General features: G+C 45.1%; 56 protein-coding genes and 2 tRNA genes (1 of these 58 running past the window's edge). 41 read left to right on the top strand and 17 right to left on the bottom strand.

Annotated features, from left to right (window positions below; genetic code table 11):
• Positions 1-440: 440 nt before the first annotated feature.
• From QUA97_RS03970 to QUA97_RS03985, 4 genes are read left to right on the top strand one after another with little or no spacing between them, the layout of a single operon-like run.
• Entirely contained in the window at positions 441-758 is a 318-nt protein-coding gene (locus QUA97_RS03970) for a 2Fe-2S iron-sulfur cluster-binding protein (protein ID WP_333193219.1), read from the top strand.
• A gap of 57 nt (positions 759-815) precedes the next feature.
• On the top strand, positions 816-1,007 hold the full coding sequence (locus tag QUA97_RS03975) for a hypothetical protein (protein ID WP_194066583.1): 192 nt from the start codon (positions 816-818) through the stop codon (positions 1,005-1,007).
• Complete coding sequence (locus tag QUA97_RS03980; protein ID WP_333087931.1) at positions 1,004-2,095, top strand: DUF3326 domain-containing protein; 1,092 nt, start codon at positions 1,004-1,006, stop codon at positions 2,093-2,095. Before QUA97_RS03975 ends, QUA97_RS03980 begins: the two co-directional genes overlap by 4 nt.
• Positions 2,096-2,117: 22 nt before the next feature.
• Positions 2,118-2,711, top strand: a complete 594-nt coding sequence (locus tag QUA97_RS03985; protein ID WP_194009270.1) for a CPBP family intramembrane glutamic endopeptidase — start codon at positions 2,118-2,120, stop codon at positions 2,709-2,711.
• A gap of 199 nt (positions 2,712-2,910) precedes the next feature.
• Here the strand turns inward: QUA97_RS03985 and QUA97_RS03990 are convergent, their stop codons facing one another.
• From QUA97_RS03990 to radA, 8 genes are all read right to left on the bottom strand, one after another.
• Complete coding sequence (locus tag QUA97_RS03990) at positions 2,911-3,327, bottom strand: TIGR02588 family protein (RefSeq protein ID WP_194066546.1); 417 nt, start codon at positions 3,325-3,327, stop codon at positions 2,911-2,913.
• Positions 3,324-4,178, bottom strand: coding sequence for a TIGR02587 family membrane protein (locus tag QUA97_RS03995; protein ID WP_333193222.1), 855 nt, complete (start codon positions 4,176-4,178; stop codon positions 3,324-3,326). The genes QUA97_RS03990 and QUA97_RS03995 overlap by 4 nt, the downstream gene beginning before the upstream one ends.
• Positions 4,179-4,296: 118 nt before the next feature.
• Complete coding sequence (locus QUA97_RS04000) at positions 4,297-4,548, bottom strand: type II toxin-antitoxin system PemK/MazF family toxin (protein WP_228049807.1); 252 nt, start codon at positions 4,546-4,548, stop codon at positions 4,297-4,299.
• 3 nt (positions 4,549-4,551) lie between these two features.
• A complete protein-coding gene (locus QUA97_RS04005; protein WP_194066547.1) occupies positions 4,552-4,785 on the bottom strand; it encodes a hypothetical protein in 234 nt (77 codons plus the stop codon).
• An 84-nt stretch (positions 4,786-4,869) separates the two neighbouring features.
• Entirely contained in the window at positions 4,870-5,823 is a 954-nt protein-coding gene (locus QUA97_RS04010; RefSeq protein ID WP_194066548.1) for a WD40 repeat domain-containing protein, read from the bottom strand.
• A 60-nt stretch (positions 5,824-5,883) separates the two neighbouring features.
• Positions 5,884-6,123 (bottom strand): DUF2283 domain-containing protein, encoded by a 240-nt coding sequence (locus QUA97_RS04015; protein WP_194066549.1) that lies wholly within the window; start codon positions 6,121-6,123, stop codon positions 5,884-5,886.
• A gap of 283 nt (positions 6,124-6,406) precedes the next feature.
• A complete protein-coding gene (locus QUA97_RS04020; RefSeq protein ID WP_194066550.1) occupies positions 6,407-6,637 on the bottom strand; it encodes a type II toxin-antitoxin system Phd/YefM family antitoxin in 231 nt (76 codons plus the stop codon).
• 45 nt (positions 6,638-6,682) lie between these two features.
• On the bottom strand, positions 6,683-8,239 hold the full coding sequence (gene radA, locus QUA97_RS04025) for a DNA repair protein RadA (protein WP_194066551.1): 1,557 nt from the start codon (positions 8,237-8,239) through the stop codon (positions 6,683-6,685).
• A 164-nt stretch (positions 8,240-8,403) separates the two neighbouring features.
• On the opposite strand from radA, the gene rpaB reads away from it, so the two are divergent.
• The 5 genes from rpaB to QUA97_RS04050 all read left to right on the top strand — a co-directional run bounded on the left by rpaB (position 8,404) and on the right by QUA97_RS04050 (position 11,031).
• Positions 8,404-9,135, top strand: coding sequence for a response regulator transcription factor RpaB (gene rpaB / locus QUA97_RS04030; RefSeq protein WP_194009302.1), 732 nt, complete (start codon positions 8,404-8,406; stop codon positions 9,133-9,135).
• Positions 9,136-9,155: 20 nt separating this feature from the next.
• Entirely contained in the window at positions 9,156-9,326 is a 171-nt protein-coding gene (locus tag QUA97_RS04035; RefSeq protein ID WP_333193234.1) for a hypothetical protein, read from the top strand.
• 277 nt (positions 9,327-9,603) lie between these two features.
• Positions 9,604-10,254: a cofactor assembly of complex C subunit B gene (locus QUA97_RS04040; protein ID WP_194066552.1), complete on the top strand. Its 651-nt coding sequence runs from the start codon at positions 9,604-9,606 to the stop codon at positions 10,252-10,254.
• A gap of 52 nt (positions 10,255-10,306) precedes the next feature.
• Positions 10,307-10,645 carry a hypothetical protein gene (locus QUA97_RS04045; RefSeq protein ID WP_228049808.1) on the top strand — a complete coding sequence of 113 codons (339 nt, stop codon included), beginning with the start codon at positions 10,307-10,309 and terminating at the stop codon, positions 10,643-10,645.
• Positions 10,642-11,031: a type II toxin-antitoxin system VapC family toxin gene (locus QUA97_RS04050; RefSeq protein WP_333193237.1), complete on the top strand. Its 390-nt coding sequence runs from the start codon at positions 10,642-10,644 to the stop codon at positions 11,029-11,031. The genes QUA97_RS04045 and QUA97_RS04050 overlap by 4 nt, the downstream gene beginning before the upstream one ends.
• A 90-nt stretch (positions 11,032-11,121) precedes the next feature.
• Here the strand turns inward: QUA97_RS04050 and hpsJ-A are convergent, their stop codons facing one another.
• From hpsJ-A to rfbB, 4 genes are all read right to left on the bottom strand, one after another.
• Positions 11,122-11,799: an HpsJ-like protein, cyanoexosortase A-associated gene (gene hpsJ-A, locus QUA97_RS04055; protein WP_194009278.1), complete on the bottom strand. Its 678-nt coding sequence runs from the start codon at positions 11,797-11,799 to the stop codon at positions 11,122-11,124.
• Between the two features lie 215 nt (positions 11,800-12,014).
• Positions 12,015-12,683, bottom strand: coding sequence for a cyanoexosortase A system-associated protein (locus QUA97_RS04060; protein ID WP_194066553.1), 669 nt, complete (start codon positions 12,681-12,683; stop codon positions 12,015-12,017).
• A complete protein-coding gene (gene crtA, locus QUA97_RS04065) occupies positions 12,683-13,534 on the bottom strand; it encodes a cyanoexosortase A (protein ID WP_194066554.1) in 852 nt (283 codons plus the stop codon). Before crtA ends, QUA97_RS04060 begins: the two co-directional genes overlap by 1 nt.
• 226 nt (positions 13,535-13,760) lie before the next feature.
• Complete coding sequence (gene rfbB / locus QUA97_RS04070; protein ID WP_333193241.1) at positions 13,761-14,870, bottom strand: dTDP-glucose 4,6-dehydratase; 1,110 nt, start codon at positions 14,868-14,870, stop codon at positions 13,761-13,763.
• Positions 14,871-15,229: 359 nt separating this feature from the next.
• Between rfbB and QUA97_RS04075 the strand changes: the two genes are divergently transcribed.
• The 4 genes from QUA97_RS04075 to QUA97_RS04090 all read left to right on the top strand — a co-directional run bounded on the left by QUA97_RS04075 (position 15,230) and on the right by QUA97_RS04090 (position 19,550).
• Positions 15,230-15,721, top strand: coding sequence for a hypothetical protein (locus tag QUA97_RS04075; RefSeq protein WP_333193245.1), 492 nt, complete (start codon positions 15,230-15,232; stop codon positions 15,719-15,721).
• A 788-nt stretch (positions 15,722-16,509) separates the two neighbouring features.
• Positions 16,510-17,115 carry a DUF1517 domain-containing protein gene (locus QUA97_RS04080; RefSeq protein ID WP_194066557.1) on the top strand — a complete coding sequence of 202 codons (606 nt, stop codon included), beginning with the start codon at positions 16,510-16,512 and terminating at the stop codon, positions 17,113-17,115.
• 297 nt (positions 17,116-17,412) lie between these two features.
• Positions 17,413-18,297 (top strand): hypothetical protein, encoded by an 885-nt coding sequence (locus QUA97_RS04085; protein WP_194066558.1) that lies wholly within the window; start codon positions 17,413-17,415, stop codon positions 18,295-18,297.
• A gap of 182 nt (positions 18,298-18,479) precedes the next feature.
• Positions 18,480-19,550, top strand: a complete 1,071-nt coding sequence (locus QUA97_RS04090; RefSeq protein ID WP_333193249.1) for an S-layer homology domain-containing protein — start codon at positions 18,480-18,482, stop codon at positions 19,548-19,550.
• 126 nt (positions 19,551-19,676) lie between these two features.
• Here QUA97_RS04090 and QUA97_RS04095 read toward each other — a convergent pair whose 3' ends face one another.
• A complete protein-coding gene (locus QUA97_RS04095) occupies positions 19,677-21,299 on the bottom strand; it encodes a peptidoglycan-binding protein (protein WP_333193252.1) in 1,623 nt (540 codons plus the stop codon).
• Between the two features lie 268 nt (positions 21,300-21,567).
• Here QUA97_RS04095 and alr point away from each other — a divergent pair, with 268 nt between their 5' ends.
• From alr to QUA97_RS04115, 4 genes are all read left to right on the top strand, one after another.
• The gene (gene alr / locus QUA97_RS04100) at positions 21,568-22,773 is read left to right on the top strand and encodes an alanine racemase (protein ID WP_194066563.1); all 1,206 of its coding nucleotides are present in this window, start codon (positions 21,568-21,570) and stop codon (positions 22,771-22,773) included.
• A gap of 147 nt (positions 22,774-22,920) precedes the next feature.
• Positions 22,921-23,769 (top strand): mechanosensitive ion channel family protein, encoded by an 849-nt coding sequence (locus QUA97_RS04105; RefSeq protein ID WP_194066564.1) that lies wholly within the window; start codon positions 22,921-22,923, stop codon positions 23,767-23,769.
• A gap of 41 nt (positions 23,770-23,810) precedes the next feature.
• Positions 23,811-24,935 (top strand): patatin-like phospholipase family protein, encoded by a 1,125-nt coding sequence (locus QUA97_RS04110; RefSeq protein ID WP_194066565.1) that lies wholly within the window; start codon positions 23,811-23,813, stop codon positions 24,933-24,935.
• Between the two features lie 279 nt (positions 24,936-25,214).
• Positions 25,215-25,303: transfer RNA gene (locus tag QUA97_RS04115), tRNA-Ser, on the top strand.
• A 112-nt stretch (positions 25,304-25,415) separates the two neighbouring features.
• Here QUA97_RS04115 and QUA97_RS04120 read toward each other — a convergent pair.
• The gene (locus tag QUA97_RS04120) at positions 25,416-26,354 is read right to left on the bottom strand and encodes a serine hydrolase (protein ID WP_333193257.1); all 939 of its coding nucleotides are present in this window, start codon (positions 26,352-26,354) and stop codon (positions 25,416-25,418) included.
• Between the two features lie 95 nt (positions 26,355-26,449).
• Here QUA97_RS04120 and QUA97_RS04125 point away from each other — a divergent pair, with 95 nt between their 5' ends.
• On the top strand, positions 26,450-27,151 hold the full coding sequence (locus QUA97_RS04125) for a C40 family peptidase (RefSeq protein WP_194066567.1): 702 nt from the start codon (positions 26,450-26,452) through the stop codon (positions 27,149-27,151).
• A gap of 238 nt (positions 27,152-27,389) precedes the next feature.
• Positions 27,390-28,394: a glycosyltransferase family 2 protein gene (locus QUA97_RS04130; protein WP_194066568.1), complete on the top strand. Its 1,005-nt coding sequence runs from the start codon at positions 27,390-27,392 to the stop codon at positions 28,392-28,394.
• A 257-nt stretch (positions 28,395-28,651) separates the two neighbouring features.
• Here QUA97_RS04130 and QUA97_RS04135 read toward each other — a convergent pair whose 3' ends face one another.
• Positions 28,652-29,821: an IscS subfamily cysteine desulfurase gene (locus tag QUA97_RS04135; RefSeq protein ID WP_194066569.1), complete on the bottom strand. Its 1,170-nt coding sequence runs from the start codon at positions 29,819-29,821 to the stop codon at positions 28,652-28,654.
• 96 nt (positions 29,822-29,917) lie between these two features.
• Here QUA97_RS04135 and QUA97_RS04140 point away from each other — a divergent pair, with 96 nt between their 5' ends.
• From QUA97_RS04140 to cheB, 17 genes are all read left to right on the top strand, one after another.
• Entirely contained in the window at positions 29,918-30,565 is a 648-nt protein-coding gene (locus tag QUA97_RS04140; RefSeq protein WP_194066570.1) for a hypothetical protein, read from the top strand.
• A 516-nt stretch (positions 30,566-31,081) separates the two neighbouring features.
• Positions 31,082-32,404, top strand: a complete 1,323-nt coding sequence (locus QUA97_RS04145) for a four-carbon acid sugar kinase family protein (protein ID WP_333193263.1) — start codon at positions 31,082-31,084, stop codon at positions 32,402-32,404.
• Positions 32,405-32,825: 421 nt separating this feature from the next.
• A complete protein-coding gene (locus QUA97_RS04150; protein ID WP_194066572.1) occupies positions 32,826-33,722 on the top strand; it encodes a hypothetical protein in 897 nt (298 codons plus the stop codon).
• A gap of 252 nt (positions 33,723-33,974) precedes the next feature.
• Entirely contained in the window at positions 33,975-34,652 is a 678-nt protein-coding gene (locus QUA97_RS04155) for a hypothetical protein (protein WP_333193268.1), read from the top strand.
• Positions 34,574-35,509, top strand: a complete 936-nt coding sequence (locus QUA97_RS04160; protein ID WP_333193272.1) for a hypothetical protein — start codon at positions 34,574-34,576, stop codon at positions 35,507-35,509. The genes QUA97_RS04155 and QUA97_RS04160 overlap by 79 nt, the downstream gene beginning before the upstream one ends.
• Before the next feature lie 499 nt (positions 35,510-36,008).
• A complete protein-coding gene (locus QUA97_RS04165) occupies positions 36,009-36,647 on the top strand; it encodes a hypothetical protein (protein WP_194066574.1) in 639 nt (212 codons plus the stop codon).
• A gap of 80 nt (positions 36,648-36,727) precedes the next feature.
• Entirely contained in the window at positions 36,728-38,419 is a 1,692-nt protein-coding gene (locus tag QUA97_RS04170; protein WP_228049813.1) for a hypothetical protein, read from the top strand.
• An 87-nt stretch (positions 38,420-38,506) separates the two neighbouring features.
• The gene (locus QUA97_RS04175) at positions 38,507-39,499 is read left to right on the top strand and encodes a hypothetical protein (RefSeq protein WP_333193276.1); all 993 of its coding nucleotides are present in this window, start codon (positions 38,507-38,509) and stop codon (positions 39,497-39,499) included.
• Positions 39,423-39,884 carry an O-antigen ligase family protein gene (locus QUA97_RS04180; RefSeq protein WP_333193278.1) on the top strand — a complete coding sequence of 154 codons (462 nt, stop codon included), beginning with the start codon at positions 39,423-39,425 and terminating at the stop codon, positions 39,882-39,884. Before QUA97_RS04175 ends, QUA97_RS04180 begins: the two co-directional genes overlap by 77 nt.
• 278 nt (positions 39,885-40,162) lie before the next feature.
• Positions 40,163-41,308 carry a circadian clock protein LdpA gene (gene ldpA, locus QUA97_RS04185; protein WP_333193280.1) on the top strand — a complete coding sequence of 382 codons (1,146 nt, stop codon included), beginning with the start codon at positions 40,163-40,165 and terminating at the stop codon, positions 41,306-41,308.
• A gap of 278 nt (positions 41,309-41,586) precedes the next feature.
• Positions 41,587-43,365, top strand: coding sequence for a R3H domain-containing nucleic acid-binding protein (locus QUA97_RS04190; RefSeq protein ID WP_194066585.1), 1,779 nt, complete (start codon positions 41,587-41,589; stop codon positions 43,363-43,365).
• 364 nt (positions 43,366-43,729) lie between these two features.
• On the top strand, positions 43,730-45,382 hold the full coding sequence (locus QUA97_RS04195) for a CheR family methyltransferase (protein WP_194066576.1): 1,653 nt from the start codon (positions 43,730-43,732) through the stop codon (positions 45,380-45,382).
• A gap of 127 nt (positions 45,383-45,509) precedes the next feature.
• Positions 45,510-46,628 carry a chemotaxis protein CheW gene (locus QUA97_RS04200; RefSeq protein WP_333193283.1) on the top strand — a complete coding sequence of 373 codons (1,119 nt, stop codon included), beginning with the start codon at positions 45,510-45,512 and terminating at the stop codon, positions 46,626-46,628.
• Positions 46,629-47,075: 447 nt separating this feature from the next.
• A complete protein-coding gene (locus QUA97_RS04205; RefSeq protein ID WP_194066578.1) occupies positions 47,076-48,536 on the top strand; it encodes a methyl-accepting chemotaxis protein in 1,461 nt (486 codons plus the stop codon).
• 79 nt (positions 48,537-48,615) lie between these two features.
• Positions 48,616-49,476, top strand: a complete 861-nt coding sequence (locus QUA97_RS04210) for a methyl-accepting chemotaxis protein (RefSeq protein WP_333193405.1) — start codon at positions 48,616-48,618, stop codon at positions 49,474-49,476.
• Between the two features lie 26 nt (positions 49,477-49,502).
• Positions 49,503-51,995, top strand: coding sequence for a hybrid sensor histidine kinase/response regulator (locus tag QUA97_RS04215; protein ID WP_333193287.1), 2,493 nt, complete (start codon positions 49,503-49,505; stop codon positions 51,993-51,995).
• A gap of 215 nt (positions 51,996-52,210) precedes the next feature.
• Positions 52,211-53,299 carry a chemotaxis-specific protein-glutamate methyltransferase CheB gene (cheB, locus tag QUA97_RS04220; protein WP_333193289.1) on the top strand — a complete coding sequence of 363 codons (1,089 nt, stop codon included), beginning with the start codon at positions 52,211-52,213 and terminating at the stop codon, positions 53,297-53,299.
• Positions 53,300-53,464: 165 nt separating this feature from the next.
• On the opposite strand, the gene QUA97_RS04225 is transcribed toward cheB, so the two are convergent.
• Complete coding sequence (locus QUA97_RS04225; RefSeq protein ID WP_333193291.1) at positions 53,465-53,854, bottom strand: response regulator; 390 nt, start codon at positions 53,852-53,854, stop codon at positions 53,465-53,467.
• Positions 53,855-54,600: 746 nt separating this feature from the next.
• Here QUA97_RS04225 and QUA97_RS04230 point away from each other — a divergent pair.
• The 4 genes from QUA97_RS04230 to QUA97_RS04245 all read left to right on the top strand — a co-directional run bounded on the left by QUA97_RS04230 (position 54,601) and on the right by QUA97_RS04245 (position 55,570).
• Positions 54,601-54,921 carry a hypothetical protein gene (locus tag QUA97_RS04230; protein WP_333193293.1) on the top strand — a complete coding sequence of 107 codons (321 nt, stop codon included), beginning with the start codon at positions 54,601-54,603 and terminating at the stop codon, positions 54,919-54,921.
• On the top strand, positions 54,890-55,090 hold the full coding sequence (locus QUA97_RS04235) for a hypothetical protein (protein ID WP_333193296.1): 201 nt from the start codon (positions 54,890-54,892) through the stop codon (positions 55,088-55,090). Before QUA97_RS04230 ends, QUA97_RS04235 begins: the two co-directional genes overlap by 32 nt.
• A complete protein-coding gene (locus tag QUA97_RS04240; RefSeq protein WP_333193298.1) occupies positions 55,005-55,454 on the top strand; it encodes a sensor histidine kinase in 450 nt (149 codons plus the stop codon). The genes QUA97_RS04235 and QUA97_RS04240 overlap by 86 nt, the downstream gene beginning before the upstream one ends.
• A gap of 44 nt (positions 55,455-55,498) precedes the next feature.
• A tRNA-Gln gene (locus QUA97_RS04245) sits at positions 55,499-55,570 on the top strand.
• Between the two features lie 103 nt (positions 55,571-55,673).
• Here the strand turns inward: QUA97_RS04245 and QUA97_RS04250 are convergent.
• Positions 55,674-57,185, bottom strand: a complete 1,512-nt coding sequence (locus tag QUA97_RS04250; RefSeq protein WP_333193301.1) for a serine hydrolase — start codon at positions 57,183-57,185, stop codon at positions 55,674-55,676.
• Positions 57,186-57,582: 397 nt separating this feature from the next.
• Here QUA97_RS04250 and QUA97_RS04255 point away from each other — a divergent pair, with 397 nt between their 5' ends.
• Positions 57,583-57,671, top strand: the beginning of a protein-coding gene (locus tag QUA97_RS04255) for an N-acetylmuramoyl-L-alanine amidase-like domain-containing protein (protein WP_333193304.1). The gene runs 1,015 nt beyond the window's last position; only the first 89 of its 1,104 coding nucleotides appear in the window; it begins with the start codon at positions 57,583-57,585; its stop codon lies beyond the right edge, outside the window.

The raw sequence follows: 57,671 nt of genomic DNA on the forward strand, positions 1-57,671 counted from the left end.
ACAACTAACAACTAACAACTAACAACTAACAACTAACAACTAACAACTAACAACTAACAACTAACAACTAACAACTAGCAACTAACAACTAACAACTAACAATTAACAATCAGCACTCAGTTAGTTCTACCGGGTTTTAGTGTTGCTGTTGATGAGTTGTTGGGTTGATGGCAAATATTGGTTAATTAGTTATATCTAACTGCTTTCTGGCAGAGTTCGCCCGTGCTGTTTGCGATTGTTTGTGAAAAAATGCTTGACAAAATGCCGTAGCTTGCGGGGCTGGACACGATCGCACTGCTAGTTAAGTTAATGAAAGTTATTGGCAATAAACAGTGTAGTTTTAAATTTGCACAAAATCGCCGACAGCGGTAATATATTTATTGCTTTGTTTGCAAATTTAGCGTAAATTCCGATCGAGAATTAAAACGATTAATAGAAATATGTCCAAGATTTACACTGTTGAATTGATCCACCAAGGCACTACCCATACCGTACAAGTGCCGGAAAACAAACAAATTCTGCAGACGGCGGCCGCTGCGGGTATTGAGTTGCCGAGTTCTTGCAATGCGGGGGTTTGTACTACCTGCGCTGCAAAAATTATTGAAGGGGAAGTCGAACAAAGCGATGGGATGGGCGTGAGCCCGGAACTTCAGGCGGAAGGTTATGTGTTGCTGTGCGTTGCTTATCCGAGATCGAACTTGAAGATAGAAACAGAAAAAGAAGATATTGTGTACGCTCGGCAGTTTGGCCAATCCTAGAAATAAACTAAAATTGACATAAATATCGATCGCGGTAAACCTATTATGGATCGCCAGATGACCACCCATTTCATTTCCGCAGAAGTTGACCTCCACGATACCGCCGAAGAACTGCACTCGGCGATTGAAATTGAACTGCAAAAGCACGGCGAACCGCTGCGCTGGGCTGTCACAGACGTGGATGTCGATCGGCAAAAGGCTGTGGTAGAAGGCTACGTGCTCGTGGAATCATCCCCCGTAGCAGCGTGAACTCCCCCCCTTTAACAGTGGTTTTGATAGTCCCCACAGGCGTTGGAGCCTCGATTGGTGGCTTTGCAGGAGATGCGCTGCCGGTGGCTAGGGCGATCGCCCAAGTTTCAGATACGCTGATTACTCACCCCAACGTCCTCAACGGCGCTCAACTGTATTGGCCGATACCTAACGCTCTCTACGTGGAAGGTTACGCCCTTGACAAGTTTGCAGCAGGATGCTGGGGGTTGCAACCAGTACATCAAAATCGCATCGGCTTAATCCTAGATTCCGCGATCGAACCAGACTTGCAGTTGCGCCACTTACAAGCGGCTGATGCAGCGAGAGCTACATTGGGCTTGAATATAACTGATTGTGTTTTAACCGATCGCCCCCTGGAAGTAGAATTGCGTATTTCAGAATCAGGGGCATCCTGGGGCACAATCGGCAATCCCGACAGTTTATTGCGCGCCGCCGAAAAATTGATCCGACAAGCAAAAGTCGAGGCGATCGCCGTTGTGGCGAGATTTCCCGACGATGAAGGTAGCGTCGCCCTCGAAAACTACCGCCGCGGCAAAGGAGTTGACCCCCTCGCCGGCGCGGAAGCTGTCATCAGCCACCTGATCGTCAGAACTTTTAAAATTCCCTGCGCCCACGCCCCGGCGCTGTCTGCGCTTCCCCTCGATCCCCAGCTTTCCCCGCGATCGGCTGCTGAAGAAATCGGGTATACTTTTTTACCTTGCGTGCTTGCCGGTCTGGGCAAAGCTCCCCAATTTGTCGGGCCAGAAAGCGCTCTAGGGAGTCAATTATCGATTACTGCCGATCGAGTCGATGCGGTGGTCATACCAGCCACAGCGTGCGGCGGCAGTGCTATCCTGAGTTTGAGCGGGCGATCGTCGGTACAAATTATCGCTGTGGGCGACAACAAAACCCAGATGCAAGTTCCCCCAGAAAAACTCGGAATCAAAGCTTTGCAGGTAAACTCATATTTAGAGGCGATCGGAGTCTTGGTCGCTTTACGAGCCGGCATCACTCCAACTTCCTTGGGTGCAGACATTTCCCCCCTGCATTGTTTGTCTGACTCAGCTCAACAAATCTCAAATCTGTAATCCATAATCTAAAATTGATTAAGTGGCAGAAAAAATTCCCGAAAATCCTGAAATTGAACCCTTAACGCGCACCCAAGTTTTAGTAGCAATGGGTGTAACAGCCATTATGTTGCTGGCGGTAGCTAAAGTGTGGTTGCTATTTGGATCGGTATCGCTTTTGCCAGTCAAATTGAACGTAATGGATTTGCTCGCAGGATGTGCGATCGGACTGGCAATTACAGGCGGTAGCGCGATCGTTTATCGCCTTTGGCCCGGTTATCGCCGGAGTGCTGACGTTTACTTAGAAGTAGTGCTCAAACCCCTATTTTGGCCGGATTTAATTTGGCTGGGACTGCTACCGGGACTGAGCGAAGAATTGTTATTTCGAGGCGTGATGCTTTCTGCCTTGGGAATGAATTTTACTGGTTTAATTTTATCAAGTTTTTGCTTCGGCATTCTGCACTTAGGAGGCACGGATCAATGGCCTTATGCTGTTTGGGCGACGGCGGTGGGATTGCTGTTAGGTTACAGTGTTTTAGTGACTGGGAATTTGTTAGTGCCAATTACGGCTCATATCTGTACAAATTTGATTTCTAGCTGTGTTTGGAAGTGGGAAAATAATCAAGTGAAGCAGTAGGGCGATCGCACTTCCAAAGCGGCGATTGAAATCGCGCCTGCGCGGAATATAGCAATAAATGCCAACGCGCCAGGTTTTTTTTTAGATTGAACGAACCGCGAAGACGCTTTAGGCGAAGCCGCGCGTCAGCGCTAGGGCGCGAAGGAAGAGGAAGAGTTCACAGAGGTGAAAAGGTTTTAACCGCCGATTTTTATCTGTGTTAAGGCAGTTTGTAGCTGCTCGATCGCACGATCAATTCACCTTGACTGGGGTTGCGGCTGAAAATAAAAGCTCCTGCTTGAGTTTCGCCGCTTGACAAAAAGTCAATTTGTTGGTCGCCGGATTCCAACACTTCACCGTTGACTCGCAGTTCCGCAATAATTTGCACTGATTCAGCCGTTTCGCCGCCCGTGTTAGTCACTGTAAACGGCACGTAAAATTGCCCTTGGGTTTCGCGAATTGGTGCATTGCGAGTGACAGAAATCACCGGAGGTTTCTGTTCTTTAGTCGCCCAGTTGTAGAGTACGAGTCCGGTGAGGCCAGAAAGGATGAAACAGGCGATCGCAAATGTCACCCATTCAGCAGGATTTCTTTTTTGTTGCTGTTCGCGATCGCTTTCTGTATTGTTTTCACTCATACCGTTAACCTCCCCGCAGCGCCGCCAATTGTCGCCGGCAATCCCAATACTAACGTATAGCTCAACCACATCGACCACGGAGCGTCAAAACTGAGTTTTTGGAAGAAAAACAGCATAAATGCAGAAGCCGCCAGCGATACTAAATACGCCATTACAGTTTCGCTGAGGGGACGCTGAAAAATCCCTTGTTGTTGTTGGCGCTTTTCTTGATAAGTAAAGCCTGCTACAAATACAATACCGTAGGAAATTAGCAGCGAAGCGGCAATAATTGCTAATTGCCAAGGCGGCGAAATAGCTGCCGCTAACATGGGCACTTCGTCGGTTGGGGCGATGTTGAAAGCAACGATCGTAGCGCCGATTAAAGTAGCGCCGATATCTGCTACAGTTGGATTAATTGTAGGTTCGCTGTCGCCGTCTGAGCTTTGATAGCGATCGCCGCTCAAGAAACCCCTTGCTAGTGCCACTCCCAAAGCAAACGGTAAGCCTTCAAAGATGATTTTGCCCAAAGTTTCTTGCAGGGGAGTCTCCAGCCTAATTTCCCTGAGCAAAAACAGGATCGCAGCGGCGCAGACAATCCCAATTGCGATCGCTTCTACGGTATCCATTGCAGCATCTCGCCAGCGGATGTTCTTAGTTTTGCGAAAACCTTCAGTGCGAACCAGCAAGAAAACGGCGATAAAAGTAGTTGCAATGGCGATCGAAATGTCGATCGGTTTACTGTGCGAACCAATCCACCAAACCTCCATCGTATAAAGCAGGGGAATTCCGAACAAAAAGCCCCCCGATGCACCTCGAATAATGTCGTTGAGTTCATTTGACCACTGATTTTTACGTCTTTTTGACTTGTTCATGTTGGGGTGAAAAAGCTTGCGAGCTTGTATGTTCATCAAAGAAAAGACCAGATTTGTTTGACTCTATCTCGCACTTGCGCCAAATCATCTGGGGTTAATATTCCCAGTCTCCTTTCCACTAAACTTTTTTGTAATGTAATGTGTTCAGTTTATGTAAGCGAACCACTGAAGGTCGCTTTAATCCTGCTTGTTGCCATTCCTGAATTTCGACATCAAAGGTTGTACGAGGGATTTGACTGGTTATTTTAGCAACGATCGTGTCTTCATCTCCCGTGTCCAACAGTATCAAACCAGGACGGCGTTTAGTTTCGGTTGTACCTGCAAAGATGAATGCGACTATAACTAATTCTCCAAACTGATAATTAGTCATAGCTCACTCCTCATCGTAAATTGCGTCTGGTTCGCTGAAATCGGCAAAGAATTGTTGGGCGGCAAGACGATGCCAATCTGTTTTTTCCTCTACTTCATCCGCTTCGGAGTTTGTTGGTTCTTGCACCAGAACAATAACTCTGACTTCTTGGTTAGCTGTCAAGTATTTTAAGATAGTATCGGGAAATTCTATTTTCCCTTCATCTGTGACTTTTGCGGGAAACTCGTATGCTTTCATAATTTTTAGGTCAATTTTTTTTACAACATTATTCAGTTTGTGATTTACTTTCTAATTCCTTGAGTTATAAAAAAACTCGCACGATTATAAATCTCTTTGCCAAATCTTGATAGTTTTGTTATCACTTCCACTAACCAGAGTCTGCCCATCCGGGCTAAAAGCCACAGAGTAAACTCCCCATGAATGCCCCAAGAGACTGCAAATTTTATCTCTGGTATCGAGATTCCAAAGTTCGATAATACCAGGTTCCGTACTATTCTCTTCGCTGCCAGAATCCCACCCGCCACTTGCTAAAATTTTCCCATCAGGGCTAAAAGCTAAGCAGAAGTCCCCCATTGAATTTTCCGCAAGAGTATAGATTTCTATTCCCGTGTAGAGATTCCACAGCTTAATAGTTCCCACACAGTGCAAAGTCGCAAAAGTTTCTCCATCGGGGCTAACAGCGATCGCATAAACAGAGTCCATACCCTCCTGCCAATGCTTTGTCCAGATTTCATCTCCAGTGGTTAAATTAAAAGCTACTGCACTTAGAGAAACATAATCATCTGCACTGCTACTAAGTAGAATCTTTCCGTCAGGGCTGAATAAAATAGCCAAACTATAAAATACTTCTACTGGCCACTTTAAAGTCCGAATTTCTTCTCCATTTCTAAGGTTCCAAAGTTTGATAGTTGTGTCTTCACTGGCACTTGCCAGAGTCTTCCCGTCGGGGCTGATAACTACAGAAGTAATTATGTCTGAATGTCCGGTGATGGTGTAAATTTCCTCTTTAGTGCTGAGATTCCAAAGCTTGATAGTTTTGTCCTTACTGCCGCTAGCAAGAGTTTGGCCATCAGGGGCGAGGGCAATGGATGTAACCCCTTGTGAATGTCCTGATAAAGTGTGAAGTTCTTGCCCTGTGTTGAGGTTCCACAGCTTAATTGTGCTATCAGAACTTCCGCTAACTACAGTCTGTCCGTCGGGAGTGATGACAACAGAAGTTACCGAACATGAATGCCCGTGAAGGGTGTGTACGCATTGCCAGTTAGTTTGAATCATTTGATGTTACTCCTAGCATTCATCCAGCAACCACATTTTTACTGATTGTTTTCAATTCCATTAAAGTGCAAGCTGAATTTCGGAATATTCTCCTAAAGCTTCGTTGACAACAATCAGTTTCCCTTGACTGTCCGCCCCTAATTGTTGATTGGCATTGAGTAATTCAATTCCATAAATAGTACCGTCTGGGGCAATATCTACATTCATTTGCTCGCTAACCTGGATAGTTTCTACCTGTGCATTTTTTTCTTTCAGGTATATATAAGCTACGTTGTATCTCGGATCGTAAGTCAGTTTCATGGAACCTCCTGCTCAAAATAATTTGACAATTACAGTGATAATTATCCAGTCTTCGCCTTCTGACGCTGCGATCCTGCACTTTCTTCATAGCATAAACTTTTCCCTGCCACTCAGCATTGAAGGAAAAGTTGCGCCTAAATCCGGTTCTACCAAACCCGGCCGGAAAAGTTGTACCACTTTCTACAGTAGCAATTACTTCTGCCTCAGTTGCACCTCACTCAATCAATCGCGATCGAGCATGGGGATGTAATCTAACGCTCACGTTGCTATTACCTCCTTAAGCTCATGACCTGTACTCCTTAAATTCTTCTAGCGGTTCGTCAAAATCATCGGACATCCAAACCATTCCTTTAGCACTTCCTGCTTGTCGATTGGGTTTAGCTTGTTTGGCAATTACTACCAATTTTACAACAGGCTGGTTATCTTTACTAATGGCAACTTCTTCACCTCTCATCGCCGCTTCGATCAATTCCAAAAACTTTTCTTTTGCCTCAAGAATGTCTACTTGATACATAATTTCTGCCTCCTTACTATCAATTTTTAACATCACCATTCTAACTCAATTCGATAAATCCTCTTCCTCCAAATCCACAGGCGGCAACTCCATATCATCAGACTGCAACTGAGCCGGAGTAGCCGGAATTGCGGCAATAATTGCATCGATTACTCTCGCCACCGGAATAATTTCCATCCCCAAATCTGGCACCGGTTGATTCTTCGGAACGATCGCCCTTTTGAACCCCAACTTAGCCGCCTCCCTCAGTCGCAATTCCAACTGCGAAACCGGCCGCACCTGTCCTCCCAAACCCACTTCCCCCAGCAAAACTGTGCGCGCATCAATTACCCGATCGCGAAAACTGGCCACAACCGCGATCGCAACTGCCAAATCCGATGCCGGTTCCTCCACCTTCAACCCGCCCACCGAAGCTACAATAGTATCTAATTTAGACAAAGGAATCCCCACTCTTTTTTCCAAAACAGCTAAAATTTGCTGCAATCTACTATTATCAACACCCGTAGTAGAGCGGCGCGGCGAACCAAAACTCGCAGGACTAACTAACGCTTGAATTTCTACTAAAATCGGTCGAGTTCCTTCGCAAGCAACCGTCGTAGAAGTACCGGGAGAAAATTCATCTTTATTACCTAAAAATAACTCCGACGGATTGTCTACTTCTCGCAAACCCTCTGCTACCATTTCAAAAACACCGATTTCGTGAGTCGCCCCAAAACGGTTTTTCATCGATCGCAAAAGCCGGTGAGAAGCAAAGCGATCGCCCTCAAAATAAAGTACAGTATCTACCAAATGTTCCAACACCCTCGGCCCCGCCAAACCTCCATCCTTAGTAACGTGACCGACAATAAATAAAGTAATATTTTCCCTCTTCGCCACCTGCATCAAAGCCGACGTACATTCCCGCACCTGAGCCACCGAACCCGGAGCCGATGTTAAACTAGCAAAATAAATAGTTTGGATGCTGTCAATCACCGCCACATTCGGTTTGAGCGATTCCAACTCCCGCAAAACTACTTCTAAATCCGTCTCAGGAAGCAAGTAGAAATTCTCCGCTGACTTGTCCTCGGAATCCGCTTTAGCTTCCCCGTTGCTGCCGGATTTATGTCCGCCGTTGCTTGACAAATCCACCGGATTAGCTACACCCAAACGCTGCGATCGCAATTTCACCTGTTGGCCAGACTCCTCCGCACTGACATAGAGTATCCGATCCTTGCGCGCCAACATATTCGCCACCTGTAAAAGCAGCGTCGATTTCCCGATACCCGGTTCCCCGCCAATCAACACCAGGGAACCCGGAACAATCCCGCCTCCCAAAACTCGATCGAGCTCCCCGTAACCAGAAGGCCAGCGAGACTGAGTTTGGTCAGCAATCTGCGATAATCTAAAAGATACTCTCGGTTGACCCTTCGACTTATCAGGAGGCGAACCGCCCACCGTCTTAGTTGTCACCCCAGTTAAACCAACCCGCGAGCCACCAGCAGTAGGTTGTTCCAACTGCTCGTCAAAAGAATCCCACTTGTGACAGCTAGGACACCTGCCAAAATATTGTGGTGAATCATACCCGCATTCCCGACAAATATATTGTATTCGAGGCTTAGCCATTGTTTATGATGATAAATAGTCACCCTAACATTTAGAAAAATCTGAGTTAAAGCAATTATAAAGCTTTCAGATCGATCGCCACCAATGATTCAATCTGTAGCTTCTATGATAGGGTACAAAAAATTAACATTATCTGAAATGTAACTTAAGGAGTGCTCGGTAAATTGGAAAACCATAAAGAAAAAATTCTGGTAGTCGATGACGAAGCCAGTATCCGGCGCATTCTGGAGACTCGCCTTTCGATGATTGGCTACGATGTCGTCACCGCGGCTGACGGCGAAGAAGCTCTCGAAACATTTCGCAACAGCGAACCAGACTTAGTGGTTTTGGACGTGATGATGCCGAAGCTAGACGGTTACGGCGTCTGTCAGGAGTTGCGTAAAGAATCAGACGTACCCATCATCATGCTAACCGCTTTGGGAGACGTAGCCGATCGCATCACCGGTTTAGAATTAGGCGCAGACGATTACGTCGTCAAACCTTTCTCTCCCAAAGAACTAGAAGCCCGCATCCGTTCGGTACTGCGGAGAGTTGACAAAAACGGCACCTCGGGAATTCCCAGCTCTGGAGTCATTCAAGTCACGAATATTAGGATTGATACCAACAAGCGCCAAGTTTACAAAGGCGACGAGCGAATTCGGCTCACAGGCATGGAATTCAGCCTGTTAGAGCTGCTAGTGAGCCGTTCTGGAGAGCCTTTTTCGCGATCGGAAATTTTGCAGGAAGTTTGGGGATACACGCCAGAACGCCACGTAGATACCCGCGTCGTGGACGTTCACATCTCCCGGCTCCGAGCCAAACTAGAAGACGACCCCAGCAATCCCGAATTAATTTTAACCGCCCGCGGCACAGGTTATCTGTTCCAGCGAATTGTTGAACCTGGAGAAGTTGGGTAAAGTTAGTTGGCATTTGGCAGTTGGCATTTGGCAGTTGGCAGTTGGCAGTTGGCAGTTGGCAGGTGTTAGGAAAGCAGGTGTTAGGAAAGCAGTTGTTAGGAAAGCAGTTGCTAGTTGTTAGTTGGCAGTTGGCAGTTGGCAGTTGGCAGTTGGCAGTTGTTAGTTGGCAGTTGGCAGTTGGCAGTTGTTAGTTGGCAGTTGTTAGTTGGCAGTTGGCAGGAAAGAAGTAGTTATTAGTCAACAGTCAACAGTCAACAGTCAACAGTCAACAGTCAACAGTCAACAGTCAACAGTCAACAGTCAACAGTCAACAAATAACAAATAACCAATAACAAATAACAAATAACAAATAACCAATAACCAATAACAAATAACCAATAACCAATAACAAATAACAAATAACCAATAACAAATAACCAATAACCAATAACAAATAACCAATAACCAATAACCAATAACTAATGACTAATGACTAAATCCGATCCAAATAAAGTTTTGCGGCAATTGCCCTTAGTTGCAGGAGGGTTAGCAGGTACGCTGCTGATGGTAAACCGCTTGCTAACAGAGCAGATTACAGACTCTCAAGCTCGATCGGACGCTTTGGGAGTAATTATCAGCGCCCTGCTGATTTTAACAGGCTTGCTGTGGCAGCAGGTGCAAGCGCGATCGCCCGATTCGGTACAGCTAATCGGCTCTGAAGGCTTCGAGTTTGCGCCGGATTTACCCGATGCCGTCAAGCTAGAATTAGCCTGGGCATCGCGTTTGCTGTTGACAAATACCGCCACAAGGGCGATCGTCATTGTGTATCGAGGAAAAGTTTTATTGCGGCGCGGCATTTTAGGCATCAATCCCGAAGTTAAACCAGGGCCAATATTGCAGCGAGCGATCGACAAAAACAAACCAATTTATTTAGTAAAGCTCGATATTTATCCCGGCAAAATTGAATTTGACTACTTACCAGAAAATACCCAAGGAGTCATCTGTCAGCCCATCGGCAGTCAAGGCGTTTTAATCTTAGGTGCCAACGCGCCCCGCAGCTACACCAAACAAGACGAAAACTGGGTAGAAGGCATTGCCGAAAAACTCGAAAACACGATCGCTCAGCACCTAATTTCTTAACTTTGTAGGGGGCGCATTCTGCACCTTCTCATAACATTTAAATCAAGCTACTATGACAACTAATTTGCTTCTCAATCTGAACCGTTTACCCAACAGCTTACCTAGTGAAGGTTCTATCCGTATTGAGCTAGTCAAAGGACTCCTAGTATTTCGCATTTCCACCAAAATACAGGAGCGAATAGAAACCTTAACAGCTCAAAAAACAGAATCAGCTCTCACTTCAGAAGAAGAAACAGAACTAAATCAATATCAAGAATTGGTTGATTATCTAAATTTGGTTAACGAAACTATAAAAAAATCTTTTTTATATCCTCTACACGGTAGTGTCAAGCGCTATGATGAGCCCTTTGAACCTGCTGCACCCTCAGAAGATTGGGAAGTGCTGCAATGATTGTACTGGATACTCATATATGGGTGTGGTGGGTTGACAAAAATGCGCGACTGACTCAAAAACACCAGGACTGGATACAACAATATCAGTCTCAAGGTTTAGGAGTTAGCATGATTTCTTGTTGGGAAGTCGCTAAATTGGTAGAGCTGGGAAGACTAACTCTGTCCCTAGCAGTTGATGAGTGGTTAGCAGCAGCTTTAGCTTATCCGGGAGTGCAGCAACTCGAACTCACAATTCCTATGATTATTCAGTCAACCAAACTCACGGGTTTTCACCGCGATCCTGCTGACCAACTTATTGTAGCAACAGCGAAAATACATGGGTGTCCGGTGCTGACGGCTGACGCGAAATTTTTGGCATATCCTGAAGAGCAGACTCTTAAATAATAGAGGTTGAAATGTGTGGATTCTGTTGCATTTATAAGTTCGTAAGGTGCGCGTCGGCGCACCTTACATCTAACTCAAAACTCAAAACTACTATCTCGCCCAATCAGTACCGCGCCAAATTGTGAAAAACAACACACTAGAAATCAGCGCACCCAGCAGCCACTTAACAGCATTTTTAAATAACCCCAAGCGCTGACTTGACTGAACCGTGGCGCTTTGTGTCTTCAACCGTTCCTTAGCCGGAGTAATTCTTGAAAGAATTTGGCTTTTTAATTCCTGCGGGTTTTGCGTATCCGCTGGTACCCCCAAACGGGTAAGTTCCCCCGCCAAATTCCTTAAATCTTCAGGAGTGCCCTTGTTCAGTCGTTCTTCCACTTGCTGCAATTGAGCTAATTGTTGATCGGCTTGAGTAGTAATTTGCTTGCTGTTTTGGTTGTTGACGTAGATAGTGCCAAAAATTCCCAAAGGCAACATCAACAGAAAAAGCAGCGCCAACAGCAAAGAAACCCAAGACAAAAGCTTTAACAAAGGGTCTTCAAAACGCCTGCGATCGTAATCTTCTCCAAAAAATATCAGCGCCATAGCCAGCAGCGGAACTGGCACCCGTTCCACTACAGCGCCAATCGTCTGCAATTCCCAGACGCGATTGCCGAAGTTTGCTGGTATCAAAACTGCGATCGTATCTAATAAAGACAAAATTAATAAACCGTAGCCAATCCAACGCAGCCTGTAAATAGAAAAACCTTGTTCGCCTTGTATGTCATTCATAAAATCCTCACTGTTGTTGTTAACAAAAAAATCTATCTCTCCGTTCAAAACGGATACAAACTACAGATTGAAGTCGTCGAATCTCCAAATTTTAGACCAAAGTTAGAGTTCCCAGATTCATCAGGTCGAGTAAATCTAAAATCTAAAACTTCCCCGAAGAGCGACTTGTGAGCCAGGGTAGCCGAAGCAAGTCGAAGAATCTAAAATCGACTTACTTAAGGTTCGGGAAATCGTGGCTGCCACCACCCATACCAAGAAACCCAAGCATTCTCTAGGGTTTTTTTGGCATCTTCTGGAGTTGTTTTATCCAAAGGCATAGACATCTGAGTCCACAAACAGCGCTTGTCTTGAATATTTCCCCTACCCAACAGCCAAAACAAAATGCGGTTCGGCTGCAAATCGCTAGTATTTCGATTGTATCTAAACTGTTGGGAAGTTACTGTAGGACTGCCGCGAGGATTGATACACGAACTCAAATACAGTCGATTTTGCTGTTGCAAAATTCCGTGAAACCCGGCAGCTTGAGTGCTGGCTAATGCTAGCTTACCAGGAGACGACTTGAGAATAGTATGTCCCTTCATCATACCTTCCACGTCCCCAATGGTATTCACCAAATAGCGCATCTCTATTTCTAGATCCTTGCTATTTTTTTGATATTGATACTTTCTGGCAGCCTTGACTTGTGAAGTATCGGTGATTTCCAGCGGCGCGCTCTTGATTATTTTCCACTCTGCTAAAGGCACCGACTCGGGAAAATTAAACTGGGTTACTAGACTATTGCCTGTTGAGGGATAGAATGTCAACTTTCCGGCCACTAATAAAACTCCTGCCAAAGTAACAGCCAAAAGAGAAATTCTAATTGGTTTCCAAGAGGTCATAGCCATTAGCAATTTTGTTTTTTATTATTTGGCGGTTCCGATTGCAAGATTGCAAACCAGCAGAATAGCCCGAAAAAGAATACAGAAATCATCGAAAAAACTACCGATCCACTACCTTCGTGCCAGTATTTAAATGCTTCTGATTGAGATAGCGATACCAGCACTGCCAGGAGAGCAATCCGCGCGGCATTCACGACAAATGCAATAAGTATTGCTACGATTGGGACTACAATTTTCTGTCCCCTAGTTGTCGGAAACATCAGCAAGAAAACTAGGGATAGTCCTAATAGTTGTAGGATAGCATTCACGCCAGAACAGCCGTGATACACTTCGACGCTGCCCTTTTCTAGGATAAGAAAAACTCCTTTCCGTATAACTTCAAATCCTAGATAGTGCAGGATGAAAGCTGAAAATTTAGCTGTTAGTAGGGCTACGTCAACAAATACTCCGATCGCGCCGGGAGGAATAATAACATAGGCAAGTATTAGCAGTTCTTGCCAATATTGTTTCAGTCCTTTTGTGCCGGAAGCTAGCAAAGCCAGACTGATTCCAGATAAGAAAGGGGCAACTCTGATAAACAAGTCGTAGCCGGATATGGAGGAAGTTTTGAGCAAAGTGAAGGCAATTAACGATGCTCCCAAAAAGCTGGCGAAAACTCCGCTTTCAAAAGTTAGGGATTCGTGTTTTTCCCAAATCAGAAATACCACGACTCCCCAAAACATTAACATTGTGCCGAAGAGGTCTGTGTCGTTTGTTCTGGCAGCCAGAGTCAGTTGCAAGGCAATCAAGCCGGAGGCTATGCCTAACAGCCAATATTTAGGTTCTTGGATTTGTTTGATCCAGTTGATTTCTATCATTGCTGCTTTTTGTTTTTTACTAAAAGCTTATAAAATGCTCGAGCAGGTAACTCTATAGAAATTATCAGCCACAAACACTGAAATTTATGCGTTTGGGATGAATGTTAACTAAATCTTCACAATAATTGACAAGAGTGAATGTTTGTGATATTAGTTTTCATCTAATTAAATCAGAAGAATTTGTAGGGTGCGGAATTCGCACCTTACCCGAATTAGCAATTACCAATTACTGATGAGCGTAAATTTTTTGGTAGTAGGTTTGATATTCCTCCGAAAGCAGGGGTTCCCACCACTCGCGATGGGCTAAGTACCATTCTACGGTCTGCCGCAGGCCTTCTTCAACTGTTACTGAGGGAGTCCAACCTAGTTCTGTTTCTATTTTGCTGGCATCAATAGCGTAACGCCGATCGTGCCCGGCTCTGTCTTTGACAAATGAGATCAGTTGTTCGCAAGGACGCGCGGGCAAATCTTCGGCTAATTCGTCCATTAGCTGGCAGAGCATCTTGACTAAATCGAGATTTTTTACCTCGTTGTTGCCGCCAACATTGTAGGTTTCTCCTGGTTTGCCGCGGTGGATAACGGCATCTAAGGCGCGGCAGTGGTCGAGGACATACAGCCAATCTCGGACGTTTTGACCGTCGCCGTATACTGGCAGGGGTTTGCCGAGTAGCATATTGATGCACATTAATGGAATCAGCTTTTCGGGGAAGTGATAGGGGCCGTAATTGTTGGAACAGTTGGTGATGATTGTGGGGAGGCCGTAGGTGTGGAAATAGGCGCGGGCGAGGTGGTCGCTGCCGGCTTTGGAGGCTGAGTAGGGGCTGTTGGGGGAGTAGGCTGTGGTTTCGGTAAATGCTGGGTCGTCGGGGCCGAGACTGCCGTAAACTTCGTCGGTGGAAACGTGGAGGAAGCGCATTTGTGCTTTGAGAGACGAGTCGTCTGTTGCTTCAAAGTGCTTGCGGAAGGCTTCTAGGAGTGTGAAGGTTCCGACGATGTTGGTTTGAACGAAGGCTGCTGGCCCGATAATTGATCTGTCAACGTGGGATTCTGCGGCAAAGTGGGCGACTATGTTGATGTTTTCTTGTTTGAGCAAGCTATCGACTAGGGCTCGATCGCCAATATCCCCCTGCACAAACCGAAAATTTTCTTTTCCTTCCAAGGTTGCTAGGGTTTCTCTGTTGCCGGCGTAGGTTAAAGCGTCGAGTACGATTACCCGATCGCCCGGATAGCTGCTGCACCAGTGATGCACAAAATTCGAGCCGATAAATCCAGCTCCGCCCGTCACCAACAATCGATGAGGTTCTCGCTCAATGCGTTGATTCCCAATGTTTGTCATAAAAATAAAAGTTTTTCCAATAACTAAGTCTTTTTAAAAGTAGCCTTAAATGTAGTTTGTCATCAAGTGTTTGTCGCTCTGCGATCGAATTTTCTGTTGTCGGACTTCAGATTTTCTGATTTTGGGGCGCTGAAATATTGAATCAACACACTTAAATTTCTATCGATGATTTTGAGCGTAACGCTTACATAACAAGGTTTTTAGTGTTTATTTTTGGTAATTTAAAATTTTAGTTGCGATCGCCCGATCGCGGATATTTGCGATCGATCTGTGATTTGAGCCGATAGCGACTGTTGATCTATTTGTAAAGAGCTGTTACCATTTATTTTTTAAATATCCTTTACAATTTCCAGAGCACCATGAAGAAGTTTCAAGTGTTAGCTGGCATTGCTTCCGTCGCAGCGATCGCCAGTAGCATCGCCATAGGTGACGCTGCATCTGCATTTCCCTGTTCCTACAAAAAATCAGGGGCGACTCAATCTGGTTCTGCGACAACGCTCCTAGGTTCGGGCGGCTCCGATCGAATGAATCCGTGGAAATCCGACAAAATAGCGGCTCTGGGTTTTCTGGGTTTGTTTGGGGTTTTGGGTGGCGGTGCGGCCTACATGAGCTATCGCGCCGGCCAGCGGGCCTCTGCGGCTTGTGCTGCGATGAGCGATAATTTTGAAGTTTTTGAAGAGCCAGTTGAGCCGATCGCAGATGCAAGTGTAGCTGAGACTGGAGATGCGGTTGCTGTGGTTCGCGAACACCCGGAAGCTCCAGGCGGCGAGCTAGATTTGCCGGTGGAGCAAGTTGCAGAGTTAGTTTGTGAAAGTGCGATCGAACCAGTAAAGCGCGCGATCGTCAAATAGACTGCAATCAGTAAGGATCGCGCGTGCAGACTTCAGTTTGCAGCCAAACAAACGGACGCTGACTGATATCAAATCCTCTCTTCATCGGAATAGTAAATTTACTGTTGATTGTTGACTGTTGACTGTTAACTGTTGACTGTTGAGGGCGGGCACGGGGGCACCGCCCCTACTGACTGTTGACTGTTGACTGTTGACTGTTAACATCATGTATGAGTGCAACCGGAATTGATATGACGCACGCGCGATCCGTTCTTTGATGGTAATCGACACGATCTCAAATAGTTATCTCGCGGCGACAAAGTATTCGCTGAGGGAATCTCCCATCTTGCAAGATTGGAGGTTTTTAAATTTGCAATTTGCGAGAATTTGTGTTTGGCATTTAATAAGCTGTTGTGCAAATAAACATTGTATATTTTGATGACAATCAAAAATTGTCAAATCCTCTCCCCCTCTCCCCTGATCCCCATCGGACCCTCAATCGCCATACACAATATATATGAGCAACAGCTTAATGCTGTCGGGAACTCGCGAATTTTTGAGGCGATCGCGCGCTGAATAAAAAATGCTTTTTTCCCAGCCGGATCTGGCTCTTCGATCCTGCTCTTTACAAGCTTTTTAGGATTGTCTAATATCGACTGTTGAAAATTAGATCGCTCAAAGCGAGATTGTAGGCTGCCGGGGCGATCGCCGAAAAAAATCTCGTTCTCAATCTGAAGGTAGATAACAATAGTTCCAATAGGGTGATATGATAGAAAGCATTGCCCAAAAGATGACAACTATAGGTTATTATGAGTGGTTTGCGCGATCGGTTCAATCAATTTACAGGTAAAACTAGATTAGCAGTTTGTCGCGTGTTCGTTCAGCTAACAGGTGAAGAAGTTGCACCGATGTTAGGAGTTCTCAACAGCACCGCCAGAGAAGCAATTGATGCCGATGGCGATGTAACAGTTTTGGGAGAAGGCCTTGTAGAAATTTGCAATCACTTGTTACAGTATGACAACTACTGGCAAGCAGCCGCTAATGAAGGTGATGTTTTTTGGGATGAAGGCGAAGCGGGCGATTATGTGGATGAACTTTTCACTGATTCAGCCTCCCGCTATCTCAGCGAACCTCAATACAGCACATCTGCTGACGAGAAAAATTCCCCGTTGTCTTTGCCCGTAACTAGAAATGTCGTAGTGATGCTGACAGTTGCTTATGAAGGTGAAGTTCCAGCCCTAGAAACAGACCTCGCTGACATGAGCGCCCTGAAAGCTGGTTTGAAAGCATTGATTAATTTACAGTACCAGGAAAGGCTGCGAGCCGTGCAAGTTCACTTTTCTCCCGCACAATTGGGAGACGAACTTACCAACGACCAAGTTTTGGTAAATTTCCCAGAACTCATTCCCCTTTAAAAACTGGAAAAGTTGCCATCAACACAACGAACCAGTGCTTTGGTAAAAATAATTCGCTTTGACAAAAACAATGTTAGCCGACACGATTTAAAAAAAAGAAGAAAAATAAAAAGGTTCGATCGTTCGGACTTTTTACCGAGGAAAAACTACGGGCTTTGTAAAAAGCTTTTTTTTATAGGGCGATATGAGGACGCTTGCGGTTAGCTAGAAGACTCGCCGCGACATTCATCTCGCACTCTTAAAGATGGCGCAGAAATGCTTTCACGACCAACAACCAATGAGCAAATATTATTGACTATGCTGCGAAAACTGACAGTTTATTTGATGGCTGTAATTTTGTTGGTGACGACAACCGCTTGCGGCTCTCCTTCAGTCCAAGCTCCGACAAATCCTGCTGCTGGAAATCAGGAGATTAACAGGGTGCGTACTTCACCAAAGAATAACTTGAGTCAAGGGGAATATCCCGTACAGCAAGCTACCTACGACGATGGCGATGGCGAGTACAGTTTGATGTTGCTGAATACTGGCCCCGGTAATTCTTCTATTTATCGCAGTACCGATTTACAAATGGCTCGTTTGACGGAGGAAGAAATATCGGCTGGTAAGAAAAGTTATCTAAAAATTGATAACAATAATGCGAGCCTGCATTTGACAGAAGATTTTAAAATTGAGTACGTTCATAACGTTACTGAAACTGTTGCTAATCCTCAAACAGGTCAGCCGCAAACGGTGGTGGTGCGGCAGCAATCGGGCTTCTGGGCTCCGTTTGCTGGGGCCGTGGCAGGTCAGGCGATCGGCAGTTTGTTATTTACACCGCGATATTACGTGCCGCCACTCTATCAGCCTGGGGTAATTATGAACGGATATGGCGGGTACGGCAATACTTACGGCCAAGCTGTCTCGCAATATCAAACTCGCTACCAAGCCCCGCCTGCTGCTGTGAGCAACCGTCAAGTTTTAAGGACGACGGGCCGCTTGCGATCGCCCACATCGAATGCGCCAGTAAGACGGCAAGCACCGTCGAATGCCAATCGATCGACCGGTTCGGGTTACGGCGGCAGCACTTTGAAACGATCGCAGCAGCCGCGTCAAAATGAATACAAGCGCCAGCCGAGTTTTGGTAGCGGCGGGGCGTCTCGCAGGCCTAGTCGCAGTGGCTCTTCCCGCAGCAGAGGGCGCTAATTAGAAGATTGCTAAAATCAGCAACGCCCGATCGATAAAAGTGGATTCGATCGCTCTTCTGTATACCACGCCGCCGCAGTTATTGACGGTGAGAATTTGGGAATAGTTGAGCGATCGATTTGTGTATTTACCAGACCCAAAAAATATGTGATTTAATTGCTACATTGATATGTGGTGACAATATGTCTTCTTCACAACCCCCATCAGGGGAAAGAAACCCTCTAGGATTCGACGAATTGATTGCCATCTTGGTTGCTTTCGGCACGATGGGAACAATTTTCTTTTGGGCCACCAGCAAGAATCCCAATCAATTCGGCATGAGAAATTGGCAATTTCCAGCCGTTTTTTCAGCGCCTGCTGTCACACCCGGAAACTCGACAATCTTAACACCCCTGCCGAGTTCGGATGTGCGATCGCCCGCGCCTGCGCCCGCTACAAAGCTGATTCCCTCGCAACCTAATGCCGCACCGATTGCGCCGATTGTACCGATTGTACCGATTGTACCGATTGCGCCTGTTGCGCCTTTAGGGCCGATTTTACCGGCAATTCCTCCCCAGGGGGCGATCGTGGTTCCCCAAACGCCTATTGCGCGCGAGACTCCCCCTGCAATCATTACCAAACCGAAAGCCCCTAAACCAAAAGTCGGGCCGGTTACATTCTCCGATATGCCTGACAAATATTGGGCGCGTCCATTTATTGTCGCTTTGGTCGATCGCAAAATCTTTACTGATTTCACAGACAACAAGTTTCGTCCCGATGAACCAATGACGCGAGCCGAACTAGCCCGCTTAATTGAGCGAATGTCCGACAAAAAAGAGACCCGAAAACCGATTAATTTTGAAGACGTGAAAGACAAGAACCCTGCCGCTAGCGCGATCGATGGCAGCGTTCAAAAAGGATTTCTTAAAGGATATCCAAACAATGAGTTCCGTCCCACAAAAGACGTTCCCCGTGTCGAAGTCATAGTAGCATTAGCTAGCGGTTTAAACCTGAAAAAAGAAGGGAATCCCACCAAGATTTTACAAGTTTATACAGACAGACAAAAAGTGCCGAAATGGGCAGTTGACAAAGTAGCAGCAGCAACAAAAGCTGGCATTGTTGTCAACCACCCCAAGCCCACACTTTTGCAGCCCAACAAAACAGCAACTCGCGCGGAAGTAGCAGCCATGATTTACCAATCTATGGCAAAAAAAGGTAAAGTACCTGCTAAACCTTCTAAGTATGTGATCGAGCAGGTCAAGTCGTCCAAATAATATTTTTGGGACAGCTCCGGCTCGGCGCTCCAGAATAAGATTTAATCTAGCTAGTTTGCAGTAAGAAATTTAGTTTTTTCTCCAGCATTTTCTGAGGATTTAATTCCTGACTGCGAACCAGCTAAATTAATCTTGAAACACCATAATGCTGCCCGAATAGCAAGCTACCCAAACCTGATGAGTTTCCGGATCGTAAGTAATTCCGATCGGACTTGAATTAACATTTACTGTTTGCAAAACTTTCATGTCGCTCGTTCTAACTTTGCTAACAGTATTCGAGAAATAGTTAACCACGTAAATCAGTTGACCGTCATCCGAAATCGCCATGCTGCGAGGTGCATTTCCAGTCCTCACTTTTTGAGCCACTTCACCCGTTTTTAGGTCAATCTTTGCCACATTTCCTTCACCGTTTAACGTGGCATAAAGATAATTTCCCTTCGGATCTATTGTCAGATGACGCGGCGCATTGCCAATATTTCTCAGCCATTCTACCGAAAAATTTATCAAATTTACTTTCGCAATATCCGAAGAACCCATGACGGCTATATAGGCATTCTTTGAGTCAGGACTTACCGCAATTCCCCGAGGATATGCACCTAGTTTTACCCGCTCGATTTCGAGATTTTTATTTATATCAACTACGCTCAAATCCCAACTGCACCAATTGCTGGCGAGGGCGAAGCGATTGTCTGGTGAAACAGCATTGAATTTGGGAACAGCACCCACAGGAATTACGTTTTCTATTTTTAACGTTTTGGTATTGATGCGGTAGAGGAAACTTTGGTCGTGTTTGGCCGATGGAGTACATCTATCACTCCCCGGATTGTCGAACCCCGTACCGTACATTTGGTAGTTGGATACGTAGGCATATTTACCGTCTGTTGAAAAAGCAGCTTCTACGGGAGCACCTCGATAATTACCTTTGAATTTAGCAAATCCGAACTTGGACAAGTTTATTGTATCGGGAATAGTCTTGACTAATTTAAAGTTCCTGTCGTAAACTGTGATTGTGTGGCTGTACATCATGTTTTGAGCAAAAAACAATCCCGATCCTGAATAAACTATTGATTTCGGCGATATTTTGCCGTAAATAGTTTTTTTCAATGTCATGTTGCGGGTAATCTTTTCTGGATGTTTTACCTGCTTTTCGGGTTGAAATTCAGGTGTTTCTGCTTCGGATTGTGGCGCGGGAGTTTCTGTTTTAAATGGTGGTAAAAATGGTTCTTGAAAAAAAGGTTTTTTCGGCTGGCTTTTAGCTGTATCTTCGAGTTTGTTGGTGTTTTCTGTGGTGCTAGGCGATGGGGAATATTGATTTTCTTGGGGATAGCTACGCCGATCGTACTTTGACTGCGTTTCGTCAGCGGGTTGATTGTCAGCTAGAGTGCTTTCCGGTTTAACGTTAAGTGCTGACAAGGTTTGAGGGCCGACAATTCCGTCAATTTTCAGGTTGTTGTCTGCTTGGAACTTTTTCACAGCAGCTTGGGTTATGGAGCCGTAAAATCCTGTGGGTTTCTGGCTAAAATATCCTGCGTCTTGTAGTGTTTTCTGGAGTTCGGCAACTTCGGGGCCTGAATCGCCTTTTTTGATGGCCAGGGTGGGGTTGACTATATTTAAAATTGTCAGAGCGATCGTAAAGAAAAGTAAAGGAGGAAAGGCTAAATTTAGGTGTTTTGTCGAATTGGGCGATCGAGTTTGAGGCGCAGGCGTTTCCCAAGTTTCAGCTAAATGCAGGTAAGCTAATCCGTCCATAGTTTTTACCAGGTATTTTGGATGCTATAGCAATCCTAAATGATTTATGGTACTACTCGCGATCGGGTTCTGCCTGGGAACCAGTTATAAATTAGTCCTAGACGCGCGAGTGGTGAGAAACCGGGTTGTATTGCGAAAATACTGCATCTAGACCTTTAATCTCGATTTAAACCCGGTTTCTGTGGTATTAATGCGTAATTCCTGATAATTAAACCTAGGATAAAATCTCCGAGCAGTGTTTAATTGTGTAAGCAAGATAGGAGCGACAATGTTGAGCGAGGAAGAAAAAACAGCAGAATCGGCGCTAACAAAAAACCGCCAGACGGTGCTGTGGAAAGGTGATGGCGGACTTTGCCAGCGGGCTTGGGTAGAAATTGATTTGGCAGCTTTAACTCACAATGTAAAACAGCTTAAAAATCTGTTATCTCCCCAAACTGAATTGATGGCAGTTGTGAAGGCGGATGCTTACGGGCACGGTGCTGTTGCAGTCAGTCAAACAGTATTGCAAGCTGGTGCTAGTTGGCTTGGTGTGGCGACGATTCCCGAAGGCATAGAATTGCGAGAAGCTGGGATAGAAGCGCCGATTTTGCTGTTGGGGGCAACTCATACAGCGGCGCAGGTAAGGGCGATCGCCCAATGGCACTTGCAGCCCACTATTTGTACTGCCAAACAAGCCCTAATTTTTTCCGAAGTTCTCGCTACTCTCGATCGCTCTTTGCCCGTTCACGCTAAGTTAGATACGGGAATGTCTCGCTTGGGTACGCCCGCGTCGGAAGCAACAGAATTTGTGCAATTAGTCAAGCGGTTGCCCAATTTAAAATTAGCTAGCATTTACTCTCACTTGGCGACAGCCGACAGTCCCGATCCCGCTGTTATGACTGTTCAGCACGATCGGTTCAAACGGGCGATCGAGCAAATTCAAACAGCAGGAATTAACCCCCCCCGCCTGCACTTGGCAAACTCGGCGGCGGCCCTGGCAAACCCCGATTTACACTACGATTTAGTGCGAGTCGGTTTGGCTACCTACGGTATTTATCCAGCTCCTCACTTGCAGTCGATCGCTTCTTTGCAGCCGGCAATGCAGGTAAAAGCCCGGATTACTCAAGTGAAAACAATTGCAGCAGGCACCGGTGTCAGTTATGGCTATCAATTTATCGCCTCGCAGCAGACACAGATTGCCGTAGTTGGCATCGGCTATGCAGATGGGATTCCGCGCAATCTTTCTAATAAAATTCAGGTTTTAGTCAGGGGCAAATTTGTGCCGCAAATCGGAGCAGTGACGATGGATCAATTAATGCTGGATGTCTCGGCAATTCCCGATTTAGAAGTCGGCGAAGTGGTGACGCTGTTGGGCAAAGATGGGGAAAATGAAATTACTGCAGACGGTTGGGCAGAAATTTTAGGAACTATTTCCTGGGAAATTCTCTGCGGTTTTAAACACCGATTGCCCCGCGTAGCAGTGATTAGTCAGTAGTCAGTAGTCAGTAGTTATTGGTTGTTTGTTATTGGGCTGGAATACCCAATCCCTCCGCTTCGCGCTCGCCCAATCCCTCCGCTTCGCTCCGCCCAATCCCTCCGCTTCGCTCAATTACCAATTACTAATTCCCAATTACCAATTAACATGACAGTTATTCAGACGTTTTTACCAATAGCCCAAACCTTGTATTCCCAGCTAAATGCAGAAAGAACACAAGCCTTGGAAGTAGCCCAAGAATTCTCGAAAAAGTTCGTAGAATTGGGGTTTAAAGTTGTACCTCAAGTGCTGTGGGCGATCGGCATTTTGTTAATTACGCGATTTGCGATCGATGTGGCGGGGCGCGTGACTCGCCGAACTCTGAGTCGCACCGAGCCCACGCTGCGGAAATTCTTAGTTCAAGCTGCAGAAATTACGATTTTGATTGTCGGAGTAGTCGCAGCTTTGAGTCAGTTGGGAATTCAAACTACCAGTGTGGTGGCGGTGGTTGGTGCGGCGGGTTTGGCGATTGGCTTGGCGTGGCAAAATACTTTGTCGCACTTTGCTGCTGGGGTAATGTTGATTAGTTTGCGGCCTTTTGAAGTGGGAGATGCAATCGAAGCTACTGATGTGAAGGGAGTTGTCGATAGCATCGGGATTTTTTCAACTACTGTTGTGACGGACGATCGCATAAAAATTATTGTCCCTAACAACCAGCTATTTAACGGTACACTGAAAAATACCACGGCAATGGGAACGAGGCGAGTAGACTTAAAAATTGATATTGGCGATCGGCCGATCCGTCCAATGATGGCTGAGTTATTAGAAATTGCCCACTCTCACCCCCTAGTGTTGGAAAATCCGCCCCCGACTTGTTTAGTAGCCGAGATTACTCCAGATACAACTATTTTATCTCTCCGGCCTTGGTGCGCGTCGGTGGCCTACGAACAAGTGCGATCGCAAGTTCAAGAACACGTCAAAGAAGCAATGAATGCCCACAAAAATCAAGCACAATAGATATCAATCCAAAATCTAAAATCCCAAATCCAAAATCTAAAATGAGCAACTGGTATCCGCAGCAAATTTTGCAAGAACCCGGTGTCAGGATGTCCGCCACCGAAAGACAAACAATTCTCAGCAAATTTCCGCCTCCCGACGAAAACAATCAAATTTATGCCGACGCAATTTTTGAAGGCGGAGGCGTGCGTGGAGTTGCGTTTTTAGGGGCGCTCAGATGCTGCAGCGATTTGGGCATCCGCTGGCGAAAATTGGCAGGCACTTCTGCCGGTGCAATTACGGCTGCAGTATTGGCAACAGACTTGTCAATCGATGACTTAGAAGAACTGTTGGGACAGCTAGATTACAACATATTTTTAACTCAAAAAAATAGTCCTCTAATATTAAATGGCGACCCCGCAGACGACCTGCAATCTCCAGCTTGGACGCTACTTTTCCTAACAATTAGCCGCCAGATGGGTGAATATTCTTCGCAGCCTTTCCGGCAGTGGTTGGAAGCAACACTTGCTAAAGGTCACTTGCACACTTTTGCTGATGTCAAACAACTGGTAAAAGACCGGGAATTAAAAGTAGTAATATCTAACCTCAGTCGCGGTGAAATGTTGGTAATTCCCGATGATTTAAACCGACGGGAATCGGCGGATTCCGACGCTTTGTACGAGGAGTTGCAGCTCAAAAGCGCTGAAGATTTTAGCGTGGCTGAAGCGGTGCGGCTGTCGATGAGTATTCCCCTATTTTTTGAGCCGGGAAAACTCGGAAACGACTTAATTGTCGATGGGGGAATTCTGAGCAATTTTCCGCTGTGGATTTATGACACGCAATCGGGTTCGACTCCGGTTGCACCGCGCTGGTTTACCTTTGGGTTTCGGTTGGTTGATACTGGCCTGGAAAATCAAATTAAGATTAAAAATCCGGTGTCGATGCTGTCGGCGATGTTCACAACGATGATGAAAGCAAGAGACCGCTATCACCAGCGGGAGATGGATAAAGGTAGGGTGATTAATATTGATGTGACTGAAGCTCAGGTGACGACGACGGATTTTCAACTTGATGCCGATCGCAAGGCTAATCTGTACCGGTTGGGCTATTTGTATACTAAGAGGTTCTTTTTGAGTTCCAATTTTAGTTGGGAAAAGCACTTGAAGGCTAGGGGCTTTGGCGAGTAGGCATTGGGAATGGGCCCGCGCAGGGCATTGGGCATCGGCCCGCGCAGGGCATTGGCCCGCGCAGGGCATTGGGCATCGGGGATTGGGAATAGTTGATTTTTCTTTCTTCTTCCTTCTGACTTCAATATTTGAGTCAAGCTCAATAATTCATCTGTGTATCCGTGTCAAAATCCCTGTTGTACCCTTCTTCCTTCGAGACAGAGTAAGGGATTGAGGAATCTTTAAATTAGGGGTTGGCAAAAAGAAGATGTGTGTGCTATAGTTAGTTACCGTCATCTTGGAGAGGTGGCTGAGTGGTCGAAAGCGGCAGATTGCTAATCTGTTAAGGGTGTTAACATCCTTCGAGGGTTCAAATCCCTCCCTCTCCGTTCTAGAACTTGTAAGAAAAAATTATTGTTAATCAAATTTTTGGACGGGCTTTGAGCATCGTCCAAATTATTTTTGCAATTCAAGTCTAGTCGCAATAATCAGCTACTAAATCTAATTAAGTACCTTCATCGCTTCGACAAATTGCCGCGATATAAATGGCAAAATTTCTTCATTCTTGCTATTCTCTTTACCCTCGGTAAATACAACTAACAAATACGGCCGCAAACCGGGTATTTCAATATAAGCAGCATCGTGGCGAACTTGACTTGTCAGCCCTGCTTTTGACCACAATTTTGCATCTTCTGGCAATCCGCCGCCTAAAAAACCTGTAACTTGATTTTCGGGATCTGCCTCTAATTCTGCTGGTGCTAAACTGCGTTTCATTAAGCCCATCATTGCTTGCGATGCTTTGGCAGAAACAGCTACGCCGCCTATTATACTGTGCAGCAAACGCGCCGCTGCATTGGTGGTCAGCATATTTCTATTTTCCATTAATTCTCCCAGAAATGCTCGCTCGCGACCGTAGGGCCCATCGCACCAGGTTTTTTGATTGGCGTTAATATTTTGTAATTCCGGCCAATCTAATGATTGAAAGTAACGGTTGACGATGTTTCGCTGCTGTTTCCAAGTTTCAAAGGGGCTTGGTGATAATTCTGGGCCGCTGGTGGTGCCGGTGAGGGCATCTACTACTAAACCGGTGGCGTCGTTGCTGGAATCAACTATCATATCTCGGACGGCGCGTTCTAATTCTGGCGATGTTTGAATCATGCCTTTTTGGGCCCATTCCCAGATGGCAACGAGGTAGAATAATTTGATGATGCTGGCGGGATAAATTCGTTCGGATGCTCGGTTGCTAAAACCTCGCGGTTGATATTTCCAAAATTCTGGTGCGCTGAGGGCGCCGCCCGTGTTGACTCGCACTGGCGGATCGTAGACTATCCAGGTAATGGCTGTGCGATCGCCCGTCAATCCTGTAAATTCTGACAATGCAGAGTCTATAATGCTACTGCCGAGGGTTTCTAATTGTTCGTCTTTGTGGAAAAATGTCATGGTTTATGGCGGACGGTTAACGGTTAACGGCGGTTTGCTAATGGCCATAAATCGTTGGATGCGAACAATTAACAGCAAATAATTAGCAATTAGCAATGGTCAATTCTCAATTATCTGATGTTGTGGAGTACCGGGTGCGATCGCACATAAATATTTACGATTCCCCAAAGTGCGATCGTTTGGCAACTCAAGCATCGCAGGGCCGACATTTGCGCGCCCTCAACCAAAGTCGGAGCGAGGTAAACTTCGATACAAACGCTGTGATGGTACGGCTGTGCGAAGACGATTATCCCGGATGGTTGGATCTTCGAGATATTGACTTGCTCGAAGTCACAGAAACAGTGTATCATCCTTTGGTGCTTTCAGAGTTTCAAATCAGGGAAAAATTGCCCGTTGCAATTACTTTTGCTCGTGCAGCCATGAACCAATCTAATTATTATCTTTGGGGCGGTACAGTCGGGCCAAATTATGATTGTTCGGGATTGATGCAAGCTGCTTTTGTGGCTGCAGGCATTTGGTTGCCTAGGGATGCTTATCAACAGGAAGCTTTTACTAAACCTATTAGTATTGGTGCTGTAGAACCGGGAAATTTAGTATTTTTTGGAACGCCAGAAAAAGCCACTCATGTAGGATTGTGTCTCGGAGATCGTCGCTACATTCACAGTTCGGGACAAGCACAAGGTCGCAACGGTATCGGTATCGATGTTTTGTCGGAGGATGGGGATGAAGTCAGTCAATTTTATTACCATCAGTTGCGGGGATATGGTAAAGTGGTCGCCAGTTATCAACCTAGTTAGTTTATTTGGCGATCGCACTACGAACAAAGAAACCGGGTTTTTACCGAGATTGAGGGTGGGAACAAATGATTTTCGTAAAAAACCCGGTTTCTGGCCACCACGCCTAAGTTCTGTAGTTCTTAATTAATGACTAATGACTAATGACCAATGACTAATGACTAATGACTAATGACCAATGACTAATGACTAATGACTAATGACCAATGACTAATGATTACTGATATTATCGAATAAAAAAATGGACGCTGCATTATTTTTGGAAAAATTGGCTGCACAACAGGCTGGCGCTGAGGTTGTTCTCGACGTTTCGGTAGTAGTGCCGGTGTACAATGAGGTGGAAAGTTTGCCTCATTTGATTGAGGCGATCGCCTCTGCTATTCAACCATCAGGACTCAGCTATCAAATTATTTGTGTAGATGACGGTTCTAAGGACGGTTCTGCTGAACTTCTCAAACAATTGGCCGGTAGTCGCGATGACCTTTGTGCTGTGCTTTTGCGCCGCAATTACGGGCAAACTGCTGCGATGTCAGCAGGTTTCGATCGCGCGACAGGTCGTGCTATTGTTACCCTAGACGGCGATTTGCAAAATGATCCGGCTGATATTCCGCTATTGTTGGCAAAGTTAAATGAAGGCTACGATTTAGTTAGCGGCTGGCGCAAAAATCGGCAGGACAATACTATCAGCAGGTTAATTCCTTCTAAAATTGCTAACTGGCTGATTGGTCGGGTTACAGGCGTAACTTTGCATGACTACGGCTGTTCTTTGAAAGCTTACAAATCTGAGTTAGTCGCCGACTTGAATCTTTACGGGGAATTGCACCGATTTTTGCCGGCTTTGGCGTTTATTGAAGGGGCGAGAATTGCCGAAATGCCGGTGCGCCATCACGCCCGCCGTTTCGGTCAAAGCAAGTACGGAATTTGGCGGACTTTTCGGGTGTTGATGGATTTGTTAACTATTTCTTTTATGAAAAAGTTCCTGACTAGACCGATGCACGTTTTTGGACTTTTGGGACTGAGTTCTATGACGTTGGGAACGGTTTTAGGGATTTATTTGACTTTCGTGAAATTTGGTCTGGGTCAAAGTATTGGTAATCGTCCTTTGCTGATTTTGGCTGTGGTTTTGTTGTTAACTGGCGTGCAGTTATTTTGTTTTGGTTTGCTGGCGGAAGTGATGATGCGGACTTATCACGAGTCCCAGGGAAAACCGATTTATCGGGTGCGCGAGGTTCTTGGTTCTAAGTGAACGATCCTGTTAGTAGATCCCCGACTTCTAGCATTAGCTTTGATGTTGAGTCTGGGAAAGGGTTACAGAAGTTGGGGATCTGGTGTTATATGATTTAACTCATCTACCATATTGAACCGTCTAATCCCAAATGGTAAGGTGCGTCGCCACGCTTGAATCTGAAAGTTTCATTGAGTATCTTCTAGCGACGCACCCTACAGGTTACTATCAACTGTCAACTATCAACTGTCAACTGTCAACTGTCAACTGTCAACTGTCTAACTCATCACTTTTTGAGCTTGGCGGAGAGATGTGATAGTTGCGATCGCGTGTTCGGAGACTGCATCTATTTCTGCTGCGGTATTGAACCGGCCAATTCCAAACCGAATTGAAGCATAAGCTAATTTGTCCGATCGCCCGATCGCTGCTAAAACATGAGATGGAGCAATTTTCGCCGAAGTACAAGCCGAACCCGAAGAAACAGCCGCCGCCGATTGCAAACCCAATATCAACGCTTGACCGTCAACCCCGCCTACACTAATATTAAGATTACCGGGCAATCTCTTAGTAGCGTGACCGTTGAGAAAAACATCGTCCAATTCACTCAAATTTTCCCACAAACGCTGGCGCAAATTAATCACTCGTTCTGTTTCCGACTCCATTTCCGCAACGGCTAATTCTACTGCTTTGGCGAATCCGACTATTTGCGGTGGGTAGAGAGTTCCCGATCGCATTCCCCGTTCGTGGCCTCCTCCGTGCATTTGCGGCGCTAACTGCACTCTCGGTTTGTTGCGGCGGACGTAGAGGGCACCAATGCCTTTTGGCCCGTAGATTTTGTGCGCCGTCAATGACATTAAATCAATGTTCATCTCCTGTACGTCTAGAGGAATTTTGCCGATCGCCTGTGCCGCATCCGTGTGAAACAGAATGTCATTTCCCCGACAAATTGCAGCAATTTCGGCGATCGGTTGAATCACCCCAATTTCGTTATTAGCCGTCATCACTGAAACTAAAATTGTCTCGGCCCGAATCGCCTTGATCAAATCGCCAATATCAATCAATCCGTCACTTTTTACAGGTAAAACAGTAATATCAAACCCCAATTTTTGCAAATACGTACAGGGGTCAAGAATTGCATTATGTTCGGTTTTTACTGTAATAATGTGCTTTCCTTTGCTGAAATAACTTTCGGCGACACCTTTAATCGCTAAATTATTTGCTTCCGTCGCACCGCTAGTAAAAACAATTTCTTCTGGAGAAGCATTGATTGCTTCTGCTATGATTTGCCGCGATTTTTTAACCGCTGCTTCTGCTTCCCAGCCGTAGACGTGGTTGATGCTGGCTGCGTTGCCGAATTGTTCGGTAAAATACGGCAGCATCGCATCAAGTACCCGTTTGTCTACAGGAGTTGTGGCGTGGTTGTCTAGGTAGATAGGACGTGCGGACATAGTGCAGTTTTGGTTGAAAAAAGTGTTAGATTTATTGTAGACGAGCCTTTTGTTCTACCACAAAACTTTATATTTAACAAATATTTGTGAAGATTTATGCGAGCTGACATTCAAGGATTAGAAATTACTGTCGGTGAGCTCAGGCACCTGTGCGGCGCGGGGCCCCATCGCGTATACAGACCGGCGACTGCAACTAATTTTGCCCGCGAAGTTTTAAAAACCGTCGGTTTAATTGTTTTGGTTATAATCAGTTGTTGGTTGCTGGTTGCGATATTTCCTAGGGCTTATTTGTTTTGGTTCGCCCTCCACCTCGCGGCGATCTGCGGTTTAATTTTTGAGGATGCGTGGAAAATTTGGAGCAGCCAAAATAAAGATTTAATCAATTTGTTTGATGATGTCGATCGCTATAATGGTATAATCAAAGCCATCGAAATTAACGATCGCATAGAAGATGCGGGCAATGCGGAAGTCAAAATAGGCGATCGAGCCAAAGTCATTCAAGCCTTGCAGGCCATCAGAGAGGATTTAGTTCGAGCTTTGAAAACTGAAAGAATTCTCAGGGAAAACAAAAAATTTGTCGCAACTAACTCCGAACTGTTTGCCAATAATTTGAGAACTTTGAATGCCTTGCAAATTAGCGATCGAGCCAGCAAACAAGGGCGATTGCTCAACGAAGCTTTGCAGTTAGCTACAGAAGTTCAAGCAGAAATAAAAAAGTTGCAAGATCGAAACACTGCTAATTGAAAAAATGGAAAGATAAGATGGCGATTGAAACCGCGTCTACACTAATTCCATGCCAAGCGGAATGAAGAGAATAACGTAATTTTAAAAGCAGACGGCGGTTGAAACCGCCAGAAAGTCAAACTAATTCCATGCCAAGCGGAATGAAGAGAATAACGTAATTTTAACCAAATACGGTTCAGTTAAAAAGCTAATTTCTCCCCGCACAAATCAGTTAATTTATAACTATCATAATCTCGGAGGTGCGATCGCCGACCATCGCGAAAACTAACACTAAGAAATCTCTTCTAACACCAGCGTTAACCCAACCTTATTAAATTTTAACCGCCCCTTCTTCAACCCGCTCTTTAATGGCTGTAAGGTAAGTATAAACCGGGTTTCAACCGCCCGGTATTATTCAACACATCTTAAAATTCATGAATAATGAGAATTGTTAAGAAATATCCTAATTGTAAATTTTTGGCTGTTAAGTAACAGGTAAGGATATCTTGGAAAGGTGACGTTAACAACAAGGTCAGTATGTCTTCTAGCCAACCCAAGATTATAGTTCTCGACGACGATCCAACAGGTTCGCAAACCGTGCACAGTTGCTTGCTGCTGACACGTTGGGACGAAGATACCCTGCGTTTGGGGCTGCGGGACAAGTCCCCGATTTTTTTTATACTGACAAATACTCGATCGCTAACTCCCGAAAAAGCAGCCTCCGTCACCCGCGAAGTGTGCCAAAATCTCAAAAGGGCGATCGCCAGCGAAAAAATCGAAGACTTTCTAATAGTTAGCCGTTCTGATTCTACCCTGCGCGGTCACTATCCCATCGAAACCGACGCGATCGCCGAAGAACTAGGCCCCTTCGACGCACATTTTCTAATTCCCGCCTTTTTTGAAGGAGGCAGAATTACCCGCAACAGCGTACACTACCTCATGGTTAACAGCGTTGCAACCCCTGTTCACAAAACCGAATTTGCCAAAGATTCAGTCTTCGGCTACAGTCACAGTTACCTGCCAGACTACGTAGAAGAAAAAACCAAAGGTCGCATCAAAGCTGATACAGTCGATCGCATTTTACTCGCAGATATACGCTACGGAAGTTTAGATCGACTGATGGACATGACAGACAACCAATGTGCAGTTGTTGACGGCGAAAGTCAAGGCGATTTAAACACATTTGCCAAACACATTCTCGATGCAGCCAGTCAAGGCAAAAAGTTTTTATTCCGCAGCGCGGCCAGTATTTTAACATCCTTAGCTGACATCGGCCACCAGCCCGTAGCAGCCGACGAAATGGCAAAATACGTGAGGGATGGCAAACCGGGTGCAGTAATAGTTGGTTCCCACGTTAAGAAAACTACTGAACAATTGGAGCGGTTGTTAAAAGAACCCAATATAGTTAGCATTGAAATAGATGTATCTCACTTGTTAGAAGATTCACCCGAGTCTCGCACCCAAATGCTCGATGAAATTCTCGAAAAAGCCCGGACTGCTAATGCCGATGGTAAAACGCCTGTAATTTATACCAGCCGCAAGGAACTCGAATTTGACAATGCGGAAATCAGGTTAAAATTTGGAGAGGCGGTTTCTGCTTTATTGATGGATGTGGTGCGGGGACTGCCTGCCGATATCGGGTTTTTGATTAGCAAGGGCGGCATTACTTCTAATGATGTTTTGAGTACAGGTTTGTCGCTCAAAAGTGTCAGGCAAATCGGTCAAATTATCGCAGGTTGTTCGGTGGTGAAAACAGCAGCCGACCATCCTCTGTTTCCCAATTTACCCGTGGTTTTATTTCCGGGAAATGTGGGGGATAGCCATGCTTTGGCTACGGTTTACAAGCGGCTGAGCAAGTAACCAGCAGACAAATCTAAAAAAACAGAACACCCAGAACCCCGACTTCTCTAAGAAGTCGGGGTTCTAACATCGATACCAAGCTGGAGGCTTCTATTATTTTTATGACCTCAAGCCCGGTAAATATCATCTTGGACTTAGATACCTCATTGGCGCACAAAGAGCAACTAACATCAAAGAACAGGTATTAGAAAAAGTCTGGACTGGTTGGATAGCGATGCCTTTTGTGGACTTACACCTAGTAAATTGATGAACATACGAAACTTTATTGATAAATTATATATTGTAGTGTAAGATACTTTTTTTGGAGGCGATCGAAGTTTAGTATTTTTAATTGTTTCATCATAAAAATATCACGTAAAAAATCAGTATTTTTACGGTTAAAACATTTATGAATTAGTCCTAATATATAACCAAGTAATTGATGAGTCACTTTGTGAAAGCAAAGCTAATTGATGTGATTAAGCATTTTGCCTTGTTTTTATTGGCTTTAATCATTTCGGGTGTAATGGCACTGAGCCATGTGTCCGCAGGAGCGACAGCGCCCTCTGATATAGGAATAACCAGGGTGACTGAGTTGAAATCCGCTGAAATTGATGGCATCCGCTTTGAAAGCATAATGCCAGAGCCTGTATTGACCCTTTCCAAAAAACAACCTGACACTTCCGGTGTAATTGCGCTCGGCCATGTACCCAGATTGTTAGCTGGGGCTGTTGATGCGGAACTGGGGAGGGCAACTGAATTGACATCCTTTGAATCAACACATAGCAATATCGATAGCAATGCAGTTGAAAGAAATGGTATTCGGTTGGAAATTTTAGTACCAGACAGGGTATGGCGTATACCTGAAAAACAAGATGCTACTACTCCTGTTCGGATCGGTTTTCAAATTACAAACAACACACCTTACCCCATTCGCTTTCCTCCACTCGATCCCCTGCTGGTATTTCCACTAGCAATAGTAGATGCTGATGGTAATTTATTACGAAGTTCTGGGGGTAGAGGTATGCTTCTCAAGTCTCCGCAACTGGCTTGTCCCTTAGTTCAACCGCGAGAAAATCTAACCTTTTTCTTGAAAGCGGAACTTTTCTGGCAGAACAATCAGCTTCTATTTGGAGGCAATGATGGATTGGGTGGCGGATGGACTTTCGATATTGGGCCTGGTAACTATCAAATTAGGTTGAAATACATCAATCCTAGGTCAGTATTATTCTGTGATGACCCACACATGACTGAATACAAATTAACACGAGGGATTTGGACAGGTCAAATAGTCACACCCTTTGTGAAGTTTCGCATCGTCCAATCTGAATCCAAATAAAACTTAAGTGGCAATTTTTACTCGATTTCAGGTCAAGACTGTTATTTCCTAGTACATACAAAGGAGTTGTCAGCAATGAGACTATCCCAACACTGGACAATTTTATTAAGTTCACCCTTGCTGATTTTACTCACAGGTAGAGCCAGTTTCGCGTTTTCTTTCACAATGCCATCTCAACAACCAAACCCGATATGCACTCCTACCTCGCCTTACTGTTCCTCAATATCTCAGACAAAGCCTGGTGTTGGTACTTTGACTGTCTCTACTACCTCAGTCTCTGTACTCCCACTAGGTGGCACAAATGATTTTTTTAACCTTCTCACATCATCTGTTTGGGCCCAAAATGGTTGGACTTTTAACAAGGCGCAACCTGTAGAATCTTTAACAGGTAGGTTTGATATTGGGGTTTATGCTCCCTCTATTTTTCTTACTACCCCAGAAAGAATTGGAGCTGAAATACAAGTTCTTTATAACCCTGGTGTCGGAGATCCAGTAGGAAGTAACGTCCATTTTATCCAACGGGTAGTTAACAATCATGCTAATACCATTACCCTGCAGGGAGCCATCCAGCAACCGCCGGGAACTCCTGACGATAAAATTGATACAGTCCTAGAGCAAACTCAACTAGGTTTTATCGACCCTCGAAATCCCCAAAAACCAACATTTAACCCTTTTTACGACACCTATGGTCAGGTGGTAAGGTATCCAAATCAAACAATTCTTTTTGTAGATATTGTAGCTCGAGAATATATCTATTATAACAACAAAAACTGGAGCGCAGAACTTTATCTTGCTGAGGTCAAAGATCCCATTAATAACCCAAATGAAGTGACAATATATAATGGGATATCATGGGTTGGGAAAGCATATTCACTCCTCCTAAAACCTCTAAAAAGTTTTCCGACAGCCTCGCCTCCGGTTTGGAAGTAGACCGTTTTAACCTCTCTGACCTTACTCCTGGTTCCAAATATAGAGCCTGGACAAACAACGACCTCCCCTCCAACCGCTGCAACCCAAACACATTCTTAAGCACTGACAATGACTCAGGTTTTCAGCTAGGATTTAACGACGACAGTAGCCCTGTAGGAAATGGCTTTGCCTCCGCACTAACTGGTACTGTGGGCAGTAGTGGCAATATCAACCTCAATGTCAGTGCTGCTGGTGGAGGTGCTCGCGGACAAGACAGAGGCAATTACGAGCTGTTTGTTGATGTTTACGACCCGCAAGAATCGCCCGATTTTAGCTCTGCAGCTAGCGGCGGTGGCGGCTTTGGAAAAGAAATGCGCGGCCTCACTCAACAAAACCCCATCCTTCCCAATTCTCTCCAAAATGGCTGGCAAGTCTTCAACAAAGTTCCCGGCTGCCGCTGGTTTGACCCTCCCACTACTTACGGCTTTGAATTCCAATCTCTGGAAGACACTTTATTTACTGAAATTCTTGATTTCCCTGTGGGCGATGACCAGGAATTTACTGTTGCAGTGGGAGACTCGATTCTCGGTAATTTCAGTCCGGGAGATAAATTAGACTTTATTTCTTTGTTGGGTTATCCAGTAGATAATTTTAGAATCACTGGGATTGATTCATTATTTGGCCCGACAGCAGAAACAGCATTTCCAATTCAATTAGCTTTTAAGGAAAGGGAAGGAAGTTTCAAGATGCGGCAAATTTCTCGGCCAATTGATGCGGAAGCTGTACCGGAACCGGGGAGTATTTTGGCGGCTAAGGGAATGCTGCTGTGGTTTGCTGCGATGCGCTATATTTTGCGGAAAAAGCGACAGGCTGGATAATTTTTACAGGGCCTAATATCCCGACCGGGGCGGGTTTTTGAGATTGGAGATTGTTGGCAGATATTGTTGGTGAACCCGCCCCTACAGGAATCACTATCGAATGAACTGAAGATTCTGCGATTGCTCTCTCGTCGCGCACTGACACAAAGCTCGCAATTACACAACTACATTTATTTTTATTACCTCAAGCCCGGTACATATCATCTTGGACTTATATACCACGTTTCCGCACAAAGAGCAACTAACATCAAAGAACAGGTATTAGAAAAAGTCTGGACTGGTTGGATAGCGATGCCTTTTGTGGACTTACACTTGGTAAGTTGATGAACATACGAAACTTTATTGATAAATTATATATTGTAGTGTAAGATACTTTTTTTTGCAGGCGATCGAAGTTTAGTATTTTTAATTGTAGCAGCAAAAAAATATCACGTAAAAAATCAGTATTTTTACGGTTAAAATATTTATGAATTAGTCCTAATATATAACCAAGTAGTTGATGAGTCACTTTAAGAAAGCAAAGCTGATTGATGTGATGAAGCATTTGGGCTTATTTTTATTGGCTTTAATCCTTTCGGGTGTAATGGCACTGAGCCATAGGTCCGCAGGAGCGACAACGCCCTCTGATAGTAGTATTAAGCTTGAAACTCTAGTCCCGGAAAGAGTATTGACAATTCCCCAAAATGAACCTAGTAATTATACTCCTATACAATTTGGAGTTCGTATTACTAACAATACCCTAACAGCCTTTCGCGTTTCTTTGGATTCTTTGACACCTGAATTTATGGCGGTGGATGGTGAAAATTTTTATGCAGGTAAAATTCAAGTTAGTCTGGTATTTCGGACTGAATCAGATTTTCCATTAGTTAGAGCGGGAGAAAGCCTTAACCTTTTCTGGGAGGGGAAATTTTATTGGGGCGCTCAAAATATTTACCTTCAAATACCTGACAAATATAGTAATCTCTGGTTTTTTAGAGGATTCAAACCGGGTATTTCTAAGGTTCGGTTTACCTACACCAATGCTGAGGCCCAGAGATGGTATCGGGATCGTGAAAAGGCAGAACGCAAGCAATTGATGGGAGTGTTGACAGGTAATTTATCTAGTCCGTGGACACAGTTTAGCTTTGTACTACCCTAACCTATTTTGCTTAATAATTGCCGCAATCGCATCACAAATAAAATTTTTCTTTTTTTTTAATATGTGGAGGATTTATAAAAATGCAATTTCTACTTCTACCTAAAGTTTGGTTCGCATCAATGGTTCCGATAGCTCTAATTACAGAGCCTGTATTTGCATTCCAGCTTAGAGGTACAACAGCAAGTTCTTCTCAGGAAACCTATGTGACAATTCCCGACACTGGCGACAGCGGTAAAATTACTGTTACAACAAAAGATATCAAAGAAATAAAACGAGGTGGAAGCGATGCACTTCTGGATTTGTTAAGACCTTATCAGCAGCAAGGTTGGAAATTTAAACAAGGTGGTAACTTAGGAGGGGCTTTTAATGTGATTTCTTACTATCCCTGCGCTCCTATAACTCAGTGTGGTAAGGAAATGTCTATTTTTCCTGAACTTGGTATTCCTCCTAGTGGAAAACAAATGGGCCTTGGAGCTAGTATTTGGATAGATTATGAAGCCGACCCGAATGATGAACCAAAATTTGGTCAAACTTATTGGATTCAAAGGGTAAATGTTAATACGGGCGGACAGCCTGTATCTGCTTATGGGATGACAGCTACGTCTTTTAATCTAATCGATAATCTATCCTCTAATACTCCTTTCTATCTAGCGGCTGATTATCTGGGTAGGTTTAATCCTCAAACAAATCTACCATCATACTCTTTTCTAGACGTGCCTTACGTTTTAGGGACAAATTCCAACCCAAGTTATATCTATAATCATGACTGGAATTTTGAACTTTATCTAGCTTATCTCAGACCAAACCAAGAAGTCACAATTTACAACGGAATCTCATGGGGATGGACAAACACATTCACTCGTCCTAAAACCACTAAAAAGTTCTCCGACAGCCTCGCCTCCGGTTTGGAAGTAGACCGTTTTAACCTCTCTGACCTTACTCCTGGTTCCAAATATAGAGCCTGGACAAACAACGACCTCCCCTCCAACCGCTGCAACCCCAACACATTCTTAAGCACTGACAATGACTCAGGTTTTCAGCTAGGATTTGACGACGACAGTAGCCCTGTAGGAAATGGCTTTGCCTCCGCACTAACTGGTACTGTGGGCAGTAGTGGGAATATCAACCTCGATGTCCGTGCTGCTGGTGGAGGTGCTCGCGGTCAAGACACAGGCAATTACGAGCTGTTTGTTGATGTTTACGACCCACAAGAATCGCCAGATTTTAGCGTAGCAACTAGCGGCGGCGGCGGCTTCGGAAAAGAAAAGCGCGGCCTGACACAGCAAAACCCCATCCTGCCCAATTCTCTCCAAAATGGCTGGCAAGTCTTCAACAAAGTTCCCGGCTGCCGCTGGTTTGACCCTCCCACTACTTACGGCTTTGAATTCCAATCTCTGGAAGACACTTTATTTACTGAAATTCTTGATTTCCCTGTGGGCGATGACCAGGAATTTACTGTTGCAGTGGGAGACTCGATTCTCGGTAATTTCAGTCCGGGAGATAAATTAGACTTTATTTCTTTGTTGGGTTATCCAGTAGATAATTTTAGAATCACTGGGATTGATTCATTATTTGGCCCGACAGCAGAAACAGCATTTCCAATTCAATTAGCTTTTAAGGAACGGGAAGGAAGTTTCAAGATGCGGCAAATTCCCAAGCCCATTGATGCGGAAGCTGTACCGGAACCGGGGAGTATTTTGGCGGCTAAGGGAATGCTGTTATGGTTCGCTGGGATGCGCTATATTTTGCGGAAAAAGCGACAGGCTGGTTAAACAGTTGGCAGTTGGCAGTTGGCAGTTGACAGTTGACAGTTGACAGCGAGGTTTTTAAACAGTGACATAACTATCTTTCCGATCGAAATGATGAAACATAGATTCTGCGATCGCGATGCTAGCCCGAACAGTGACACAACTATCTTTCCGATGAAAAATCTTTACACTCTGCTATATGCTTTCAGCCTCATTCTCATCAACCCCTGGGGAGGCAGCCGCGGCGAAATTTGGACGCAACCTAAAGTTTTTGTTGTCCTGCTGATTGTGCTTTCAAATTTATCATTCTTATGGGAAGAAAGGAAACTTTTAACTTTTTCCCGGCAGTGGAAAGTCTGCCTGATTTTGTGGGGAGTTTTTTTGACGGTGGGAGCGATTTCTACCCTAAACAGTCCTTTCCCGGAGCGTTCTTTTTGGGGACAAAACCAAATGGGAGACGGCTGGCTGTACTGGCTGTTAATTTCTATTTTTAGCCTCACCAATAGGCTGCTGTTAAAACTGCATCCAGAATTGTTTCGCTGTCAAATGCGGGGTTTGCTGATAGGAGGTGCGGTTGTAGCTGTTAGCGTTTTTCCGCAAGTTTTCAACTGGCAAATTGATTATACAGCAACGAACGGTCAGTCGATCGCACATGATGTTTTGGCGAGCACGATTTTTCGGGGACAGCAGCCGTTAGCGCAGCCCTCGAAGAGGATCGCACTTTTCTCGCACCGCGGCCACGCAGCTATAGTATTGACTCTGACAGCCGTTATTTGTGCGGTAGCTTGGAAGTGGAAATTAATTAGCGATCGCACTTCCACTCTCGCTTTATTTCTCATTCTCCCCGCTTTGCTCTTTACCAACACTCGCACAGCCATTTTATCTTTAATTATATCACTATCTTACTTGTTGGGACGGCAATATTACAAACAATTAATTCCAGCTATTGCGATCGGCTTAGTGGCAATTAGTGTGATGACTTTTACGCTAACCTCTGGACTGGAATCGAGTATCTGTTGCACAAGTAATGTCCAGCCGATCGCCCTTGTGGGAAATTGCTGTGCGCGGGATTCAAAAACGACCTCTCTTTGGCTGGGGTTTTAACGGATTTGGCATCGCATATCCTTTCGTCGCCAATCCCAATAAGGTTCCTGAAATTGTGAACTTAGGTCAGTTTTCTTATGATTATATGGCCCCAAACGGACGGGTTCGCACTGAAAAAATACCGAGTTATAAAGCTCACAATTGGATTTTAGATACTGCTATTTCTACAGGCATTCTGGGACTAATCGCTGCTGTTGCTTTGTGGGGATATTGCTTGAAATGCGCGATCGTGTCGCTAAATACCGATTTATCAGCAGTGGCGATCGGCTATTTAACTTTCATTCTGCCTTGGTTTGAGTGCGCTCAATACGCGCAGGTGCTTTGGTTAGCGCTAGATGGCTCCGAATCGAGTTTTCCTAGTCCAAAACTCTCAATCCTGCAATAATAGTCGGCTTTTCTCTTGCACCCACCGCTAACAAATGATATTATTATAAGTCTGCCTGCAATTAAAACCTCAGCCAAAAATTAAAAATTGTACCCGTAACAAAAACTCTTAAAAAAATTAGATTGCCAAAAAAGTCATGCTCGATACTCCACATCTAGGGCTGACCCCCAAGTCCCACTCCTATCGGTAGCGTTTTGATACTTGTATCTGGCTGAGCCGGAAAACTCAGTACAAATTTTTGCCTCGTAATTTTTAGCTCAAAGGATTAACATATAAGGGTGACAGAACATTATCATCCACTAAACTCATTAAAAAGCGGCCGCTGGTTCAAGTTGATCTGTGGGGCGAGCTTTCAACACCTGCCGGCGGTTCGGAATCTCACCTTGGCTTACACCTTAGCAGGCGCTGACTGTATCGATGTCGCGGCAGATCCCGCCGCCGTCGCAGCAGCGAAAGAAGCCCTACAAGTTGCCAGCGAATTACAGGCAAAAACCCCCAACCGCAGGTTTGGGGGCAAAGGGTTGCCCTGGCTGATGGTGAGTTTAAACGATGGGGAAGACCCGCATTTTCGCAAGGCCGAATTCAACCCAGCCGATTGTCCGACGGACTGCTGGCGGCCTTGCGAAAAAATATGTCCGGCCTCGGCAATAGTTTTTCAGGAAGCTGTTGAGGGTTTTTCCGGGGTGATAGACCAGCAATGCTATGGCTGCGGTCGCTGTTTGCCAATTTGTCCGAGCCAATTAATCTACACTCGTTCTTACGTGTCTGCTCCCGCTGCGATCGCACCTTTAATCTTGCAATCCGGTGCGGATGCCCTAGAAATCCACACGCAAATAGGCAGAGAAGTAGATTTTGCGCGACTTTGGTCGAGCATAGCTCCGTGGGTCGATCGACTCAAATTAATAGCAATTAGTTGCCCCGATGGAGACGGTTTGATTGACTATTTGCGGACACTATATCAAATAATTTCCCCCCTTCCTTGTCCCCTAATTTGGCAAACCGACGGTAGGCCAATGAGCGGAGATATCGGAACAGGAACTACTAGAGCCGCAGTAAAACTCGGTCAAAAAGTTTTGGCTGCCCAGTTGCCGGGATTCGTGCAACTTGCAGGAGGCACTAACGATCGCACTGTCAGCAAACTCAGAGCCTCTGGACTGCTTTTGGATGGCGGAAAAAAATTGTCATCTCCCCCCATCCAATACATTGCAGGTGTAGCTTACGGCAGCTATGCCAGGGTTTTGCTGTCGCCAATTTTAGAACAATTAGACACAATGCAGAGCGATCGAGCGTTGGCAGTTCCAGCAGCCAAGCCAGCAGCCGAAGTTCCAACACATCGGTTGAATCAACTCGAAGCCGTCCCAGAACTTCTCTCGGAGGCCGTGAGTTTAGCTCGTTCTCTAGTTTCCCAGATTAAAAGTCATTAGTCATTGGTCATTGGTCATTAGTCATCAGTCATCTTGCCCGCTCGCGAAGTCGAAGCGTGGTCATTAGTTAATCAAAAACAACTGACAGCTAACAACTGTATATCACCATCGCATTTGCGACCTCAGAAACCCGGTTTCTTAGTATATTTCTCGTTCATCCACGCAAAACTCGTAGAAACCCAGTTTCTAACTGCCCGTGCGTAATCCGCGAACTGATGACTAATGACTAATGACTAATGACTAAAAAGTTGAAAACGTCACCGAACACACCGAGGCGAATGCAGATTACAGACGACCTCAACAGATTATTAGAAATCGTGCCAGACGAGATCCGGCAGCCCCTAGAGCAGCACCCGCAGCGCAACAATCTCATTGAGGTTGTAATGGACTTGGGCCGCCGACCAGAAGCTCGTTTTCCATCCTCGGCCGAACATCTTTCCCAAACACCGATTTCCAAAGCAGACCTCAACTATTGCATCGATCGAGTCGGCAGCTTCGGCGGCGACAATCGAGCCGGTATCGAGCAAACCCTGCACCGAATTAGCGCCCTTCGCAACCGCAGCGGCGAGATTATCGGCTTGACATTGAGGGTGGGCCGCGCTGTGTTCGGGACGATCGGCATTATCCGCGATTTAGTGGAAACCGGTCAGTCAATTTTGATGCTAGGCCGCCCCGGAGTCGGCAAAACCACAGCCCTGCGCGAAATCGCCCGCGTGCTCGCCGACGACTTGGAAAAACGAGTGGTAATCATCGACACCTCCAACGAAATCGCCGGAGATGGAGACATCCCGCACCCGGCGATCGGCAGAGCTCGCAGAATGCAAGTTTCCCGTCCCGAACTCCAGCACCAAGTCATGATCGAAGCAGTGGAAAACCATATGCCGCAAGTGATCGTGATTGACGAAATCGGCACGGAATTAGAAGCTTTGGCCGCTCGGACGATCGCCGAAAGGGGCGTGCAATTGGTCGGTACCGCCCACGGGAACCGGATCGAAAACTTGATGAAAAACCCGACTCTGGCAGACTTAATTGGCGGAATCCAAGCGGTGACGCTAGGAGATGACGAAGCAAGGCGGCGCGGTTCTCAAAAGACAGTTTTGGAACGCAAATCACCGCCTACTTTTGAAATTGCGATCGAAATGCTCGAACGCCAGCGCTGGGTAATCCACGAGCGAGTTTCAGATTCGATCGACAGCCTGCTGCGGGGACGCGAACCGAACCAGCAAATCAGAAGCGTCAGCGACAGTGGAGAAGTAATTATCGAGCGCGAGTCAGCATCTCCCCCCGCCCGCTTTCCAGGGATCTCAGCTTCTAGCCCAGGCCCCGCTGCGGTATCAGCAATCCGACCTGTCACACCGATTTCTGGGTGGCGCAGTGCCGGCAAAATGGTGCCGATGCCCCCTCAAGGCGAGAAATTCGCAGCAGCTAACAGCGCGCCGGTGGCTCCTGAGACTCGGTATTTCGAGCAACTCCTCGAAGAATCCCTGTCCGTGGAACCAGTACCGCAGCAGCGGGGACGTTATTCCCAGAACGTCGGCCCTAACGGCGAAGATTTGCCCCTCCACGTTTATCCTTACGGCATAGCTCGCCACCAGCTAGAACAGGTGATTTCGACCCTGAACTTGCCGGTGCAGTTGACGAAGGATATTGAAAGTGCTGACGTGGTTTTGGCTTTGCGATCGAACGTGCGGAACCAGTCCAAATTAAGGCACTTGGCCAAAACTCGCCAAGTTCCCCTGCACACAATCAAGGCTGGCACTATTCCCCACGTAGCGAGAGCTTTGCGGCGCTTGTTGGACATGGACGACCCCGGCACCCCGGAAGTGGCAGACCTCGCCTTATTCGCCCGCAGCGGTACTTCTGACGAGCTCGAAGCTCTCGAAGAAACCCGCTTGGCTGTGGAGCAAATTGTCATTCCCAAGGGACAGCCGGTGGAACTCTTACCGCGTTCTCCCAACGTCCGCAAAATGCAGCACGAACTTGTGGAACACTATCACCTAAAATCTCACAGTTTTGGGGAAGAACCTAACCGCCGCCTGCGGATTTTTCCAGCTTAAACAGTCGGGATTTGGAACCGGCATTGTGTAGGGTGCGCGGGCCGCACCTTACGGTTTGAAGGCAGCAGGTAGAAGGAAAACGGCCGAATTTTTTTCGTGCTGCTGTCTGTTTTCTACCTGCTCTTTTCGATCTCGCAATCTGCTAAATTAACGATGGTTTTTGTGGGTGAGTTCACCGCCCCAACGCGAATCTTGCGGTCGATCGACCTGACACGATCTTATTTCCGTTCGGATTGTGGCGGTGAGTGCGATCGGCTCAAATCCCAATTCGCAACTCCCCATTCCCAATTCCCAATCCCTCCGCTTCGATCCGCCCAATTCCCCATCATCACAGATTCTACCTAAACAAATTTACCGAGTTGATATGAACGATGCACAAATTCAGCTATTTATTCAATTAATTGCGGCTCGCACCGGTTTACAAATTCGCCCGCAAGATCGATCGGCTTTGACTCAAAAACTTTTGACTCGGATGAAAGCTGTAAAAATAGCCTTACCCGATAATTATTATCAAATGTTAGCTGCTCCGAGTCTGGAAAGTCAAAACGAATGGGACAAACTCGCCCTGCTGCTGACAACAAACGAAAGTTATTTCATGCGGGACAAAGGACAATTTTCGCTCCTAGAAAAAGTCATTTTCCCGGAATTGATCGATCGCCAATTAAAACTACACGATCAATTGGGGATTAAGCCAACCCTGCGAATCTGGAGTGCAGGCTGTTCTACCGGTGAAGAACCTTATTCTTTAGTTTTTATTTTAAAAAAGCTAATTTCCGATTTGGAAAAATGGAATATTTTAGTTTTAGGTACTGATATCAATCAAGAAGTAATAGAAAAAGCGCAGCGGGGAATTTACAGCCCTTGGTCGTTTCGCTTAGTCGATCCAAATTTGCAAGCGCGCTATTTCGATAGGCAAAAAACCGAGTGGGTAATAGATAGAACATTGCGCCAATTTGTGAGCTTTAGCAATCTCAATTTAGTGACAGATAATTTTCCTAATATTTACACAGATATTAATAACATGGATTTGATACTATGCAGAAATGTTTTTGTTTATTTTGAAGATAAATATATTTCCCAGGTATTGAAAAAATTTGCCAAGACGCTGAGACCTGGAGGATATTTAATGACCGGTCACGCGGAAGTTTACAATCACGTAATGAAGGAGTTTCAACCAAAAATTTTCCCGGAGTCGGTTGTTTATCAAGCCAAGAATGTTCTAGGGGATGAACCAGGTAAAATAGAGTCTTTGATTGCACCAGCATCCCAGGTAAAATCAGCCTCTGGGGAATCGGGAAAGGGAGCGGAAGTTGGTAGCGACAGCCGTCAGTTGCCGTTAGCGAAAACGGTGCTAGCTAGTTTTGCTAACGGCAATTTTACAGATATCGGGTCGCTGTTAACAGCAGATACTCCGTTGGAAAAAATCCTGCAAAGTCGCTATGTCGAGGGACATTGTGCGGGCAAGGATGGGTCATTATTAAATGATAACTTAATCACAAAAACGCCGCCAGAAACTTATTTAATGCTAATCAAAGAAGCTAAACAATGCTTTAAAAATAAAGATTATACTGAAGCAATTGAGCGGGCAGAAAAGGCGTTATCTCTACAATATCAGACCTTTGATGCTGATTATTTGTTGGCGCAAATTTATGCAAATTTAGGTAATTATTCTCAGGCGATCGAACACTGCAAGCAAGCTAGCAAAGTAGATTCTATGTCAGTATTTCCTTATTGTTTACAAGCGCAGATTGCTGAAGAACAGGGCGATTTGGAAACCGCTAAAATTATTTTGAGAAAAATCATTTATCTTTGCCCATCTTTTGTTTCAGCTTATCTCGAACTCGGAAATATATACATTCAAGAAGGTAAGCTAAATATAGCTATTAAAATGTACAACTCATCCTGCGAAATTCTCAAAAAACTACCGCCGAATACTCCGATAGAGCAGCAGGGAAAAATGACAGCGAGTCAAGTATTGATGGATGTTCAAAAAAAAATGGTAAAATTGTACAGCTAACAAAACTGACGCGCCGGGAGAATTTACAAACTAATTTTTTTTGTAAGTACCTCGCTACCCAACCTAATACGATCGCATAAACCATGTGTTTTTCCCAAGTCCCAGTCAATAAAGTGTCACAATCAATATGGAAACTAAGCCGTATCTTATATTTAAACAGAACGGTTTGCTCTGGGGTGTAGAAGTCGCCTGCGTTCGGGAAATTTTCTTTCTACCGGAGCTGACACCCATCGCCGAAGCGCCTCCAGATATTGTTGGGGCGATCGATCTCAGGGGATCTATTCTGCCGGTGATGGATCTAAATCTTCGTTTTGGGTATCTGTGGCACGAGTATTGTTTGACAGATAGTGCGATCGTTATAGAATGGCAAGAAGTTCGAGTTGCCATCATTGTTAATGAAGTTACCGAAGTTAAGCAGATCCCGGAAGATGCAATAACTCCGCAGCTATCTTACGGGCGAGACAACTCAGAGGCGTCGCATCATTTTGTAGCTGGATTTGCTCGCTGCGGGGCCGATATGATTATGCTGCTCAATCTCGATCGCCTAATTCGATATTCTCCCGACAAAACAGAGGCAGAAATTCCCTTTTCTGCAAGCATTGCAGGCTCTGGGGCGTTAGCTGGCAAGGTAGAGAGCCAAAATTTGCACTTAGAAATAGATCCAAAATTATTAGCGGAAAATGCTAAATTTTTGAGCCAGCCTCGCGTTTTTTGTCCCAATGCTATGCCGGAAGAAAAGGCAATTTTTCGAGAGCGAGCTGATAATTTGAGGCTCTTGGGCGATCGCAAAAATTCTGAAGCAATTAATCTGTCGCTGGCGGTGGTTCTCTTAAACGACGAATATTTTGGTATTAATCTAGAGGTAGTGCGTGAATTTACTGACATTCGCCAAGTAACTCCGGTTCCTTGCACTCCCGATCGCATTATTGGAAATATGAATTTGCGGGGCGAGATTCTGACGCTAGTGGATATTCGGAATGTTTTAAATATGTCGGCGGATACAAAATCTATATCTAAGGCGATCGTTGTTGAAATTGAAGATTTGGTTGCAGGTATAATTGTTGATGAAATCTTAAATATTATATATTTGAATGTGGCAGAGCTTGCGACTATTCCTGCTGCAATAACTTCGGAAAACCGCGAATATCTGCTCGGTACTACTATTTACAAAGAAAAAATCATCGCTGTTCTCAACTTACATAAACTCCTCAAACAAGGGGGAATTGTTGTTGATGAGGAGGTTTGAAAAAAGATTTTATCAGCCCATCGGAATTGCGCCGGCACCAAGAAACTCCGCGCCACCGGAAATTCAAGAAAAGATATAGCCTTTCTCAGCACAAGTGCCATACACTGGGATTTTTCGTAATTGGTAATTGAGAAATTATATATAGGTTGCCATAGAGCTAATTTTATCACCCAAATACTCCCCAAAAATCCTCAATCTCGGTTAAAAACCCGGTTGATTGACCTTTTGGTGTAAGCCATGTAATTACTCGCCCTCATACCTCACAAAAATTAAGAACCGCTATAGCAATAAAACGGAATTTGCTATGATATTATTTGTTAGTGTCACTGCACGGCATCGAGTCCAGAAGTGGCCGGCTGATTTCTGTTGTTAAGGCGGTATTCCTAACGAAGAGCGCAGCGTCACAATATTACCAACAGAAATCCCATCTTAAATTCAGGAAAAAAGATGTTTGCTAAAATTAACAATTTAAACATTAGAAACAAGATACTGCTCGGATATCTAGTGCCAGCAACTATATACTTAGGGTTTCCCGTAGTAGTTATCGCTACTACCAATCAGGTATTTAACACTTTCCAAGAAACAGAAAGAGTAGAGCAAGTAATCGGAGAAACCAGTAAAATATCCGCAGGTGCGGAGCAAATGGTACGGGGGATGCGCGGGTATATAATTAATAAAAATCAGCAGTTTTTAAAGGATTTTCAAGCAGGTGCAGAATTAGCTCGCCAGTCGGCGAATAATGTAGAGCAGATCGTTAAAGATCCCTCACAGAAAACCCGTTTGTATAGGATGCGAGAGCTAGTCAACGAATATTATGATGGTTCTAACGAAATTGTTCGCTTATTGCAGCAAAATCAAAAAGAGAAAGCCATCGCTCTATTTAATACAGGCAAGTACACAAATTTTGTGAATGAATTTGTGGAAGTGAACCAGGTATTTCGAGAAGCAGAATTAAATATAATTAAGGAAAAAACGCAGATGACAAAGGAAGCTTTACACTTTTTGATATCGACGCTGCTGGTTGCTTCGGTGCTTTTAATGCTGTTTGGTGCGGGCATAGCTTGGCTAATTTCGTCAGGAATTGTCGGAACTATCGATCGCGCAATTAGTTCGATCGCTACTTCTTCCACTGAGATTGCAGCAACAGTTGAAGAACAGGAACGCATGGCAAGCCAGCAAGCAGCTTCAGTCAATCAAACTACTACGACAATGGACGAATTGGGCGCATCTTCTCGCGCGACTTCACAGCAGATAGAAACTGCCGCATCTCAAGCAATACAAGCTTTAAATTTAGCTGGAACAGGTACAAAAGCTGTTGAACAAACTTTAGAAGCAATGGCAACGCTGAAAACAAAAGTGCAGGATATGCAAGGGCAAATTATGCAGTTGAGCGAGCAAACCGATCGCATTGGCAATATCTCAACTGTCGTTAGCGATTTGGCAAATCAGACTAATATGTTAGCGCTTAATGCTGCCGTGGAGGCAGTGCGGGCGGGCGAACACGGCAAGGGATTTGGCGTTGTCGCGTCAGAAATTCGCAAACTTGCCGATCGCAGTAAAAAATCTGCTACGCAAATTAATCTCTTAGTTGCTGATATTCAAAAGGCGATTAACTCAACAGTAATGGTGACAGATGAAGGAACTAAAACTGTAGAATTTGGTGTAAATATTGCCTCAGAAACTGCAGCAGCCTTTGCTGGAGTGGCTGATGCAATTAACAATGTGGTTTTGACCTCTCAGCAAATTTCGCTGAACGCCAAACAGCAAGCAATCGCGATCGAGCAAGTGGTGGAAGCTATGAACTCACTCAACCAAGCAGCGGCACAAACGGCTTCCGGTATCACTCAAACTAAAGTCGGTACTCAAAAATTGAATGAAGCTGCTTTAGATCTAAAAGCAGTTGTTTAAGAATAGCGATTAGTTCTGATAGCTTCACAAAAAGATGTAACTGTAAGCCTCTTTTCCCCCTGATGACAGTACAAGTCAGATTGGCAATATCTTGACCTTAGCAAGTTTGGTTAGCGATTTAGCCAGCCATAGGAATATCCTGGCTCTCAACGCCGCCGTGGAAGCAGTCAGAGCCGGTGAGTACGGTAAAGGTTTGGCGTTGGTAGCAAGGGAAATTCGCAAGTTAGCAGATGAAAGTCAAGAAGTGGCACAAAAGATGAATGGTATTATTCCAGAGATTAAACGTGCGATCTACTCGACTGTGAAAGCAACAGAAGAGGGAGCCAAAACGGCAGTAATATCAATTCCGGTTGCATTCATACCTGATGTTAACAATCAACAGTCAACAGTCAACAGTCAACAGTCAACAGTCAACAGTCAACAGTCAACGCCTGAATTTACTATTCCGATGAAGACAGGATTTGATATGACAGGGGTGAAAACAGTACGAGATATGGCAGAAGCTTTTACGGGGGTTTGGGAAGCTTGCAATCTGGTGTTTACTAGCAATCAACAAATTTCTTTTAATATTAAACAGCAGGCGATCGCTATTCAGCAAGTAGGTGATGCCATGAATTCTCTCAACCAAGCCGCTTTTCAAACAGTCAGCGGCATTACTCAAGTCAAAATCGGCACTCAAAAACCCGAAGCTGCATTAAATTTCAAGTCTGTGGTGTCAGAAGTATGTTCGGAAACGAGGGGTGTACGGGATTTAATGGATTTAATGGATTTAATGAAAAATTGGGCGCATTTCAGTTTTGCATTTACAGTGCGAGCCTCCCCGCTCGCGATTTGTACAATACGCGAGATATTAAACTCGCACTATGATAAAAAAATGCTTTTTGCAAAACTGAGATGCTCCCGAAGAATTAGCGATTACCAATTAGCGATTACCAATTAGCGATTACCGATTACCCAAAGATATATATGATAGAAGATCGAGAACTACGAGATGTATTTAAAATTGCTAGTCAAGAACACTTGCAGAAACTAGACGATGGATTTCTGTACTTGGAACAACATCCAGGGGACTTAGCTAAGTTAGAAGAATTGCTGCGGGAAACCCATTCTCTTAAAGGTGATGCTGGGATGTTGGGCGTAAAAAATGTAGCATCTTTAGCTCATCAAATAGAGCATATTTTGGGAGGTATCAAGCGGGGAGAAACTCAACTAAATCCAGAGCTTAGCGATCGACTTTCCCAAGGTTTAGAGGCGCTTCGCCAACTCGTTAACGAAGCCGTCACGGGTCAAGATTCCGGCGTCAATACATTTTACGTGCTCGCTAGCATGATGGGTGCTTCTAGCAATCCCCAGCCCGCCGCCCCGACAGCAGAACCATCATCTTCACAAGTACCAGAACAAGAATTAGTAAAAACGCAATTTACTAATTCGGAAAATATACCACCAGAAACAAACAATGAAACTTCTTTAGCCACTAATTTAGATCGTAATTTCTCTTTTTTGACGGTACAATCGGAGCGAGAATTGCTGTCGAAATCTCAAAAATCGCCTGCCGCTTCTGGCTCCGCTGCTACATCGGATTCCGAACCGACTGTTAACAATGGTTCTTTTAGTTCGTCTTACCGCATCGAAACAATTCGCGTTGCTACCAAAAGTTTAGACGATTTAATGACTCAAGCAGGGGAACTAACTGTTACGAAAACTCGGTTAGTACACCGACTTGCTGAACTCGAAAAAATCACAACTTTGTGGGAAGATTGGAGCCGAGAAGCTTTTATAAATCCGTTGGCTTATCATCAAATAGAAACTGAGAAAACCGGGTCTGAACAAAACTCGATAGTCATGCAGTTTCAGAAATATTACCAGCGGACTGAAGAACATTTAGAACATCTGGGAACTTTAGTAAATCGCTTGAATAATCTAGTTGATGAAGATACGGCTAGACTCGAATTAATTACGGAGGAATTAAGCTCAGGAATTCGCACTCTTAGACTGCTGCCTTTGTCTACTATTTTTAATATATTTCCCCGAGCGGTTAGAGACTTGGCGAAGCAGGAAGAAAAAGAAGTTGCATTAGTCATTGAAGGGGGGAAAACTTTAGCTGATAAACGCATTTTAGAAGAACTGAAAGACCCTTTGATGCACCTGATTCGGAATGCGATCGACCACGGCATCGAGACTACCGCCGAACGCGAAAGGCTCGGCAAACCTCCCGTGGCTACTCTCCGAATTAAAGGCTACCAGACTGCTAGTAATATTATCATTGAAGTTGCTGATGATGGCCAGGGGCTGAATCTCGATCGCATTAAACAAACTGCTGTCAAACGCAACGTCTGCACGCCGGAAGCACTCGCCCTCATGACAGAAAGCCAAATTCAATCGTTGATTTTTGCTCCGGGTTTTTCCACCAGAACATTTGTTACTGAAGTCTCTGGCCGGGGGGTTGGTTTAGATGTAGTTCGGACTAATGTTGAATCACTAAAAGGCAGTATTCAAGTTGAATCTGTACCAGGAAAAGGATGTATTTTTCGGCTAAGGATCGGCACATCTATAGCTACTGCCAATGTATTAATTATAGCTGTTGAAGGTGTTGCTTATGCGCTGCCTATTGAGTTTGTTGATACGGGAATAATGGTGGCTAATTCTGATATTTTTCCTTTAGAAGGGAAAGCAACTATACTTGTCGATGGTCAGCCGCTATCAGTTGCGTATTTGGCAGATTTATTAGAATTAAGCAAGGGAGAATGGCTGCCTCAAAATCAGGATTGGAGAGAGGAAAGTGGGAAAGAACTCAACAGGAAAATAGAGGGAGAATCCCTGACTTCAAATCCTCAAAAAATGTCTTGTATTGTTCTGAAAGTTGGGGAGGAAAGATTGGGATTATTTATAGATACTTTGATTGACGCACAGGATGTGGTGATTAAACCTCAAAGTCAATTGCTGAAACGGGTGCGAAATGTTTCAGGTGCAACGATTCTCGGCACGGGGGAAGTTTGTATGGTGCTCAATCCCCACGATTTGATAAAATCTGTACGCAAACAAGTTTCGTCGCGTGAGGTTTCTGGCGGGCGATCGCCCGTTGAGACGGTCAGCCAAAAACAAGTTATACTTTTAGCAGAAGATTCGATCGCTACCCGCACTCAAGAAAAGCGCATCCTCGAAGGTGCAGGTTATGAAGTAGTGACAGCAGTAGATGGATTGGATGCTTTCAATAAATTAAAAACTCGCTATTTTGATGCTCTGATTTCTGACGTACAAATGCCGAATTTGGACGGTTTGGGACTGACTGTTAAAATTCGCAAGCAAAAAGAATACAATGAGTTGCCGATTATTTTGGTCACATCTTTGGCATCGGATGAAGATCGAAAAAGAGGGGCTGATGCCGGGGCTAATGCTTATATTCCTAAAGGTACGTTCAATCAAGATGTATTGATCGAAACCTTGAAAAGGTTAGTTTAATTGTAGAAGAAGGGGAAGGGCAAGGGGAAGGAAGAGGGGGGGAGTGGGAGAGTGGGAGAGTGGGAGAGACGGCTACCAATTCCCAATTCCTAATCCCTCCGCTTCGCGCTCGCCCAATTATCCATCCCTCCGCTTCGCGCTCGCCCAATTCCCAATCCCTCCGCTTCGCGCTCGCCCAATTCCCAATTATCCATTCCCAATTACTTAAAAAATTCATGTTTTCGGTCATAAAAGTATTGTTAGTAGAAGATTCCCCAGTGGCTACGATCGTCCTCAAGCGCATTTTGGATGCTTCGCCAGAAATCCAAGTTGTAGGAACCGCTTGCAACGGGTTAGAAGCACTAGAATTAATTCCGAAACTTCAGCCAGACGTTATCTGTACGGATTTTAATATGGCAAAAATGAACGGGTTAGAATTCACGCAGGAAGTGATGAAAAAATACCCGCGACCGATTTTAATAATTAGTGCTTCTGTACAAGCAAGCGATACTCAAAATGTATTTGAACTTATGAAAGCAGGTGCATTAGATGTTTTCCCCAAACCGATTGGCGGGTTGGTATCAGATTACGCTCGTCTCGCGAATGAATTAATTGCTAAAGTTAAAGTTTTGTCGGGAGTTAAAGTATTTACGCGGCATCAAAGGCTGGGAGGAATCGAAATAAGCGATCGCCCCAGCCCAAAAATTAATCAATTATCAGCGCACAATTACCAATTATCCAGGGAAAATCTTAAGCCTCAAACTATTAAATTATTGGCTGTAGGCGCGTCTACAGGCGGGCCGCAAGCGCTGCAGTCGATTATTTCGCAGTTTCCAGCTAATTTGCCAGTGCCGGTAATTTGCATCCAGCACATCAGTGAAGGATTTTTGCAGGGATTGGTTAACTGGTTGGGTTGTGAATCTAAACTGCCGGTGAGAATAGCTGGTTTGCGGGAATTACCGCAAGCTGGGATTATTTATTTTCCGCCTGAAAAGCGTCATTTAGAATTGGATTCTCAAGGGCGATTTATTTATTCGGAAGGTGCTGGTGAAGGGGGACACTGCCCCTCTGTAACGGTAACTTTTAAGTCAGTTGCTAATTTTTATGGTAGGGGGGCTGCTGGTGTTTTGCTAACTGGAATGGGTAGAGACGGTGCTGAGGGTATGCTGGCGATCGCGCGAGTAGGAGGCTTGACAATTGCTCAAGATCGAGACAGTTGCGTGGTTTTTGGAATGCCGAAAGAGGCGATCGCCCTTGGTGCAGCTCAGCACGTTTTACCCATCAGCGCGATCGCTCCCCTGCTGTTGGCTAAGTTAAAAGTTTAGCACTTAGGGAAAATATATAGCCTTTTTCAACCGTGGTGAGGAGTTGACATTTTAGATTGAGGGATTGGGGGATTGAGGGATTGAGCGATCGATCTGTCCATACCTCCTATGAGAGATCTAACTGCTATAGAAGGAGACGGCTGTTGAAACCGCGCCCATCTTCTTTTATGATTTGAGAGTGATAAACTTACCAATAACTTCGCGCAACTTGTCAGCATCAAAGGGCTTAGTTAAATACTCGGTTGCTCCCGCCAAACGACCCTGCACCTTATCAAAGGCTCCATCTCTGGCTGTCAGCATCACGATCGGCAAATTTTGAAATTGAGGTAAGCTTCGCACCGTGCGACAGAGTTCCAATCCGTCAATACCAGGCATCGAAACATCGAGCAACAAAACAGAAATTTGTTCGTGATAAATCGTTGATAAAGCATCGACTGCATTGTCTGTCACGAGAACTCGAAACTCTTTGCTTAAGGCTTGTTTGACCAGTCCTTGCATTACGACGCTATCATCAACTGCCAAAATAGTTGGTATTTGAATGCTAGTTGCAGACATATTCTTCTCCAGGTTTATTTATAATTGTTGAAAAGATAAAACATAATTTTCGCCATGTCGAAGGGCTCGAAAACAGGGATGGCTAGAAAAGTCGATCGCCTATTACAACACTTGCAAAATCTCCATCTCAATGCTAAAAGCCTCGACGGTCGAGTTTGACCAACTATCGTTACAAAGTTTAACATTTTGGCAATCTTTTGTACTTCATTCTCTCAATGTAATTGAGCAGTCTGTGGCACAGACTCGTAAACCGCACTGGTATTGTGGCACAAATTGATTATTTTAATCTACCAGCAAGCCTCCTACGCACGATTAGACAAGTCTCTTAAAATACACTTAAATTTAGAGAACTTGCTCCAAAAAATCCGGTTTCTTGGAAAATCGTTGCTCATCCCAGAGATGCTTGATGAAAAAAACCGGGTTTTGTGCCTTGCCTGCCTCTAGGACTGACTTATTCAAAAATTCTCTGTAAACTGCCATCCGCGATGTATGGGTGAAGCGTGTTTTTTCCCTGGGGAGGCTCTTAGATTCACCCACCCGGAGTATTAAAAAGCACAGTCAAGTCGAAATATAATTTGTATCGTATTTAGATCTGCGGTGTCCTAATTCCATAACTCAAAAGTTTCAATTTCAGTCAAGGGGTTGCTCTGAGTTGGGCGCAAGCAGGCTGCACGCGACTTGTGCCCACAGTCTCCCGACACAAAATACAGAGCTTGTTTTGCAAGGGCCAGTATTGAAAAAAACGGTTGCTAGCAACTAGATGGGCTGTGAAAGATATCCTGGATTTGCTGCGCTTGTATCAAAAGCACTATCCGCAGCCGGGGGAGGAAATTCTCAACAAAAGCGAAGAAATCGATCTCGATCTCGTGGTGCTGGATTTGCTGAAAATTCTGTATTTGATGGAGATGGAGGCCGAACGCATCCGCAAAATTGTCCTTTCTCTGCGGAACTTCGCGCGGCTGGACGAATCGGAGTTGAAGCCGGTGGACATTCACGAAGGGGTTGATAGCACGCTGCTGATGGGAGCAGGGCGGCTTGAAGTCCAACGGGCTGATACCGGGAATTGAGGTAATTAAAGACTGGGGCGACTTGCCGAAGGTAGAGTGCTATCCCGGAGCTCTCAACCAAGTATTTATGAATATTTTGGGGAATGCGATCGACTCTTGGGAAAATCGGCCCGCGCCCAAGACGATCGCCATCTCGACGGCGCTGGTGGCAAGAGTGGGAGGATGCTGAGTTTGGAAAGTCGATCCTCTTCGTTGGCGCAGCCCCCGTAGGGGCGGGCTCCGCTAACGGCAAATTTGTGGTGATTCGGATTCGCGACAGCGGGCAGGGATTGACCCAAAAAGCTAAATCCTGCTTGTTTGACCCTTTCTTTACCACTAAACCGGTGGGGCAGGGTACGGGACTCGGCTTGTCTATCAGCTACCAGATTGTGGTGGAAAAACACGGTGGCAGTTTGAAGTGTATCTGGGAACCCTTACAGGGAGCCGATTTCTGGATTTCAATCCCGCTTTATCGCCCCGCGGCGCTCAAACAAAAAACTGGCGGGCGATCGGTTTCAAAAATATTTTTGAGATTTTACTGTCAAAATGCTTGACAGATTTAGGTGTTTGAATGCTAATATGATGAAGGTTAAGACGTTGGGGCGTCGCCAAGTGGTAAGGCAGCTGGTTTTGGTCCAGCCATTCAGAGGTTCGAATCCTTTCGCCCCAGTTAAATTGTTTGTACAATGGTTGATTCAGAAGGAGTAAAGTCCTCACTACGAACTAATTAATTAGGTTTGTAGTGAGGACTTCAGTGTTTCTGAATCAAAAAACTAAAGTCCTGACTGCAAACCAATTTTATTGTGGTTGTTCGATCGCCCCACATCAGATCGCTGCGAACTTTTGATCTCGCGAGCGTTGAGCCGATCGAACACGTATCGCGAAATGGCCGGAAATGCTGTTTCGTCTCTGGAATAAGCCGGATCGTCAGCAAAAACAGCTAAGATATAAATCGCGCGATCGTCCAAAGTCCTGACAAATGCCACTTCGCTGCGGGATTTGGAAGTATAGCCAACCTTGGAACCAAAATAAATCTTAGTTGGTAAAGACTCGCCCAGAAATCCTTTGATCGAGTTAGTAGGGTCATTTTTCCAGGCCTTGGGGTCTAAATCTCTCGTCAGCAAGTAAGCCATTTTGCGGCTGGCGATGCTGGAAACAGCTTGCCTAGTATAGATTTCATATATTAATCTGGCGGCTTGATCGCTAGTTACTTGATTGCGAATTGGCTGCGAAGCATCGCCCCGCAATTGCAAGTCACGACCGATAGGGCCTTCTTGATGCAAATAGTGTATGGGATAATTTTTGGTGCTTATACGAATATCATTGTAGCCGGCTGACTGGAAAAATGAATTAATTTGCGTGCGTTTTTGCAGCCATGTTTGCAACTCTTCTCCTGCGAGCCTGACTCCTGATTTTGTATCAGTGATTTTGTCTAAAATCCGGCTGGCGGCATCGTTGTTGGAGAAGCCAATCATTTGTTCTAGGTCATTTTTGAAGGCTGATTCTTTTTGCGTAATTATGCCTTTTTCGGTGGCTGAGTAAAAGGCTGCCATCCAAAATAACTTGGCAACGCTAGCGGGAAATCTGAGACTTTGATTTTGATATCCGGCAATGCTGTGGGTTTGGGGATTGCTGACATCAATTAAGGTAATTGATAGCTGTTCTGCAGGCAGTCCTTTGCTGGTCGCAATCTTCACAGCTTCATCAACAATCCCTTGCAATTCTTGAGAGTAAGTTAAATTAGGAGGTGTTTTGATGTTGTAGCTGAAGGTAGGCTCGCTTTGACGATCGACTAAACTTTCCGGTGTTTGAATTATCGGCGGCGAGAGGGGTTCTTGAGTCAAAATGACTGGCGGTTCTGGGGGACGGCGAATTCTGAAGGGTATTGTGACAATCCAAAAAAGCGCGATCGCCCCAGCAACTAAGCACAGGATGTTACCGTATTTTAATCGAGAAAATTTCGTCCTGACTCGGCGACGAGATTGGACGGGAGGCTGGCTGCTTTGTCTGCGCCTGACTGGACGCTGGCTGCTTTGGGGTGGGGATTGGGTTAAACTTCTGGCATCCATCTTCTCTCGATACAGAGAGCGCAGATATAAGGCAGAGGAACGCAGATAAACGTAGATAATTTTAAGAATTGATACCGACTTTTGCCAGAAATCTATGGGGCGCCCGGATGCAACTGGACGGCTGCTACTTTGTCGGGATGGGACTCGACGGCTGCTTTGTCGGGGCTGGATGGGGCGTTGGGGCCCGATGGGGGGGCGTCGGCGGTCTACTTGCATTACAGTGTTGTGGTATCAAACTCGCAGGATAAGTTTATAATAGGTCGGCGTATAATACCATTTTAGATTTTAGATTTGAAATTTGAGAATTGCGAATCACTGATTATATAAGGGTTTGGATCGCGGGCTTACAGTCGGATTCTTTTGGGAAACTAATTTAAATGACCAAGCCCAAAAACAGGTACAAACCCCGAAGCGACCGGGTAGTTGACCCTCCGAGATTCATTTCTGAAATCTGAAATCTGAAATCTGAAATCTAAAATCTAAAATGGACTGATACACTTATCAGCCGAGTCCGCCACTGCCAATTCGAGCTTTCTTCTAGGCTGATGCAGACTTCTAATAATTGTAAAGATTTCAGGATAGCACTCGGTTGAAGCAAAATCCTTTGAAAAACATGAGAAATTTTTGGAGTCCGGCTATTTGGGGATTTGCGATCGCCATTGTGAATAATTCTTTGATACCCGATGTTTGGGCATTTCAGCC

Source organism: Microcoleus sp. CZ3-B2, assembly GCF_036705055.1.
Lineage (GTDB): Bacteria > Cyanobacteriota > Cyanobacteriia > Cyanobacteriales > Microcoleaceae > Microcoleus.

Coding starts and splice junctions, on each gene's coding strand:
- QUA97_RS03970 (WP_333193219.1), top strand. CDS start 441: ATGTCCAAGATTTACACTGTTGAATTGATCCACCAAGGCACTACCCAT.
- QUA97_RS03975 (WP_194066583.1), top strand. CDS start 816: ATGACCACCCATTTCATTTCCGCAGAAGTTGACCTCCACGATACCGCC.
- QUA97_RS03990 (WP_194066546.1), bottom strand. CDS start 3,327: ATGAGTGAAAACAATACAGAAAGCGATCGCGAACAGCAACAAAAAAGA.
- QUA97_RS03995 (WP_333193222.1), bottom strand. CDS start 4,178: ATGAACAAGTCAAAAAGACGTAAAAATCAGTGGTCAAATGAACTCAAC.
- QUA97_RS04000 (WP_228049807.1), bottom strand. CDS start 4,548: ATGACTAATTATCAGTTTGGAGAATTAGTTATAGTCGCATTCATCTTT.
- QUA97_RS04005 (WP_194066547.1), bottom strand. CDS start 4,785: ATGAAAGCATACGAGTTTCCCGCAAAAGTCACAGATGAAGGGAAAATA.
- QUA97_RS04010 (WP_194066548.1), bottom strand. CDS start 5,823: ATGATTCAAACTAACTGGCAATGCGTACACACCCTTCACGGGCATTCA.
- QUA97_RS04015 (WP_194066549.1), bottom strand. CDS start 6,123: ATGAAACTGACTTACGATCCGAGATACAACGTAGCTTATATATACCTG.
- QUA97_RS04020 (WP_194066550.1), bottom strand. CDS start 6,637: ATGTATCAAGTAGACATTCTTGAGGCAAAAGAAAAGTTTTTGGAATTG.
- radA (WP_194066551.1), bottom strand. CDS start 8,239: ATGGCTAAGCCTCGAATACAATATATTTGTCGGGAATGCGGGTATGAT.
- QUA97_RS04040 (WP_194066552.1), top strand. CDS start 9,604: ATGACTAAATCCGATCCAAATAAAGTTTTGCGGCAATTGCCCTTAGTT.
- QUA97_RS04045 (WP_228049808.1), top strand. CDS start 10,307: ATGACAACTAATTTGCTTCTCAATCTGAACCGTTTACCCAACAGCTTA.
- QUA97_RS04050 (WP_333193237.1), top strand. CDS start 10,642: ATGATTGTACTGGATACTCATATATGGGTGTGGTGGGTTGACAAAAAT.
- hpsJ-A (WP_194009278.1), bottom strand. CDS start 11,799: ATGAATGACATACAAGGCGAACAAGGTTTTTCTATTTACAGGCTGCGT.
- QUA97_RS04060 (WP_194066553.1), bottom strand. CDS start 12,683: ATGGCTATGACCTCTTGGAAACCAATTAGAATTTCTCTTTTGGCTGTT.
- crtA (WP_194066554.1), bottom strand. CDS start 13,534: ATGATAGAAATCAACTGGATCAAACAAATCCAAGAACCTAAATATTGG.
- rfbB (WP_333193241.1), bottom strand. CDS start 14,870: ATGACAAACATTGGGAATCAACGCATTGAGCGAGAACCTCATCGATTG.
- QUA97_RS04075 (WP_333193245.1), top strand. CDS start 15,230: ATGAAGAAGTTTCAAGTGTTAGCTGGCATTGCTTCCGTCGCAGCGATC.
- QUA97_RS04080 (WP_194066557.1), top strand. CDS start 16,510: ATGAGTGGTTTGCGCGATCGGTTCAATCAATTTACAGGTAAAACTAGA.
- QUA97_RS04085 (WP_194066558.1), top strand. CDS start 17,413: ATGCTGCGAAAACTGACAGTTTATTTGATGGCTGTAATTTTGTTGGTG.
- QUA97_RS04090 (WP_333193249.1), top strand. CDS start 18,480: ATGTCTTCTTCACAACCCCCATCAGGGGAAAGAAACCCTCTAGGATTC.
- QUA97_RS04095 (WP_333193252.1), bottom strand. CDS start 21,299: ATGGACGGATTAGCTTACCTGCATTTAGCTGAAACTTGGGAAACGCCT.
- alr (WP_194066563.1), top strand. CDS start 21,568: ATGTTGAGCGAGGAAGAAAAAACAGCAGAATCGGCGCTAACAAAAAAC.
- QUA97_RS04105 (WP_194066564.1), top strand. CDS start 22,921: ATGACAGTTATTCAGACGTTTTTACCAATAGCCCAAACCTTGTATTCC.
- QUA97_RS04110 (WP_194066565.1), top strand. CDS start 23,811: ATGAGCAACTGGTATCCGCAGCAAATTTTGCAAGAACCCGGTGTCAGG.
- QUA97_RS04120 (WP_333193257.1), bottom strand. CDS start 26,354: ATGACATTTTTCCACAAAGACGAACAATTAGAAACCCTCGGCAGTAGC.
- QUA97_RS04125 (WP_194066567.1), top strand. CDS start 26,450: ATGGTCAATTCTCAATTATCTGATGTTGTGGAGTACCGGGTGCGATCG.
- QUA97_RS04130 (WP_194066568.1), top strand. CDS start 27,390: ATGGACGCTGCATTATTTTTGGAAAAATTGGCTGCACAACAGGCTGGC.
- QUA97_RS04135 (WP_194066569.1), bottom strand. CDS start 29,821: ATGTCCGCACGTCCTATCTACCTAGACAACCACGCCACAACTCCTGTA.
- QUA97_RS04140 (WP_194066570.1), top strand. CDS start 29,918: ATGCGAGCTGACATTCAAGGATTAGAAATTACTGTCGGTGAGCTCAGG.
- QUA97_RS04145 (WP_333193263.1), top strand. CDS start 31,082: ATGTCTTCTAGCCAACCCAAGATTATAGTTCTCGACGACGATCCAACA.
- QUA97_RS04150 (WP_194066572.1), top strand. CDS start 32,826: ATGAGTCACTTTGTGAAAGCAAAGCTAATTGATGTGATTAAGCATTTT.
- QUA97_RS04160 (WP_333193272.1), top strand. CDS start 34,574: ATGGGTTGGGAAAGCATATTCACTCCTCCTAAAACCTCTAAAAAGTTT.
- QUA97_RS04165 (WP_194066574.1), top strand. CDS start 36,009: ATGAGTCACTTTAAGAAAGCAAAGCTGATTGATGTGATGAAGCATTTG.
- QUA97_RS04170 (WP_228049813.1), top strand. CDS start 36,728: ATGCAATTTCTACTTCTACCTAAAGTTTGGTTCGCATCAATGGTTCCG.
- QUA97_RS04175 (WP_333193276.1), top strand. CDS start 38,507: ATGATGAAACATAGATTCTGCGATCGCGATGCTAGCCCGAACAGTGAC.
- QUA97_RS04180 (WP_333193278.1), top strand. CDS start 39,423: ATGTCCAGCCGATCGCCCTTGTGGGAAATTGCTGTGCGCGGGATTCAA.
- QUA97_RS04190 (WP_194066585.1), top strand. CDS start 41,587: ATGCAGATTACAGACGACCTCAACAGATTATTAGAAATCGTGCCAGAC.
- QUA97_RS04195 (WP_194066576.1), top strand. CDS start 43,730: ATGAACGATGCACAAATTCAGCTATTTATTCAATTAATTGCGGCTCGC.
- QUA97_RS04200 (WP_333193283.1), top strand. CDS start 45,510: ATGGAAACTAAGCCGTATCTTATATTTAAACAGAACGGTTTGCTCTGG.
- QUA97_RS04205 (WP_194066578.1), top strand. CDS start 47,076: ATGTTTGCTAAAATTAACAATTTAAACATTAGAAACAAGATACTGCTC.
- QUA97_RS04215 (WP_333193287.1), top strand. CDS start 49,503: ATGATAGAAGATCGAGAACTACGAGATGTATTTAAAATTGCTAGTCAA.
- cheB (WP_333193289.1), top strand. CDS start 52,211: ATGTTTTCGGTCATAAAAGTATTGTTAGTAGAAGATTCCCCAGTGGCT.
- QUA97_RS04225 (WP_333193291.1), bottom strand. CDS start 53,854: ATGTCTGCAACTAGCATTCAAATACCAACTATTTTGGCAGTTGATGAT.
- QUA97_RS04240 (WP_333193298.1), top strand. CDS start 55,005: ATGCGATCGACTCTTGGGAAAATCGGCCCGCGCCCAAGACGATCGCCA.
- QUA97_RS04250 (WP_333193301.1), bottom strand. CDS start 57,185: ATGCAAGTAGACCGCCGACGCCCCCCCATCGGGCCCCAACGCCCCATC.